Raw genomic sequence first — 55779 nt, forward strand, 5'->3', positions numbered from 1 at the left:
GCCCGCCGGCAGCGTCGCGACTTTGAGCCCGGTATGGGCCCAGCCGGCCACCTCCAGCGCGGAATCGGACGTTCCCAGCGATACGTCCCAGCTGCCATCGGCGGCGGAACCCAGGGGATATACCCAGTTGGCCATAGATCTGCTCTTTCGTTAGTGGGGGAGTCCAGCCCGGCCCCGGCGGGCAGGAGGCAGCGACTGGCGCTCGGGCAGGAGGCTGGTGCCTAGCGCTCGGGCAGGTGCCTAGCGCTGGACGAGGGTCATTTCAAAGCTGTAGGAGTCGCCGCGGTAGACGTGGTGGCCGGTCTCCACCATGCGTCCCGTGTCGTCCACTGCGGTGCGTTCCATGGTCACCAGCGCCAGGCCGGGCTCGGTCTCCAGCAGCGGCGCCTGGTAGTCATTGGCCACCATGGCTCCGATGCGTTGCGAAGCCAGCCGGAAGTTCACGCCGCCGTTGCGCAGGATCGCGTACAGGCCCTGGGCGGCGAGCTGGGCTTCGTCGATGGGGGTGATGTCGTCGCGGACCCAGTTTTCCATCAGGGCAAGCGGTTTGCCACCCACCTTGCGCAACCTGGTGAAGTGGTAGACCTTGGCCCCGGCCGGAAGCTGGAGGGCCTCACGCGTGGCAGCATCGGCGTCAATGTGGGAGAAGCTGAGCACCTCGGTGGTGGGCTTGCTCCCGTTATTCGTGAGGTCATCGTAGAGGCTCGAAAGTTCCAACGGCCTTCGGACCTGGCTGGACACAACCTGTGTTCCCACGCCGCGCTTGCGCACCAGGAGCCCGGAACGCACCAGCTCGTCCATGGCCTTGCGCATGGTGGGCCGGGACAGGTTGAGCTGGGCAGCAAGGTCGATCTCATTGTCCAGCCGGCTGCCCGGGGGAAGCAGTCCGGTGTGGATGGCGGACTCGATGCCCTGGACCACCTGGTGGTAGAGGGGCACAGGTGAAGAGCGGTCGATGCTGAGATTAAGTTGATTCGCCACTGAGCGCTCCCTTGTGCTCCGCGACCTCCGAGGGTACCGGAGGGCCCGCGTATGTCAGCGTATGTTCTCTTGATAGGACATACTGCCTTTTTGACGATAATAGCAGGCCGTCTTCCGGTGGCCAAGGACCGGTGCCGGGGTCCCGCCTGAGGTATCCGCCTTACCCGAGCGGCGACGACGCTTGAGTGTGCCGCTGCCGCTTGCGGCATACTTCCACGAAAGCCTGGAAGGGCGCGACGCGTTCCTCGGCCGGGAGTTCCAGGACTTCGGGATGCCATTGAACGGATGCCACCCAGCGGGCGGGATCCTCCAGCGCCTCAACGATGCCGTCCCCGGCCACGGCCGTCACTATGAGTCCGTCCGCAACGCGGGCCACCGCCTGGTGGTGTCCGGAGGCGATCTTCACCGTCAGGCCGTCGGCCGCGCCGTCCCTGCTGTAAAGCTTTCCTATCTTGGAGCCGGGGAGAATGTCCACGTCGTGCCAGGCCCAGGGGCCCGGGGCAGTTCCCCCGGCGTCGTCCGGCTCAGCGCCACCCGCCGCGGGGTCGCGGTGGGTCACGGGGCCGTCCGCCATGTCCTGCATCAGCGTTCCGCCGTAGAGGACATTGAGGACCTGGTGTCCGCGGCAGATCCCCAGCAGCGGCAGGCCTTCATCCAGGCTCCCGCGCGCGACCGCCAGATCCAGTTCATCCTGTGCCGGGTTGACGTCGTAGCACCCGGCCGTCTGCTCCTCTCCGTAGTGCCGCGGGTCCAGGTCTCCACCGCCGGGAAGTACGACGCCGTCAAGCCCCTTGAGCGTTTCGGCCAGCCGGCCGCCGTCGGAGTGTGCCGTTAGCAGCACGGGCTCCCCGCCGCCGCCGCGGAGCAGTTCCACGATGTACTCAAACAGGTCATTGGCTTCCCCGACCCGGGGGTCCGGGTCCAGGGAGCTGCTGAGCCGGACCGGGATTCCGATCCGCGGGCGGGCAGTCGGGTGCAGGGGAGGAGTGCGCATGACTCATTCTGCAACAGCCCGAAACAGTTAGGCTTGCCCGATGAACAACAGATACCTTGTGTCCCGCCAGCGCTTCATCCAGGCCGGTCCCGAGGCCATTTTCGAGGTCCTGGCAACGCCTGCCCTGCACAGCGTGATCGACGGGTCCGAGACCGTGAAGGCAGCGCAGCCGCGCGGTCCGGAGCGGTTGTCGGCCGGCGCCAGGTTCGGCATGGAAATGAACATGATGGTGGACTATAAGATCCTCAACACGGTCTGTGAGTTTGAAGAAGGCCGGCGCATCGCCTGGCGGCACTTCTTTGGCCACGTGTGGCGCTATGTGCTGGAACCCTCCACCGATTCCCGCGGAAATCGGGGGACGCTGGTCACCGAGCAATGGGATGCCCGGCAGGTGCGGGGAAAGTTCTTCCTCCGGATGGCCGGCTACCTGCGCCGCCACCCGGCCAACCTGGAGGCCACCCTCGCGAAGCTGGACCAGCATGTGGCCGCTTCAGGGCATGATGCTGATCCGGGCCGTGTTCGACAGTAATGTTGAAGGCACCCGCAGCGACGGGCACGACTGAAGGCAGGAGCCGGGATGGGCCGCAGGACACTCGTTGACGACCTTGTCGACGGTCTGCTCGACGACATCCTTGACGGGAAGCTCAAGCCGCACGATGCCATTCCCCCTGAAGCGGACATTGCGAAGGCCTACGACGTCAGCAGGCTCACCGTGCGCGAGGCTCTCAAAGCGCTGCGGGCGCAGAACATCCTCTACGTCAAGGCCGGCCGCGGAACGTTCGTCAACCCTTCGGACAACTGGACCGGGCTGGACGCGATCTTCAAGGCCGCCTCGCACGGTAACGGCGCGGACCAGGTCTCGGTGGGCCTGATCGAGATGCGTCGCATGGTGGAAACCGGGGCAGCCTCCCTTGCCGCCAAGCGGCATACCCCCGAACATGCTGACCAGATGCGGGCCTGTATCACGGACATGAAGCGCTTCCATGAGTCCGGGGACCTGGACCGTTTTGTCCAGGCGGACATCGCATTCCATGACGCAGTGCTGAGGGCCTCCGGCAATCCATTTGTCCGGGCCCTGTTCGCGCAACTGGGCCAGCTGCTCTACATGACCAGGCGGGAGACCTCGGCGGTGCCCGAGATACAGGTGCACGCCATCGAATACCACCAGAAGGTCATGGACAGCATCCTCAGCGGTGATGCCGAACTGTCCCGGCGAACCATGGACGAACACATGGACCAGACGTATCGCGACTATGAACGCTACGTGCACCGTTCCGAGCCCTGACCGCGGAAAACTTCCCGCCGCCGTCGCCCATAGCGGCTCCGCCGCACCCGTCCCGCATGCGGGCTTGACGTAACCCAGATCACGCTCCTATGATCTTTCTCATGTTCTTCCGTCAGATGTCAGACATCAGACTTAGTTAGCCGCCCGACGGAAACCCACCCCCATCTCCATCGGATCGCGCCACTGTCCAAGTGCCGCCTCCGTCAGACAGAAGGTCGATGATGACTTCACTCTCCATGCAGTCCGCCGGACTCGGCGAGCTCGGCGAACGCACGCTCCGCAAGGTCCGGCGCCGCGTGATGCCCCTGATTGTCCTGCTTTACTTCGTTGCCTACCTCGACCGCAACAACGTGGGCTTCGCCAAACTCACCATGAGCGAGGACATCGGCCTTAGCGCTGCTGCCTACGGCCTTGGTGCCGGAATCTTCTTCCTCGGCTACGCCCTGCTGGAAGTGCCGAGCAACGCCGGAATGTACCGCTTCGGCGCACGCAAGTGGCTTGCCCGGATCCTCATCACCTGGGGCATCTTCGCCACCGCCATGGCGCTCGTCAACGGGGAAAGCACCTACTACATCATCCGCTTCCTGCTGGGTGCAGCCGAGGCCGGGTTCTTCCCCGCCATCCTCTTCTACCTGACGCTGTGGTTCCCGGCCGCGCAGCGGGTCACCGTCCTGGGCATCTTCATCCTGGCCCAGCCGGTATCCAACGCGCTCGGCGCCCCGGTGTCCGGGCTGCTGCTGCAGATGGACGGCATCCTGGGCCTGCAGGGCTGGCAGTGGCTGTACATCATCGAGGGCATCCCCGCCATCCTCCTGGGCCTGCTGACCCCGATCCTGATGACGGACCGCCCCCGCGACGCCAAGTGGCTCAACACTGACGAACGCGAATGGCTTGCCACCACCATGGACGCCGAACTGGCCGCCAAGTCCAAGGGCGGAAAGCACAACTTCCTCGCCGGCCTGAAAGACAAGCGCACGCTGGTCTACTCAGCCCTGTACTTCGGCCTGGTCTGCGGCATTTACGGCCTCGGCCTCTGGATGCCCACCATTGTTGCCGCCCTGGGCAAGTTCTCCACCGCCGAAGTGGGATTCATTGTCTTCATTCCCTATGCTGTCGCCGCAGTCTTCGTGTACTTCTGGAGCAAGCGGGCGGACCGGACAGGAAAGCGCGCCTGGCACACTGCCGTCAGCATGGTTCTCGCCGGCATTGGCCTTCTCGCAGCCGGCTACCTGCTTCCGGTCAACCCGGTCCTGGCCATGATTGCCCTCACGGTCTCCGCCATGGGGATCTACGGTGCCATCGCCCCGTTCCTGTCCATGCCGTCCGCGGCGCTCACCGGTGCAGCCGCCGCGTCCGGCCTGGCCCTGGTCAACTCCCTGGGAAACCTTGGCGGGTTCGTGGCACCGTACGCCGTCGGCATGCTCAAAGACGCCACAGGCAACAACCAGAGCGGCCTCCTCTTCCTGTCCTTCTGCCTGTGCGTCACCGCAGTGGCCACCTACCTCTACGCCCGGAAGCGGCCTGAAGGTGATGCCGCCCTGGATCCCGCAGTTGCCGCCGCAGCAGCCGTCAACGTGAACCCGGCCAAAGCCCGCTCCTGATCAACCGAACACCATCGAATCCTGACGAAAGACACACCATGACTACCACCTCATTTCCCGCAGAACGCACCGTTGTCCTGACTGGGGCAGCTTCCGCCCGCGGTATCGGCCGCGCCGCTGCGGACCGGATGGCCAGCGAGGGCTGGTCGATCGCCATCCTGGACATCAACGCCGAGGACGCCAAGGCCGCGGCGGCCGAAATCGGATCCAACCGCGCCGTGAAGGCCATCGGAGTGGGCGCCGACGTTTCCGATGCCGCTTCCGTGGACCGTGCGATCAGTGAAATCGAAGAATCGCTGCCGCCCATCGTCGCGCTCGCAAACCTGGCGGGCATCAGCTCGCCGACCCCCTTCATGGAGACATCCGTCGAAGAATGGGACAAGGTTTTCGCCATCAACATGCGCGGCACCTTCATCGTGTCCCAGCGAGTCCTCAAGGGAATGATCGAGCGCAAGCTTGGACGCATTGTGAGCATCTCCTCGATCTCCGCCCAGCGCGGCGGCGGCACCTACTCGAAGGTTGCCTACAGTGCCTCGAAGGCCGGAATCATTGGCTTCACCCGTGCCCTGGCCCGCGAAGTAGGCGAGTTCGGCGTCACCGTGAATGCGATCGCACCTGGCCCCATCGACACCGACATCATGGGCGGCACCCTGACCGAGGAACGCAAGGCCCAGATGTCCGAGGGCATCATGATGGGCCGGGTGGGAACCCGTGAGGAAGTCGCTGCCCTGATCTCATTCCTGCTCGGGCAGGATTCCGGCTACATCACCGCCGCCACCTATGACATCAACGGAGGACTGCAGGTCAGCTGACCGGTTCCCGGCCGACCCGTAGGCCGGCAGGGTTACCCTGAAATGCAGATATTCCCGCAGAAGCGCCCCGGAGGTTTTCCGTCCGGGGCGCTTCTGCTGTGCCTGCTGCGGATTAGGCTGTGTCCATGAACGCCGCCCGCAGCCTGAGGCCCAGCCCCAGAACCCTTGAGGTTGAAAGCCTGGAGAACTTCGACCGGCTGGTGAACGCGGGGGTCCGCAGCATGCAGGGCTGGCATGCCCAGTCCCTTGACCTCCGCGGGCGCAGCGCTCCGCTGGAAGCCATGGACCCGCAGGGCGCCATCTTCCTTGGCTGCACGTTCGAGGACGGCGTAGAGGATTCGCTGCGGAGCCGGGGTGCGCTGATCTTCCCCAAGTTGGAAACCGTCCCCTTCAATCCCTACCGCGGGCAGCTCTACTCCCCGCAGGAGCTCTACTTCGGGCCGCCGGGAGGCCGGTACGAATCAACGCTGGACGCACGGATCTACCAGTGGAGCATCCGGCCCGGCCAGCGGCACCGGCTGGACGCCACGCTGGCCGCGGCACTGCATGACCACTCGATCGGTGACGCCCTGGATGAGCTGACACGCTCCGAAGTGTGCCGGGGACGTCCGATGGTTGGCGTGATGGGCGGCCACACCGCGGGGCGCGGAACGCCGGCCTTCGAGGAGGCCGCCCTCGCCGGGAGGCTCCTCGCCAGGCGCGGACGGGTGGTGGCCACCGGCGGGGGACCGGGAGCCATGGAAGCCGCCAACATGGGCGCCTACCTCAGCGAAACGCCGGACGCGGACTTCCACGCAGCGCTGGCACAGCTGGAAGCCGTGCCGGGCTTCCGGCCCTCGGTGTCCGCGTGGGCGCGCGCCGCGGCCGCCGTCGTCGAACGCTATCCGGACGGGACGCCGTCGCTGGGGGTGCCCACCTGGTTCTACGGCCACGAGCCGCCCAACTATTTCGCCACCCACATCGCAAAGTACTTCGCCAACGCCATCCGCGAGGCGATCCTGCTGGAGCTGTGCGACGGCGGTGTGATCTTCCTGCCCGGGTCTGCCGGCACCCTGCAGGAAATCTTCCAGGACGCGTGCGAGAACTACTACGGTGCCTCGGAAACCATCACGCCCATGGTCCTGGTGGGCCGCGAACACTGGCAGCGCCGCTATCCCGCGTGGCCGTTGCTGCAAAGCCTGGCCTCGGGCAACGCGATGGCGGACAGGATCTTCCTGGTGGAAACAGTGGAGGAAGCCCTCGACATCGTGGCGGGTTAGCCGCGGCGGGCTAGAGGTCCTTGCGGCAGGCGGTCCTGCCCAGCTGGTAGAGGCCGTTGAGGTCGCCGGCGGCGAGGCCGTCCGGAGCACCGATTTCCGGGTACATCAGCTGCCGGGGATCATCAACGTGCTCGAGCCCCATCACATGGGACAGTTCGTGCAGGATCACGGCCGTGGCGTAGTCGGACCCTTGCGGCCGTTGGAGTTCCCCGGCGATCTGCGGGGCATCGAGGTCCAGGCTGCCGGTCACGAAGCTCTTCGGCCCGCCGTCGAAGCTGTAATGGGTGCTGCCTCCCGTGCCGATCACCTGCCCCTTCAGCTTCGGCGCCGCCTCCGGAGTGGTCCACGCGATGAGGAGCGGCGCCCAGCGCTCGCCGTAGGTTCCGGGCTGGTAGGGGTCGCGTTCCTCGGCCGGCGCTTCGGTGGTGGGTCCGTCGTTGACGAAGCGGATACCCGTGGCCCGCGAAATCGTGGCAATGGCGTCGTCCACCAGGTGCTCCGCCCCCGCGGGCGCCAGCTCTGCGTTGACGACGTAGTGCAGCGGACGGCACGGCGAGTAGCCCACGGGCGTCCCGTCGTCGTTCGTGGCCAGGAACCTAAACGAATCACTGGCTGAGGGCGGTTCCTCCGCTGTGCCCAGCGGCGAGTCCGCTTCCTCGAGTCCCGGGGGAGGCGCGTCCGAGCTGACACCCTCCGCGACAACCCCCGGCTGCTGTTCCGCGGCCTGTCCGTCGGGGATGGTGCTGTCACGGAACTGGAGGAGCCCCACGAAACGGGGATCGCCGTAGAACAGGCCGGCAGCCGTAAATGCTGCCGCTGCGATCAAGGCGGTAAGCGCCGCTGTGCGCAGGATCCGGACCGGCGTGCCCAGACGGCCCGCATGCCGCGGCCGGCGTTGCCGCGGTTGCGGGTCCTCCACTAGGCCACCACCGCGCCGAACACCAGGCCGAGCAGGTAAGTGACTGCGGCCGCGCCCATACCGATGGCCAGCTGCCGGAAACCGCGGCTGGTCGGGGAGGTCCCGGACAGGAGGCCGACGACGCCGCCGGTCAGCAGGAGCGCGATGCCCACCAGCACGGCGGAAACGGCAAGCGCCGCCACACCGGTCATGCCAAGGACGAACGGGATGATGGGAATGATGGCGCCGGAGGCGAAGAAGCAGAAGCTCGATGCCGCCGCACTCCACGCGGTGCCTACTGCTTCGTGCTGGTCCTCGGCGTCCGGGAGTTCAGGCTGGAGCGACAGGCTGGGGTCGCAGTCGCAATCAAGGAGGCCCGTCCGCTCCGCCACGCGGTGTTCCGCGGCTTCCCGGGACATGCCGCGGGCCAGGTACACCAGCAGCAGCTCATTGTGTTCAAGGTCCAGCAGCGGGGCAGCCGACAGGGTGATCTGGGTGGGCCGCGTTGCGGCCAGCAGTTCCCGCTGTGAGCGGACAGAGATGAACTCGCCGGCACCCATGGACAGTGCGCCCGCCAGGAGTCCGGCCACGCCGCTCAGGAGCACCACCTGGCTGCCCACGCCGGACGCAGCCATACCCATGACCAGGGAAAGGTTGCTGACCAGGCCGTCATTGGCGCCGAACACGGCGGCCCTGAAGGAACCCGCCAGCCGGTTGCGGCCGCGGGTGGCCAGCCCTCGGACTACTTCCTCGTGGATCTGTTCGTCGGCCACCATTGCCGGGGTGGCCGAGGGGTCCGAAGCGTAGGGGGAGCGGCCTTCGGCGCGTTGCGCCAGGGCCAGGACGAACACGGAACCGAAATGCCGGGCGAGGAAGCCCAGCAGCTGGCTGCGGAGGGACGCCTGCCGTGGCTTCCCGGCGTGATCGCCGAGGAGCTGGAGCCAGTGGGCTTCGTGGCGGCCCTCGGCCCCGGCCAGGGCGAGAAGGATGTCCCGCTCCTCGCCGCTGCGGTTCTGGGCCAGTTCGCGGTAAACACGGGCCTCGGCCCGTTCATCGGCGAGGTATTGGCGCCACCGTTTGATGTCGGCCGGGCTTGCGCTGCCTGCGGGTGCTTCGGGTGCGCCTGCCGCCGTACGGTCGACGGGAAGGGCATGATGATGGTCAGATTTAGCGTGCTGAGACACGAACACTCCTGGGCTAGATGGGGCATGGTTTCGGCCCCATTGCAGATCCAGCGTACCCCGGAATTCCGCGGATTTTCGGCCGGTATTCCTCAGCAGGAAGTTTAGGCAGCCCTCAAATGCGGCCTCGAACCGCTGGCCTGGGCGGAGGTATTTCGACCGGCTCTTGACCGGGCCGCATGCCGGTGCTGTGATGATTGCCAGGGCAGGCGCTTCCGCAGCCCCACCCCTGGCCGCATAACCAGACACGGAGGTTAGCACCATGGACACGAACGGATCACACCCCACCCAGCCTGAACGGGACACCCTCGAATCCGATCCCGCTTACGATTTTGCCGAAGACGCTCCCATCGACGCCGCAGCAGAGACCGAGGAAGAGGAGCTGTTCGAAGAGGCCGGCCGGCTTGTTCCGCTGGGCGAGGAAGATTTCCTCGGCGATGAGAAACCTGTGGTGCCCCTGGGCGGGGAGGAATTCCTTGAGCCGGAGGAAAACGAGTGAGAGCTGCCTTCCTTTAATCGAACGGCCCCTTTAAACGAACGACGTCGGTGCCTCCCCGCGAAGGGGAGGCACCGACGTCGTGCATCAGGCAGTGGAACCGGTGTTATCTGACCGGCGTCAGTTGACCAGGGCCGGAGCCTGCTCTTCTTCGGCGACGTTTCCGGCCACGCGATCCTGCCAGTTCTGCATCACCCGCGGGGCGGTGGGTTTGGTTGCCAGGGACACCACGATGTACACGATGCCTGACGCCAGCAGGCCGTAGTAGATCGGCTCGTTGGCGTAGATGCCGTCCAGCGGGGCCGCGGCGTTGATCTCCAGGTAGATCATGGTGCCGAGCGTGACCACCGTGCCCACCGCCATGGACGCGGCGGCGGCAACACCGGTGCCCCGCTTCCAGACCAGGCCGCCAAGGATCGCGACCAAAAGTCCGCCCACCAGGATGTCGTAGGCGATGGTCAGGGCTGCCACGACGTCCTTGGTGACGATGGCAATCAGAATGGCCACGATGCCCAGGCCGAGGACCCACATGCGGTTGGCTTTGACGTCATGCTCGGGGTTGTCGGTGTCATCGGTGTTGATGTCCTTGCCGAACCAGCTGGCCACGAAGGGAAGGACGTCGGCACGGGCCACGGTTGCCGCTGCGATCAGTGCCCCGGACGCAGTGGACATCATGGCCGCTACGGCCGCCGCGAGCACCAGGCCGCCGATGCCGACGGGCAGCAGGTTCTGGGCCACCTCGGCGTAGACAACGTCCTTGCCCAGGTTTGCCACGTCGATCTCCGGGAGGGCCACCCGTGCACCCAGGCCGATCAGGGCGCCGGCCGCACCGTAGAGGATGCAGTAGATGCCGGCCGTTGCGCCGCCCCAGCGTGCCACGGTGGGCGTCTTGGCGGTGAAGACGCGCTGCCAGATGTCCTGGCCGATCAGGAGGCCGAGGGTGTAGACCACGAAGTACGTGATGATGGTCTGGATCCCGATGCCGTCGATCTGGAAGAAGCTGTCCTCGACGCGGCTGCGGATGCCGTCCAGGCCGCCCGCCGCATTAAGCGTGAAGGGCAGCATCAGGAGGAAGATTCCCACTGTCTTGATCACGAACTGGACCTGGTCCGCAAGGGTGATGGACCACATGCCGCCAATGGTGGAGTACACCAGGACGATTGCCCCGCCGATGGCGATGGCCAGGGCGCGGTCCCAGCCGAACAGCACCACAAAGATGGTGGCGTAGGCCCCGGTGGAGGTGGCGCACAGCATCAGCGTGTAGGCCAGCATGACGATTCCTGAAGTCTGGGTGGCGCGGCTGCCGTAGCGGAGCGTCAGCATCTGGGACACCGTGTAGATTTTCAGCTTCTGGATGGTGCCGGCGAACAGCAGGCTTAGCAGGAGCACGCCGGCGCCGATGGCGACCACGAGCCACATGCCGGAGATGCCGAACTTGTAGCCGAGGCCCACACCGCCCACAGTTGAGGCGCCGCCCAGGACGACGGCCGCCATGGTCCCGGTATAGAGGAAGGGGCCAAGCCTGCGGCCGGCCACCAGGAAGTCGCTGTTGTTCTTGGTGCGGGATTTGCCCCACCAGCCGAAGGCCAGCATGGCGATCAGGTACACCACCACAATGGCGATGTTGACGAAGTTTGCGTCCATGTTGATGGGCTCCTTGGAGCGTAGTGGCAGCAGGACAGGAATCCGCGGGAGGCGCCTGGGCCGCGCCGGAATTCCCCCTGCCAGGGAGACGGGGATGCAGGGGGATATCCCTGTTTGATGCTGTGATCTGGCGGTGATTGCCTAATAGACAACTCTTGTTGCCCAAAGGGTATGTTGTGATCCGCGTAACAGTCAAGGCGAATTGACACCATGGCCCGTTCCGGCGTCACAAGGTACGTATCCCGCTAGGATGGCTCCAGCAATGGGGCCGTGCGGCCGGCTGCGAAAGGTTCGTAAATGAAGGCTCTACCAGTTGAACCGAGCAACATTCCGGTTGCCATCGGTTCGCGCATCCGCGCTGCCCGCCAGTCACAGCGGCTCACCATCGAGCAGGTTGCGGACGCCACCGGCCTCACCAAGGGTTTCCTCAGCCGGGTGGAACGGGACCTGACCTCGCCGTCGGTGGCTTCCCTGGTGACGCTCTGCCAGGTCCTCTCGATCTCCATCGGAGACCTCTTCGCGGCACCGGAAACGCACCTTACCAAGAAGGATGAGGGCCCCCGGATTTCACTGGGCGGCGAAGGCATCATCGAGCGCCTCCTTACCGCCCGCTCCGAACGGCGCGTCCAGATCATCCAGGCCGTGATCGAACCGCGCGGCCGCGGTGAATCGGAGCTCTATGCAGTGGACTGTGACGTCGACGTCCTGCACGTGGTCAGGGGCCGCATCCGGCTGATCCTGACCAACGAGGAATATGAGCTCAGCACCGGCGACACCGTCACCTTCCCGGGCCGCGAGCCCCACACCTGGGTCAACCCTACGGACGACGCCGTCGAGGTCCTCTGGGTGCTGGTCCCCGCCGCCAGCCGCTGACCCGCCGGGGCTGCTCCGCCGGCTAGCCCACGTGGACCCAGGGCCGGCGGGTGACGTCCGGCTCGGCCTCGCGCAGAACCTCCCGGGTCACAGGGGCGATCTCACCCTCGCCGAACAAGAGGAACCGGGTCAGGTTGGTCAGCGGATTCCCTTCGGTCCAGCGGAAATAGATGTGCGGCATCAGGCCCGTGACATCGCGAAGGTGGAGCAGGACGGCCGCCAGCGTGTTGGGCACGTTGTTGCTGTGGATCTCAAGGATGCGGAATCCGTGCCGGACCTTCCCGGTGACCAGGAGTTCCTGTTCGAAGTCTGAACTGTCGTCCACCAGAATCTCGATGAAGATGGCATCGCTGTCCACGGGCAGGTGGTTGGCCAGCTGGGCGTGCTCCAGCTTGGCCCGGTACCGTGCTGCGCTGAGGTGTTTGGGTTCGTGCGCAATGAGCCGGATGGGCCCCTCTTCGCTGGCGGCCATGAACTCCAACGCCCGTTCGTCCAGCCGGATGTGGGTGGCGCGAAGTTCGAACGACCGCCGGACGCGGGAAGCGAAGCTGACCACCACGATGCCGAGGATGAACAGCGCCGCGATCTTCAGGCCATCGGGACGCTCCACCACGTTTGCCACTGTCGTATAGAGAAAGACGACGGCGATTGCGCCGAAGGCGACTGTCCGGCCGCGTTGGTGCCGGCGCCGGGCGGACAGCGTGACGGCGATGGACGCGGACGTCATCAGCACCAGCACGCCGGTAGCGTACGCGCCGCCCTGTGCTTCGACGTTGGCGTCAAACACCACCGTGATGAGGAAGGCGACGGCGGTGAACACCAGTACCAGCGGCCGAACCGCCCGGGTCCAGGCAGGCGCCATGCCAAAGCGCGGAAGGTAGCGTGGCACCAGGTTGAGGAGCCCCGCCATCGCGGACGCCCCGGCGAACCAGAGGATGGCAATGGTGCTGAGGTCGTACACGGTCCCGAAACCGTCGCCCAGGTACTGGTGCGCCAGGAAGGCCAGGGCGCGGCCGTTGGCCTTGCCCCCCGGCTGGAACTCGGCTGCCGGGATCAGGAACGTGGTGATGAAGCTGGACGCGATGAGGAACGCGCTCATGATCACGGCGGCCGTGGTCAGGAGCTTGTGCGCGCCACGGATCCGCCCGTCGGGCTTTGCCTCGGTGTCGTCCGGGCTGCCCTGGATCTGGGGCATGACGGCAACTCCCGTTTCGAAGCCCGAAAGGCCCAGTGCGAGTTTGGGGAAGACGAGCAAGGCGATGCCGATCATCACCAGCGGGTTGCCGTGCTGCTGGTTGAGGGCGCCCCACCAGTCCGTGACCACGTGGGCTTCGCTGAACACATGCGCGAGGCCCACCAGCACCACTACCGCATTGAGAAGCAGGAACACTGCCACCAGGACGACGGCCACGTTGATGGCTTCCTTGAAACCGCGGAGGAATACGATGCCCAGGCCGGCAATCAGTCCCAGCGTAATGGCCACTTCCTGGCCGTGCAGGAAGTCCGGGGCGAACGGGTTTTCGATCGCATGGGCGCTGGCATCCGCGGCCGAGAGGGTGATGGTGATCATGAAGTCCGTGGCGGCGAATCCCAGGAGCGCCAGGACGAACAGCTTGCCGCCCCATCGCGGCAAAAGCCGTTCCAGCATGGCAATGGAGCCTTCGCCGCGCGGACTCTCCGAGGCCACCCTGCGGTACACCGGAAGGGCGCCGAGGAGCGTCACCGCCACCAGGACCACGGTGGCCAGCGGGGAGACCATTCCTGCGGCGAGGGCGGCAATGGCCGGCTGGTAGCCAAGGGTTGAGAAATAGTCGACGCCCGTCAGGCACATGACTTTCCACCAGGGCTGGGGTTTGTGGTTCGCCTGCGGCTGGCCGTGCGGCCCCTGACGTTTGCCGGATCCTTCGGGCATGCCCTCAAGCAGCCAGCTCTGCAGCGCGTGGGGCTTGCGATTGAACCTGTCCGAGGGGTCGGCCGGCGGCCTGGTGAGCGTGGTCACGGTATCCTTTCACGCAGCGTACCTTCGGCCGGTCGGCGGCCAGGTGCTGTTCCTGATTGGAGCGTAGGCCCCGGAAAGTGCGCGGATGCCGGCTTTAACGAAACCTTTACGGTGTCCGTGACCGGCGTCACGGCATGGTGAGATGTACGTCACATTTTGGAAATGTGCCGGAAACCCAGGATTCATGCCCGGACCTGTTGTTTAACCTCCCCGAAAAACATCTCGGCCATGCCGGAAACACCGCCGTCGTAGCGTCGGATTCGGGGAACGATCAGCTTGTCGCGTTGTTTTGAATGGTCTCGCCTTAGTCGGCGCCCAGGAGCGCCACTTCTTCTTGAGGAAGGCTCCCGAAATGAACATCTCTCTACTCAATGTGGGAATGGCAGTGGATCCCACGGCGCTGGATCCTGGCGCCACGGCCTGGATGCTGGCGGCCTCCGCCCTGGTCCTGCTCATGACCCCCGGCCTGGCCTTCTTCTACGGTGGCCTGGTGCGGATGAAGTCCGTCCTGAACATCATGATGATGAGCTTCGGCGCCATGGGTGTTGTTGCCGTCGTCTGGGCCCTGTGGGGCTACGGGCTGGCGTTCGGTCCCGACACCATGGCCGGGCTTGTCGGGGATCCGTTCGCCAACCCCGGGCTGAGCGGACTGGCCAGCAGCATCGGCGGCAAAGCGCCCGGGCTCCCGGACATGGTCTTTATCGGGTTCCAGGCCACGTTCGCCATCATCACTGTCGCGCTGATCAGCGGGGCCGTGGCCGAGCGGGTCAGGTTCGGACCGTGGCTGCTTTTCGCTGCCTTGTGGGTGACCCTCGTCTACGCTCCGATCGCGCACTGGGTGTGGGGCGGCGGACTCTTCGGCGCTACGGGCGTCGTGGGCAGCAAAATCTCCGCTCTCGACTTCGCCGGCGGAACTGTGGTGCACATGAACGCGGGCATCGCTGGGCTGATGCTCGCCGTCGTGCTGGGGAAGCGCCTTGGATTCATGAAGGACCCCAACATCCGCCCGCACAACCTGCCGTTCGTGATGCTCGGCGCTGGGCTTCTGTGGTTCGGCTGGTTCGGCTTCAATGCGGGCTCTGAACTCGCCGCCGATGCCATCGCCGGGCTGGCCTGGACCAACACCCTGCTGGCCACCAGCGCGGCCCTGCTCGGCTGGCTGCTCATCGAGCGGCTCCGGGACGGCCACGCCACATCGCTCGGTGCCGCATCGGGTGCCGTGGCGGGCCTGGTTGCCGTCACTCCGGCCTGCGGCTTCGTCGATCCTGTGGGCGCCATCCTGATCGGGGCCGTGGCTGGCGCGGTCTGCGCGCTCGCAGTGGGCCTCAAGTTCAGGATCGGCCTCGACGACTCCCTTGACGTGGTGGCTGTGCACTTCGTTGGCGGACTATGGGGCACGCTCTCGCTGGGATTCTTCGCCGTGCCGTCCGCCAAGACCGAGGGCGGACTCTTCTATGGCGGAGGCCTGACGCAGTTCTGGCCCCAGATCCTCACGGCGCTGATCGTCACGGCCTGGAGCGCCATCATGACCACCCTGATCGGATACGCCATCCACAAGACGATGGGTATGCGGGTGTCCGAAGCCAATGAACGGTCCGGCATCGATGTCACCGAGCATGCTGAAACTGCCTACGAGCTGCTTATGGTGGGCGGGACTTTCCACCCCGGCGAACACCACGCCAAGTCCGTTACGGCAGACGCGGCCGCGGATCCTGTCGCGGAAACGGCTGCGGGCGGCACGGTGCAGAGCCAGCCCGAGCGGGGCAGGGTGCGGACGTGAAACTCATCACGGCCATCGTCCGGCCGGAAAAGATCGAGACGGTCCGGGCCGCACTTGAAGGGTTCGGCGTCAACGGCATGACGGTGAGCCCGGCAAGCGGCTACGGCCAGCAGCGCGGCCATGTGGAGGTCTACCGCGGCACCGAATACAGCTCGGACCTCCTGCCGAAGGCGCGGGTGGAGGTGCTGGTGACCGAGGAGGCCATGGACGGCGTGATGGCGGCCATCGAAGCCGGCGCCAGCACCGGCCGCTTCGGTGACGGGAAAATCTGGACCATTTCCGTTTCCGACGCTGTCCGGGTGCGCACGGGGGAGCGGGGCCCGTCCGCCATCGACTAGGAACCCGGCTTTCGGGGCTGTTTTGGTAAACACTTGATGCACCATGGGAAACCAGAGTGTATGATGGGTGTCACACTACCGATCCATCCTCGAAGGAGAGGCGTTCCTTTGGAAGAGCTGCGCATCGAGGCCAACGGCAACCTTGGCCCCATCGATTCATCCCGTATTCCCCGTTATGCAGGGGCCGCAACCTATGCTCGCCTGCCGAGGCTGGACCAGGTGGCCAAGGCTGACATCACGGTGGTGGGAGTGCCCTTCGACTCGGGTGTCTCCTACCGCCCGGGGGCCCGCTTCGGCGCCAACCATGTCCGTGAGGCCAGCCGGCTGCTGCGCCCGTACAACCCCGCCTGGGACGTCAGCCCGTTCGAAAGCGTCCAGGTTGCGGACGCCGGCGATATGGCCGTCAACCCGTTCAATATCAACGAGGCCATCGAAACCATCCAGCAGAATGCGCTCGACCTGACAGCGGGCGGCAGCAAGCTGGTCACCCTTGGCGGGGACCACACCATCGCGCTGCCATTGCTGCGGGCCGCTGCCGAGCGCGCCGGTGAGCCGGTGGCCATGCTGCACTTCGATGCCCACCTGGACACCTGGGACACGTACTTCGGCGCCGAATATACCCACGGCACGCCGTTCCGCCGTGCCGTCGAGGAAGGCATCCTGGACACCGAGGCCATCAGCCACATCGGCACCCGCGGCCCGCTGTACGGCAAGAAAGACCTCGACGACGACCACCGCTTCGGCTTCGGCATCGTCACCTCCGCGGATGTTTACTACCAGGGCGTCCTGGAAACCGTGGCCAAGGTCCGCGAACGCATCGGCAACAGGCCGCTGTACATCTCCGTCGACATCGACGTACTGGACCCCGCGCATGCCCCGGGCACCGGCACGCCTGAGGCCGGGGGCATCACCAGCCGTGAACTGCTGGAGATCATTCGTGGCTTCCGTGGCATGAACCTCGTGGGTGCGGACATTGTCGAGGTGGCGCCGGCCTATGACCACGCGGAGATCACAGGCGTCGCGGCCAGCCATGTCGCGTACGAACTGGTGACGCTCATGGCCGACTCCGCCGTCGAGGGGAACAGGTTCGGCGCCCCCAACGGCTACGCGGCGCAGGCCCTCGGGCAGGAAGAACGGCGCCAGGCAGGCTTCGCAGCGAGCACTACCCAGCGCGTCGACACCGGCGTCTCCCCATGACCGGCGTCCGCAACGGCGGGGACCTCGTCGTCGAGACCCTTGAAGCGCTGGGGGCGAAGACGGTCTTCGGCATTCCGGGCCAGCACGCGCTGGGCCTGTTCGACGCGATGGGCCGGGGAAACCTGCACTTCGTGTCCTCCCGGGTGGAGAACAATTCCGCGTTCGCGGCCGACGGGTATTCGCGTGCAACGGGCGAGGTGGGCGTGCTGTTCCTGTCCACCGGCCCGGGTGCGCTGACGTCCCTGGCCGGGCTGCAGGAAGCATACGCCACGGGTGTGCCCATGGTGGTGGTGGCCAGCCAGATTCCGCTGGACGGACTCGGTGCCCGCCGCAAGGGCATGCTGCACCAGCTTGATGACCAGAAGGCCTCAGCCGCGAATGTCACCAAGAGCCAGCGGTTGATCCAGCACGCCTCGGGGATCCCGTCGGCCATCCAGGACGCCTGGACCGAGGCGATCTCCTCCCCTCAGGGCCCTGTCTGGCTGGAGATCCCGCAGAATGTGCTGCTGGATCCCATCATGGTCCCGCCGGTGGAGGATGCCCTCGCCGAAGCGGCGGACAACCCGCCGCGGGTGGAGCTTGTCCGCGAGGCCGTCAAATGGCTGTCGACGGCGGAACGCCCGGCCATCATCGCAGGCGGCGGCACGCGCCGCGGCCGGGCCGAGAAATCGCTGCTCTCGATCGCGGAAAAGCTCAGGGCGCCGGTGATCTGCACCCCCGGGGGCAATGGCGCTTTCCCGTGGAACCACGAGCTTTCGCTGCAGTCCTGGATCGAGGACCGGTATATGACGGACCTGCTCGAGGACGCGGACGTGCTGATCGTCATCGGCTCCTCGCTCGGCGAAGTCACGTCCAACTACTTCACCTTCGAACCGCGTGGCCGGATCATCCAGATCGACGCCGAACCCCGGGTGCTGGAGTCAAACCGGCCCGGCCTGGGCATCCGCGCGGACGCGGGCCAGGCCCTCGCTGCGCTGGACGCTGCCCTGGTGATAGAGCCCGTCGAAACCAGGCCCGACTGGCACGGTGTATCACCGGAAGCGCTGGTCAAGGAATCCCTGGCCAAGGTCAAAGCCCGGCTGGAGTCCCAGGATCTCGGCAAGGAACTGAAATTCATGGCGGACATCCGCGAGGCCGTGCCCGCGCAGATGCAGACCTTCTGGGACATGACCATTTCCGCGTACTGGGCCTGGAGCTGCTGGGACGCCCGCGAGGGCCAGTTCCACTCTGCCCAGGGCGCCGGCGGCCTCGGCTTCGGCTTCCCCGCAGCCATCGGCGGCGCGGTGGGGCTGGAGACCACCGGCAAATCCGGCCCTTCAGCCAGGGTGCTCGCAGTGTCCGGTGACGGTTCGGCCATGTATTCCATCTCCGAACTGGCCACCGCCAAGCAACACAATGTGCCGGTCACCTGGCTGATCGTGGACGACGGCGGCTACGGCATCCTGCGCGAGTACATGGTGGGTGCGTTCGGCAAGGCCACCGCCACCGAGCTGGCCCGCCCCGACTTCGTCAAACTCGCCGAAGCCTTTGGCGTCCCGGCCGTCCGGGTGGCTCCGGAGAACGTGGGGGACGCACTGAAGGCGGGCTTCGCCGCGGACGGACCGAACGTCGTCGTGGTCGAAACCCTGCTCAAGATGTTCGGCCCCACCCACCTGGACGTCTAACCGCCCACTCAGCACACCCCGCCACATAGCGCGAACGGACACTTAAGGCCCCATTTCCACTTGGAATTGGGGCCTCATGTGTCCGTTCGCGCTGGGCGTTTAACGGTTGGACTATCACCCCTCCTCTTCCTTAGTTTCCCAAAGCAACCATTTTGAGATATGGTTGCCTAAGGCAAGCAAAGGGGTTTATTCAGCATGGCAGTTGCACCAGAAACCGCGGCCGATCTCGTCTACCAGATCTTCGACCTCCAGCGGGCGGTCCGCTGCGTCGCCGTCTCAAGCATGCGCGGGCAGGAAACGGGGGTGGCGCTCCAGGGCGTCCTCCGCTTCGTGGGGGAGGGGGAGTCCAGGGCCACGCACCTCGCCGCGAGGCTCGGTGTCAGCGCTCCCGTCCTCAGCCGGCACATTGCCGATCTTGAAGAGCATGGCCTCGTTGTCCGCCGGCCAGATCCGGAGGACGGGCGTGCGCAGCTGGTGGCGTTATCGGAGGCCGGGGCGGCCAAGCTGCGCGATATAGAACAGCAGCGCACGGCAACGCTCCAGGGCTACCTGCAGGACTGGAGCCAGGCCGACGCCGAAGAAACCGCAAAAACCCTGAGAAAACTCGCTGAATCCCTCAGGGACTCAGCCCGGGCAAAGACGGCCGGATCCACCGAAATCATTCCAATCGTTTAGGAGCTGCACATGGCAAGCCACGCTACAGCCACCGGTCCCTCCCGGGCCTTGTCCACGACACCACCGCTGTCATCCCCGCAGCCGCACGCACCCGCACCCGCACCCGCACCCCAAGCTGCGATGAGCCACCGCCAGATCATGGAGGCACTCACCGGCCTGCTGGCGGCATTCTTCACCGCGATCATCAGCAGCACCATCGTGGCCAACGCGCTGCCGACGATCATGTCCGAGCTCAAGGGCACCCAGACGGACTTCGCCTGGGTCATCACGGCGGCCCTCCTGGCCAACGCGGCCACCACGCCGATCTGGGGCAAGCTCGCCGACCTCTTCGACAAGAAGCTTCTCGTCCAGCTGAGCATTGTGATCTTCGTGGCCGGTTCCGTCATGGCGGGCCTGTCCGAAACGATCCCGCTGCTGCTGACCGCCCGCGTCATCCAGGGTGTCGCCATGGGCGGACTCACAGCGCTGGCGCAGGCCATCATCGGTTCCATCATTCCGCCCCGGGACCGCGGCAAATACTCCGGCTACATGGGCGGCGTGATGGCCGTGGGCACCGCCGGCGGCCCGCTGCTGGGCGGATTCATCGTGGACAGCCCGCTCGGCTGGCGCTGGACCTTCTTTGTCTGCGTCCCGCTGGCGGTCATCGCACTCATCCTGCTGCAAATCACACTGAAGCTTCCCCACGTCAAGCGCCACGCGAAGATCGACTGGCTGGGTTCCATCCTGCTTACTTCAGGCGTCAGCCTGCTGCTGATCTGGGTCTCCTTCGCCGGCAACCCGGACTACTACGACTGGTGGTCCTGGCAGACAGCCGCCATGGTGGGCGGCGGCGTGGTGCTCCTGGCTCTCCTCGTGGTGGTGGAGTCCAAGGTGGAGCAGCCCATCATCCCGCTCAAGATCATCAGCGAACGCACCACGGCACTGGCCATCCTCGCTTCGGTCGCAGTAGGCGTCGGCATGTTCGGATCCTCCGCCTTCCTAGGCCAGTACTTCCAGGTGGCCCGCGGGGCCACCCCCACCGAAGCGGGCCTGCTGACGCTGCCCATGATCGCCGGCAACCTCATTGGGTCCGTCCTGTCAGGCCAGCTGATCAGCCGCACCGGCAAGTGGAAGCGCTACCTGATTGCCGGCTCCATCCTGTTGATCGGCGGACTGGGCCTGGCCGGAACCATCGACCACACCACCGAACTCTGGCTGACAGGCCTGTACACGGCAGTTCTGGGCCTCGGGCTCGGCCTGCTGATGCAGAACCTCGTCCTGGCGGTTCAGAACACCGTCCGCGCCACCGATATCGGCACGGCCAGCGCTTCCGTGGCGTTCTTCCGTTCGGTGGGCGGCGCGATCGGAGTGTCAGTGCTGGGGGCAGTGCTGGCCAACCGCGTCAAGGAACTGGCTACCGAAGGACTTGCCGCGGCAGGGATTCCAACCAACGGCGGGTCCGCGGGAGCCAGCATGGACCTCCAGGACATGCCGGCCCCGATCAGGGACATCATGCGGGCAGCCTACGGCGACGCAACAGCCGAGATCTTCCTGATCTCCGCAGCCATCGGCATCATCGCCCTTGTGGCGATCCTCTTCATCAAGGAACAGCCGCTTCGCCGCACCGTGGACATTGTGCCGGCGGCATCCGCCAACGGTGCCCAGCCCGCGAACAACGCGACAACCGCGAACGACGCCGAGCCCACGAATGACACCACCGGCACCGCCGGCGGTCCGGGCATCGTGGACCTCGACCGGGAGTTCATCGAGGTCCTGAGCAGGCAGCGCGCCCACGAGTCACGCTTCCCGGAAGCGGCACGGCAGGACCGCAACGCCCCAGCTGAGGATAACGGCAGCCCCGGCAGCGATTCCCCGGCCGGCGTGAGGGAAGGCTACCGGTCGCGTGCCCGCACCCTGGTGGCCGAGCCCCGGCCCGAAGCCGCCGACGTCGTGCCCCTCCTGCTCCAGACCCAGCAGTTGCTGGCGGAGCAGCAGCTCCAGCTGGCAGAGGCTTTGCGTGCGGTCCAGGCGCAGTCGGCGGAACAGCGGGAGATCGCTGCCGAACAGTCACGCGTCAGCGGGGAACTCACGTCCCTCCGGCGCCGGTTGGCCAAGGAACGGAAGCTGCAGCGCGCGGCGGCTGACTATATCGCAACGCACGGACGGCACCGCAGCGAGTAACACAGTCGCCGTTGGAACCCGCAACGTACGACGGCGACGGCGGCCGAGTGCCGCCGTCGCCGGCGTCAGGGATCCGGGACGGGGGAGGCGACTACCACCACGTTCTTGCCCCAGGGATCTTCGGTGTAGCAACTGATGAGGACCAGCCGGTTGGGAACGCCGGTCCAGATCGGGCTGTCCTTCAGGCTCGACTTCACATAGGTGTCCACCGATTCCACCCGATAACGCATGGTACCGCTGGCTGTGGTGGCTTCGAAGATATCTCCCGGGGTGCTCGCCGCGCTCAGTCGGTTGAATGGAGCGTCGCGGCCCTCCCAGCTATGGCCGAGGATGTAGGTGGTGTTGGTGGACCCGGCGCCCGGCATGCCGAAGTTCGTTACCCAGTAGCCGTCAACGGTTATCGGCGGCACGATCGCCTGGGAATCCAGTTCCTCCGGCGTCGGGGTCAGTGGATGGATGGTGACGTCCAGCCCGGCAGCGGGATACACGATCCTGGTGGGCGCGGAGGCCGGCGGGTAATGGGGAATGTTTTGCGGCGGTTGCTGTGCTGCGGGCGCGGCCATGGCGGATCCGTTGCCGCCGTGTTGCGCCGAGCCCTTGCCGCTCCATGCGAAAGTGTCAGGCGGGACGGCATGGCCGGGTGAAGCCGGGCCGGCGGCCCGCGAATAAGGCGCAGCCTCCAGATGGAGTCCGGCTCCGCCGGAGGTGTTCCCGGCAGATACGATTCCCGGCAGGAATGTCAGGACGAAGAAGGCCACGACGCCGGCGAGCAGCAGTAGCCGGTCGCCGCGGTTGAGCGAACGGCGCCTGAGCGACGGAAACTTGTCCACCAGGGGCATCGGGACTCCTCCGTAGATAGTGGTGTGGACGGGCATCGCACCATGGCGGCGGATGCCCGTCCTCACCGCAGGATCGGCCTTACTTGGATCCGGGCGCGTCCTGCAGGCGTCCCCGCTGCCTCAGGGCGATGAGCCCCGTTGCCCCAAGGAGGGCCGCCAGGCCGCCGAACCAGGCCGGCATTCCGGTATCGGGCTGGCTTCCGGCAGCTGTCTGGGCGTTGAACCCGCGGTTGACCACCGGTACTACTGCTGCCGCCGCGCCGACGGGCGCCGCTGCGGCGCCGGCCGGAGTTTGCGCCGGCGGAGTCACTGCCGGCGGAGTCACGGCAGGCGGTACCACTGCCGGGGGAGTTACCTCCGGCGGAGTGACGACCGGTGGGACCACAACGGGCGGTACAACGACAGGCGGCTTTTCTTCCTCTTCCTCTGCGACGCAACCGCCGGCGGGGACCGGGTAGATGTCGGCTCGGCCGTTGTGTCCGTCCTTGTGGCCGTTCCACCAGGCCTTTTCCGGAATGGTGATGATGACGTACGGGTTCTTTTCAGATCCCGTGGCGTGGCAGATGGTGATCTTGTCGGGGCCGTGGCTCCAGTCATCATCCTTGCCGCCGCCTCCGCCGTGTCCTTCACCACTAGGACAGCCGGCCGCCGGGGCCGGAATGATGTCGCCCTCATGCGAGGCATGGCCGCCATTTCCGTTCACCGCGTTTTCGCTGACCGTGATGTGAACGTACGGGTTTGATTCTGAGCCGGTGGCGTGGCAAATGCTGACTTTTTTGTCGCCGTCATCGCCCTTGTCGCCGGCATTTGCCGGAGCCGTGACGCCTATTAGCGCAATGCCTGCTATTCCGGCAGTTGCGAGGATTCTCTTCATGGGATTCTCCATCTGGATCATTGGGGACTGACCAGACTGCGGGAACGGGAGGCACATGGAGGAGCCGTCCGTTTTTCGTAGATGCCCAGATCACCTGCGACTCTCCTGCAGAGTTGTCAACTAACTGACCCCTTCACGCTAGGCCCCAGGCACTGGAGTAGTCGCGAGTAGCCGGTACTTGACCGGGTACCCGTTTTTCACAGCCGGACCCCTTGGAACCGAGGGACAACACCCGTTTCACCCGTAACAAGGGACACGTGGGAAGCTTTAGTTTCTACAACATCGATACGCCCTTCGGATGATATTTAGCGGGCATTGTTTCGCATAGGCAACGGATTTCGTAGAGTGGGAAGGCTGAGAATGTCAGCCCCCGCTGGTAATACTTCCTGAACTCACTCCGCGCACATTCCAAAGGACTCCCGGGCATGCTTGTCACCCTTATACGGCGCTACTCCAAGCCGTATCTGCCGTATATCGCGGCGGTCATTCTCTTCCAACTGGCATCGACCATCGCGGCCCTCTACCTCCCCAGCCTGAACGCACAGATCATCGACGAGGGCGTCTCCCGCGGCGACACTGACTACATTTGGCGAACGGGCGGGCTCATGCTCGGGGTCGCGCTGGTGCAGGTGGCCACCGCCATCGCGGGCGTGTACTTCGGGTCCAAGGCGGCCATGGCGTTCGGCCGGGACCTCCGCCGGGGCGTCTTCCGCAAGGTGACCGGCTTTTCGGCCAAGGACGTCAACGTCTTCGGCGCACCGACGTTGATCACGCGTGGCACCAACGATGTCCAGCAGGTGCAGATGCTCGTGCTGATGGGGCTGAACTTCATGGTGGCCACGCCCATCATGTGCATCGGCGGCATCTTCATGGCCCTGCGCGAGGACCTGAGCCTGTCCTGGCTCGTGTGGGTTTCCGTGCCGGTATTGATTGCCGTGGTGGGGTACCTTGTGGTTCGCCTCATGCCGCTGTTCCGCTCCATGCAGACGAAAATCGACCGCATTAACGGCATTCTCCGCGAGCAGATCATCGGCATCCGAGTGGTCCGCGCCTTCGTCCGGGAACCGCATGAGACCCGGCGCTTCGGTGAGGCAAACCGCGAACTCACCGACGTCTCCCTGAAGATTGGCGCCCTGTTCGTCCTGATGTTCCCCGCCATCGGCATGATCCTCCACGTCTCCACCGCCGCAGTACTGTGGTTCGGCGGCCAGCGCGTGGATGCGGGGGAAATGCAGGTGGGCTCTCTGACCGCGTTCCTGCAGTACCTGTTGCAGATCCTCATGGCGGTCATGATGGGCACGTTCATGGCCATGATGATTCCCCGTGCTTCGGTCTGCGCGGACCGCATTGGTGAGGTGCTCGACGTCGAACCCTCCATCCACGAACCGGCGGCGCCGGTGGCACCTGCCAGGCGGGCCGGACGTGTGGAATACCGCAACGTCTCGTTCGCCTACCCCGGGGCGGAAGAGCCCGTCCTGAGCGACATCAGCTTCACGGCCGAGCCCGGCCAGACCGTGGCCATCGTCGGATCGACCGGCGCCGGCAAGACCAGCCTGCTGTCACTGCTGCCGCGGCTGTACGATGTCGCCTCCGGCGAGGTACTGCTCGACGGTGTATCCATTACTGACCTCGATCGCTCCGAAATCACCAGCCGTGTGGCCATGGTGCCGCAGCGCCCCTACCTCTTCTCCGGCACCATCGAGCACAACCTGCGGTTCGGTAAGACGGAGGCGACGGACCAGGAGTTGTGGGACGCGCTCACAGTGGCCCAGGCTGCTGACTTCGTCCGTGAGAAGAAGAATGGTCTTGATTCCAGGATCGCCCAGGGCGGCACTAACGTCTCGGGAGGCCAGCGCCAGCGCCTGTGCATCGCCAGGGCCTTGGTGACGCGGCCCAAGGTGTACTTGTTCGATGACTCGTTCTCCGCCCTCGACGTTGCCACGGATGCCCGGCTCCGCCGCGCGCTTAAGGCCAAGACGGCGGACGCCACGGTCATCATTGTGGGGCAGCGGGTGTCCACCATTGCCGACGCCGACCAGATCCTGGTGCTGGACAACGGCCGGATCGTGGACCGGGGAACACACGAGGAACTGCTGCAGAGTTCCACCACCTACCAGGAAATTGTCGAGTCGCAGCTGACCGCGGAGGAAGTGGCATGAGCACCAACGAAAAAGTCTCCGCCAGCCAGGAATCGAGTCCCGCGGAAGACGAAGACTTCTTTGAAGAGGAGTACAAGCCCACCGAGGCCGACGGCGACATGTTCGGCGGGGCACCCGCGAAGAAGGCAGAGCACTTCTGGCCCTCCGCCAAGCGCCTGATGGGTTTGTTGAAACCCGAGTCCGCAGGTATCGCCGTCGTGCTGGCCATGGTGACTGTCGCCGTCGTCCTCAACGTTATTGCCCCCAAGATCCTGGGGCAGGCCATGGACGTCATCTTCGGGGGAGTGGTGGGGAAGCAACTGCCCGCCGGAGTCAGCAAGGAGCAGTTCGTCGACGGGCTGCGTGCCCGGGGCGAGAACAACTTCGCGGACATGATCTCCAAGATGGAACTCATTCCCGGGGTGGGGATCGACTTCCAGAAGTTGTCGTTCCTGATCAGCGTTGTGCTGGTGATGTACTTCGTGGCGAACATTTTCACCTGGCTGCAGGGCTACGTCCTGAACGTGCTGGTGATGCGCGTGGTCCGCAAACTGCGTGACGATACCGAGAAAAAGCTCAACCGGCTGCCGTTGAACTACTTCGACACCCGCCAGCGCGGTGACACGCTCTCCCGTGTCACCAACGACGTCGACAACATCCAGCAGGCGCTGCAGCAGGCCTTCGCGCAGCTGCTCAGTTCTGCACTGACAGTGATCGGCATCGTGATCATGATGTTCATCGTGTCGTGGCAACTGGCCCTCATCGCCCTTGTAGCCCTCCCGCTGTCCGGCGTGGCGGCCGGCATCATCGGCTCGCGAAGCCAGAAGCTGTTCGCCGCGCAATGGAAGAACACCGGCCAGCTCAACGGCCAGATCGAGGAATCGTTCTCCGGCCACGACCTGGTGCGCGTCTTCGGCCGCGACGCCGACATGCTGGAGCGCTTCGACGAGCGGAATGAAGCCCTGTACAGGGCCAGTTTCGGCGCCCAGTTCGTCTCCGGCATGATCATGCCGGTTATGCAGTTCCTCTCCTACCTCAGCTACGTGGGCATTGCAGTGGTGGGCGGATTGCGGGTGGCCTCCGGCGGAATGAGCCTGGGCGATGCCACCGCGTTCATCCAGTACTCCCGGGAGTTCACGCAGCCGCTGGGACAGATGGCGGGGATGGCCAATATGCTGCAGTCCGGCGTTGCCTCCGCGGAGCGTGTCTTCGAATTCCTCGATGCAGAGGAGCAGGATGCCGAAACCGCCACCGAGCACCTGCCCGCCAAGACCGACGGCCACGTGGAGTTCAAGCACGTGACCTTCAGCTATTCGGCGGACAAGTCCCTGATTGAGGACCTTTCCTTCACCGCGGAGCCGGGGCATACCGTGGCAATCGTCGGCCCCACCGGGGCGGGCAAGACCACGCTGGTCAACCTGGTGATGCGGTTCTACGAGCTCAATTCGGGGAGCATCACTTTGGACGGCGTTGACATCACCCACCTGAGCCGTTCCGAACTGCGGGCGAAGGTGGGCATGGTCCTGCAGGACGCCTGGCTGTTCGGCGGCAGCATCTACGACAACATCAAGTATGGGAACCTCGACGCCACCGAGGACCAGGTCATGGAGGCTGCCCGGGCAACGTTCGTGGACCGGTTCGTCCGGGCACTGCCGGACGGTTATAACACGGTCATCGATGAGGAAGGCAACAATGTCAGCGCCGGTGAAAAGCAGCTCATCACCATCGCACGGGCTTTTGTGGCCAACCCGTCCCTGCTCATCCTGGACGAGGCAACCAGCTCTGTGGACACCCGCACGGAAGTCCTGGTCCAGAAGGCCATGGCTGCCCTGCGGACGGACCGCACCAGCTTTGTGATTGCACACCGACTCTCCACTATCCGCGACGCCGACACCATCCTGGTGATGGAAGCCGGGCGGATCGTGGAACAGGGCAACCACCACGATCTGCTGGAACGCAAGGGTGCCTATTACCGGCTGTACATGTCCCAGTTCGCGGGCGAGGACGCCGGTGCGGCGTTGGCCGATTCAGCGGAAGACGCGACGGCGGTGCGAAGCTGAGCGCCGCCGGCCGGACCGTGCCAGGCGGCCGGCGCATCGAAGTCCTGGTGCCCATGCGCTGGGGAGACATGGACGCCTACGGCCACATCAACAACGTCCAGATCGTGCGGATCCTTGAAGAAGCCCGTATCGCTGCCTTCGGGCCGCCGCGCGGCGCCGGCCTGCCCGGCGTCGCGCCGCAGGTGTCCCTCTTCAACGACGTTGAAGAAGGCACCATGGCCTTGGTGGTGGAGCACAAAATCCGCTACGTGAAGACGCTCGAGTACCGGAACGTGCCGGCAGTGGTCCAGTTGTGGATCGGTGCCGTCAAGGGTGCCAGCTTCGATATCCACTATCTGTTGCAGGACCCCGTGACGCGGGAGGACTGCGTCAGGGCCACCACGCACCTGGCCTTCGTGGACGAGTCCACGGGACGGGTGCTCCGTCTGACTCCCGAACAGAAAGAGCGGCTGGAGCCGTTCACGGCTTGAGCCCAAAGCCCCTACCTAGGCCGGGGCTGTTTCCCTATGATCGTCACAACATCAATCAAGAACCAAGGAGCATCGGCCATGGCCACAAGGAAAGACACGAAGAAAAAGAAGAAGTCCTGGAAGGAAATGCCGCCGCTCGCACGGTTTGGGACCCTGGTGGCAGCTGCCGTGCAGCTCTCCCTCCTGATCGCGGCCCAGCGCGACATTTCCCGGCGGCCCGCAGAGCAGATCCGCGGCAGCAAGGCGATGTGGCGCGCCGTCACGCTGATCAACTTCGTCGGTCCGGGTAGCTATTTCGCGTTCGGACGCAAGAATCTGCCCGCCAAGGTCCGCTAACGCGGCCGGTTGAACCGGCGGCGGTTGGCACTGCTGACGGTACCGCCGCCCGCTAGCAGTGCTGGTTGAACCGGCGCCGGGCAGCTCCCTCTAGTACACCGCCGCGAATCAGCTGTTGAGCCAGGACTCCAGGTAGATGCGGTTCGTGGTGCTGTCCGGCAGCAGGATCCAGGCCCAGATGTAGAAGGTGACCGCCGGGCCGGGCACCAGGGCCAGGATCAGGAAGACAATCCTGGCTGCGTTGGGGTCCACGCCCAGCTTGGCGGCTAATCCGCCACACACCCCGCCGAGCAACCTGTCCGGCCCCCGGCTGAGCCCGGTTCCCCGGATGGCCGTGAACATCTTCCGGGTCAGGTCTTGAAAAGTCATGGCACGCTCCTCTAGTGGCGTCAGCCTATGGCCGTTCCTTCCCCGGTACTAGGGTCGAAAGCCACGGAGGCCCGCCCGTTTACGGGACGGTAACCTTGCGAATCCCGTGGTGCTGCCATTCAGGTTAACCCTGTAAATTTGAAGGCATGACCCCCACCGCGAAGCCTGCCATGACCCGCGCCCCCGGAATCTCCAAGGAGATCGAGGACGCGGCGTGGTTTGTCCTGGGGGCCGGCCTGCAGGGGAAGCCTTCGGCGCTGGACGGACGAACCCAGACGTGGACCACCGCGGCTGCCTCGGAGCTGCTGGAGCGGCTGGAGCTGGGCGTGGCGGACTCCAAAGCTCCGATGATGACCAACCTCCGGCAAAACCTTGCCGATGCCTCCCGCCCGGCCAAGCAGCTGGCCGTTGAGCTGCTGTTCCTCCAGTCGCTGCCGCTGGCCCACGAGGTCAAGTCGCTGAAGGTCAAACGTGCCAGGGTGGCCGAGGCTGCCTCCTGGCTGGAGCCGCCCCTGGAACTGCCGGACGAACTGTATAAGGGCATGACGGACCATGGTGTCATCCGTGACCGCACAGCCGAATTCAACTGGACTATCTGGGACCACCTGAAGTGGCTGTGCCGGTTTGTGCAGCACGTTGACCAGCAGTCCACGAATTCCGTGGCCAAGGCGCTGGGGGATCCCCTCGTGTTCCACCAGCTTGCGTCCGGGACGCCCGATGACCAGCCCGCGATCCGCCGCAGCATCGAATACCTTGCGTGGCCTAGCTATTTCGAGCCGGTGGTTGCCGACGTGGAGCGGCAGGAAATCAGGGATGCCTTCGCTTCCCTGGTGGGCGGTGCCAAGGGCGACAGCGAAGTGGAAATCACCGCCGATATCCACCGCATCCGCCTCTACCTGGACAAGCAGGCCGGCCAGCGGATCGACTGGTACGCCCGCCAGCTCGTGAGCCAGTGGCGCAAGGTGGGGGATCCGGGGCGCAGGGCGTGGCTCCTGCGCACGCACCATGACGTCAAGGACCTCCTGGCGGCCTGGCACGGGGAGGAGAAGGTGACGCTCGACGTCGAGCATTTGCGCCTCCTGGACGCAGGCGTTACCGCGGGCGTTGTGCAGCACGCGGTCGACGAGGACTACAAGCACCTGGGCTACGTTGAGCGCGAGGACAACAAGACTGCGGTTTTTGCTTTCCTCACGGTGATGAAGCCGGGCGACCTGGTCTTGTACCAGCATGCCGGCGCGGTCCGCCTGGGCGGTGTTTTGGGAGAGCCGGAGCACAATGAGGACAACCGCCGGATGCGCCGCAAGGTCCGCTGGTTCGATGACGCCCACAACATGGCGGACCTTCCCCGCCACGTGCAGCGCCAGCTGACCACACCGGGTGTCATCGTGGACGTCACCCGGGTGGTACAGGCGCTGCAGGCGCTGCTGCCCGCCGAAGCGGAAGCGGAGGCCGACGACGCCGGGGAGCCGGCCGTCGTCGTCGAACCGGTTCCGGAGGGGTTCCGTCCCCTGACGGAGGAGTTCGCGGCGTCCCTGCACATGGACCTGGAACCGCTGCAGGAAATCGCGGAACTCCTCGAGGAGAACCGGCAGCTGGTGCTTTACGGGCCGCCCGGAACGGGCAAGACCTACCTCGCCAAGCACCTGGCGGCCCAGCTTGCCGGGGACAGCACCGACGAACGCGTCAAGCTGGTGCAGTTCCATCCGTCTTACGCCTACGAGGACTTCTTCGAGGGCTTCCGGCCGGACAAGACCGACGAGGGGCAGGTGTCCTTCAAGCTTGTGGCCGGCCCGCTGCGCCGCCTTGCTGAAGAAGCGGCCAAGCCCGGCAACGAAAACAAGCCCTATTTCCTGATCATCGATGAGATGAACCGCGCCAACCTTGCGAAGGTGTTCGGTGAGCTGTACTTCCTGCTGGAGTACCGCGACGACCGCATCTACCTCCAGTACAGTCCCAACGAGCCGTTCACGCTCCCGGACAACCTGTACATCATTGGCACCATGAACACCGCGGACCGCTCGATTGCCATGATGGACGCCGCCATCCGCCGGCGGTTCTCCTTTATCGAACTGCACCCCAAAACCGAACCGGTGAAGGGCTCCCTCCTTCGCTTCCTGCAGGCCCGGAACCTGGACACCACCCCTGCCCTTCTCCTGGACGCACTCAACGACGCGATTGACGAATGGGACCGCGACCTGATGATCGGCCCGTCCTACTTCATGAAGAAGGCAGCCCAGACTCCCGCCGGCCTGCGCCGGATCTGGAAGTACGAGCTCATGCCACTCCTGGAAGAGCACTACCACGGTCAGCTGAACCGGGCCCAGCTACAGGAGCGCTTCGGGCTTGAGCAGCTGCTGGGCCGTCTTGCGTCCCGCTAAGGGATTGTTGCCTGCTAACGGGCTGACGCCTGTGGCCGTGCCGCCGCGGCCGACGCGCCAGCCCTCCAGCGCCGGCAAGGCTGTCCGTCACATTGTGCTGGACGAGCTGTCCGGCGGCGTGGTGGACAAACTGGACCCCGCCAGCGCCGCGTTCGTTAACGCCAGCGGCCTGGCCAAGGCGTCGCCGATGGGCATGGGCCTGTTCAGGATCGAGCCGGTCGGCAAGGTCGGGTCGGTGCGGACGCCGTCGGTTCAGCTGGAGGTCCGGCCGAAGGACCGCCTGGGCCTCAACCGGCTATTGTTCCTGCTCAGCTACGCGGGGAACCAGGGCTTTCGCGACGATCCGGTGGCGGCCGTGGAGGACTCGGATCTGTGGAGCGCTCTGGCAGAGTCGCTGGCCCAGCTGGCAAACCGCGCCCTGAGCCGCGGAGTCCTGCAGGGCTACCTCACCGTGGACGAATCACTGCGGACGGTGAAAGGCCGGATCCGGATCTCGGACCAGATTTCGCGCCGGCCCGGAATGCTAGTGCCGCTGGAAGTTTCCTATGACGAATTCACCGATGACATTGCCGAGAACCGCATCCTGCGGGCTGCCCTGGAGCGTATGGCCCGGGTCCCGCGCGTCCGGCCGGACGTCCAGAGCCGCCTGCGGCAGCTGAAAGGAAAGCTCGACGCCGTCACGCGCCTTCAGCCCGGGGCGCCCCTGCCGCTGTGGCAGGCCACCAGGATGAACAGCCGTTACCACGCGGTGCTCCGCCTCTCCGAAGTGATCCTGCGCAACGCCTCAGCCGAGGCTGGTGACGGGAAGCAGCAGACGGCGTCGTTCGTGGTGGATATGGGGCAGGTCTTCGAGGACTTTGTGGGTACGGCCCTCCGCGAGGCCATGGCTGCCTATCCCGGTGAGATGCGGCTGCAGTACAACGCACTATTGAACGAGGCGGTGCGCGATTCCGACCGGCTCACGGTGAACCCGGACGCCGTGCACCTGCTCGGCGGCCGTCCCGTGGTGGTCTACGACACGAAATACCGGGCCGCGACGGACCAGGGCGCGTCCCTGTCCGGGGACCATTTCCAGATGCTGGCCTACTGCACGGCCCTACGCGTCCCGACCGCCTGGCTGGTGTACGCAGGCGCGGGGGAAATGAAGCTCCGCCGCATTCTTAATACGGATATCGACGTGGTGGAGTACCCGCTTGATCTTTCCCTGCCGCCGTCGGACATCCTGGCAGCTGTTGCCGACCTGGCACAGCAGTCCTGGGGTGAAGTGGTGCGGCAGGCAGGACTTAATCAACGATGACGGGCTCGGAGCGGCCCGGCATTGACATGAGGTGCATGAGCAAAGCCCTCTCCGGGTTGCCTTTGTTCCTGCTGAGGCAACGGCGAAGCTGATTGCGGATTTCGGACCCTTCCGGATCGGTGTCCATCAGGATTGCATTGATGATTTCCAGCGACTGGTGGCGAATCGGCTCAAGATTCACGCGCCCGTGTGCGGGCCCCCCAACGGCATGGATCCCGGACCGCGCCTGCCATGAATCGCCTTGATGGGTTTCTACGGCTGACAACAATTTCTTCGGCATCTCTTACCCTCCTGTGGCTCAAGCGCTCTGGCTCAAACGCCTGGGAATTCGACCGACCGGAATGTAGAGAATTTTATCTTAGACAGACAAGTCTGTCTCCCCTTTGGGCTAGACTATTTGCAATGAACCCGACGCCAGACTACGCACCGGTCCAGCCTGCCCTGGGGGGCCAGGCTGCCATTACTGGCGCCGCCGCGAGGCAGCGGATCGTGGATACGGCATATGAACTCTTCGCCCGCCGCGGGATCAGAGACGTGGGCGTCAACGAGCTGATCAGCCGGGCCGGCGTGGCAAAGGCTACGTTCTACCGGCACTTTTCATCCAAGGATGAACTGGTGCTTGCCTTCCTCGAGCAGCGCGACCGCCAGTGGACCGTGGACATGATTGTCGCTGACGCCCGCCGTCGCGGCGAAACGCCCACTGAGCAGTTGCTGGCCATCTTCGACGTGTTCGGCGACTGGTTCCGGCGCGACGATTTTGAGGCGTGCTCGTTCATTAACATCCTCCTTGAGATGGGCGCCAACCATCCGCTGGGCCGGGCTAGCATCGACTACCTTGCCCGGATCCGCGGCCATGTCCAGCAGTTGGCGGAGGAAGCAGGACTCCGGGACACGGAGGATTTCTCCCGGTCATGGCACATCCTCATGAAAGGGTCCATCATCTCCGCGACGGAGGGCGACGCCGATGCCGCCAAGCGCGCACAAGAGATGGCCCGGACGCTGATCGAACAGTTCCGGGCGCCGGCCTGACGGCGGCCGGCCGCCAGGCTCCGGGCGCTAGACCGGCACCCTGACGGTGAACGTGGTTCCCTGTCCCAGTGCGCTCCGAAGCTGGATGCTTCCGCCGTGTGCTTCAACAATGGCCTTGCTGATGGACAGGCCCAGCCCCACGCCGGGAATCGAAGTGTTCCTTACGTTGCCGGTCCGGAAAAACTTCGTAAACACCTCCGCCTGATCCTTGTCGCTCATGCCCATGCCCGTATCGCTGACCCGGCACACCAAATGGGACCCGTCCGAGTGCAATGAGACCACGACGTCACCGCCGTTCGGCGAGTATTTGATGGCGTTGGACACCAGGTTATCCAGTACCTGAGACATGCGCCCGGCATCCACGTGGGCCTCCAGCCGTTCGGGAGCGTCCGCACTAAGCCGTACTTTTGCAGCGGCGGCACGGGGAAGCGCGGCGCTAATGCTGGCCCGGACAAGTTCGGCCACGTTCACCGCCTGCGGGCTGACAATAAGCTGCCCGCTGCGGCTTGCCAGCAGATCCGACACCAGCCCGAGCAGCCGCTCGGAGTTACGGCGGATAATCATGAGCGCGTCGCGGCGGGGGTCGCGTGCACCGTCAAGTTCGTCCAGCAGCAGTTCGACGTAGCCGAGGATTGAGGTCAGCGGTGTGCGGAACTCGTGGGAAACGTTGGCCACGAAATCGTCTTTGGCCGCCAAGGCATTCACCAGGTCGGTGACGTCGCTAAACACAATTACCGATCCGGCGAACGCACCGTCCTGGTCCCGCATCGCGCGGGCGCTGGTGGTGATGGCGCGTTGTTCGCTGCCGCTGCCCAGCCACACCAGGTTGTCGGTAAAGCTTTCGCCCATCACGGCGCGACGGACTGGCCGCTGGTCCACCGGGACGGCGGTGGTCCGGTCGGCTTCGAACACGAGGAGCTGGGACTCGTTGGGATCGTCGTTACCCGCAGGTGTGGCCAGCCGGTGGTTTTCCCGTTGCTTCCGGTTCATGAGAATGTCGTGCCCGTCCGCATCCACTGCCAGGACGCCGAGATGCACCGTTTCCAGCACCGAATTCAGCAGTTCCTCCTGCCGCTTGCTCTCCTTGAGGGTAATCCGCAGTTGAGCATCCTTCTCTTCGAGGTCTCGCTGTTGCCGGACCATGCTGAGAGTCAATACGCTCACGGATACGCCGATCCCCAGCATCATCACCGGCAGCAGCAGGGAGCGCGCCAGGTCCTGGCCGGTGACATTCCCGTGAAGGAACAACGGCACCCAGATGATGGCCAGGGGAGCCAGGAAGGACGCCACCAGGGAAGCGCGGGGGTACAGCCCCGACGCGCACAGCCAGATGACGGGAAAGACAGCCAGCAGGCTGATGCCGGTCAGGCCCTCCTGGCCGCCCTCCCTGCCCAGTGCGATCGAGACGAAGTCAAGGACGGGAATCACCAGGAAGCTGGCGAACGGCAGCCGGTGCCATGGAACGAGGAAGCACAGCGCCAGGATCAGGACCTGTGTGGCCAGGAAAGCGATGAAGAGGGGATTCCCCAGCGTCCCCGGGAAAAACATGAGCATCAGCATGGCCGTGAGTGCCGCTGTGATGGACAACGGCATCTGACTCAGGGTGACCCGTCCGCGCAGCGAATACTCGTGGAACGACCGGCGGAAGAAAAGTATCCGGCCGGACTTCATGTCCCAGGTGACGTTGCCGCTCATGGCCGGGTGATTGTCGAGGTGCGGTTTACTGGACGCATACCCCCACGATATCCGCCGAGCGCTATACTTCTGACGGTATCGAGCGGACTGAGGGGGCTGCGATGAGTGAATCACGTGTGGGTCTGGTAATCGAGGATGATCACGACATCCGTGAGCTGGTCCGGGTGGTGCTGGTCCAGGCCGGCTTCGACGTCCAAGTCGCGAGCAGCGGCGCGGCCGGCGTGGTCGCGGCCAAGGAGCTCAACCCGGCAGTCATCACCCTGGACCTGGGCCTTCCGGACATCGACGGTTTTGAAGTTGCGCGCCAGATCAGGGAGTTCTCCGACGCATACATCGTGATGCTGACGGCCCGTGCCGAGGAACTGGATACCCTCATCGGACTGGAATCCGGCGCGGACGACTACCTGACGAAGCCTTTCCGTCCGCGGGAACTGCGAGCGCGCGTCGCGGCCATGATGCGGCGTCCGCGGTCGACGTCGGACGCTACCGCAGGTGCCAAGGCACCGGCCGTAGCGGGCGACACAGGCCGGACACTGACGCATAACGGCCTTGAGTTCAGCTACGAGGCGCGGACCGTGAGCGTGGACGGGCGCGAACTGCACCTCACGCGCACCGAATTCGATCTGCTGCACGCGCTCCTGGAAGCAGGACGCATGGTGCGGACCAAATCCGAACTGGTGAGGCGGCTGCGCGACGAACCGTACGACGTCGGAGGCTACATCTCAGAGGCGGACGAACGGTCCGTCGAGGTGCATATGGGAAACCTCCGCAAGAAGCTGGGCGACAGCCCGCAGAACCCGCGCTGGCTGCAGACCGTGCGCGGGGTGGGCTACCGGTTGGCTCCTGCCGAGCGCTGATTCGCGGCGACGGCGCGGCTTCGGCCTCAGATGTGCGCCTGCTTCGGCAGGGTGAGGATCTCTGCTCCGTCGTCGGTGATGGCGATCGTGTGCTCACTGTGTGCTGTCCGGCAGCCTGTGGCACTTCGGAGCGTCCACCCGTCGGCGTCCGTGATGAGTTTGGCGGTGTCGGCCATGACCCACGGCTCCAGGGCGAGCATCAGCCCCGGGCGCAGCTCGTATCCGCGGCCCGGCCGCCCGGTGTTCGCGATGTGCGGGTCCTGATGCATCGTTGATCCGATGCCATGACCCCCGAACTCGGTGTTGATCGGGTACCCCGCGGCGCTGAGGACCGAACCGATGGCATGGGAGATGTCGCCGATGCGGGCCCCGGGTCCGGCAGCCGCTATGCCCGCGCTCAGTGCCCGCTCGGTCGCGCTGATCATCGCGAGGCTCTCCTGCGGCTTGGAGTCGCCCACGATGAAACTGATGGCGGAGTCTGCAGCCACACCGTCCTTGGAGACGGCCAGGTCCAGTGTCAGCAGGTCGCCGTCGGCAAGCGTGTAATCGTGGGGCAGTCCGTGGAGCACCGCGTCGTTGACGGCCGTGCAGATGTAGTGGCCGAACGGCCCGCGTCCGAACGACGGCTCGTAGTCGACGTAACAGGACAGCGCTCCAGCCTCGAGGATCATTGCCGCAGCCCACCGGTCGATGTCCAGCAGGTTTGTGCCGACCGTGCTCCGGCCCTTGAGCGTGTGCAGGATGTCAGCGACCAGGGCGCCGGTTACTTTTGCCCGGGCCAGCTCTGTGGGGTTAAGGATCTCAATCATGTGGCGCCTTTCTCACGCAACCAATAACTATCCCGGCCATATTATCCCGGTATTAGAATTGGAGCCATGGTCAGGTTGCCCCTCACATCCGCTGAAGTCGAGCGCGGACAGCGCCTCGGTGCCCTGCTGCGCCGTGCGAGGGGAGAGCGCTCGATGCTCGAGACTGCGCTCGACGCGCGCGTCTCACCGGAGACCCTCCGGAAGATCGAATCGGGCCGGGTCGCCACCCCTGCCTTCTCCACCATCGCCGCGATCGCCGACGTCCTCGGGCTTTCCCTCGATACGGTGTGGGCCGAGATCAGCCAGCCTGAACGTGGAGCTGGGCCGTCCCGCTCGGGTCAGAAGGCGCGTGAACGGTTGGCCTCGTAAGCCTCAATTCCCCAGTTGCACTGGGGGATGGCCGGACTTAGGCCGCTGCCGCCGCCGAAAGGCCGGCCACGGTCTGATCCGTGCACGCATCCATACTTTCCAGGAGCGCGAGCTGTAGCCGCGGCGGTTGCTCCGCCACTGTTTCCGGGTGGTTCTCCAGGTGCTTCAGGATGGTTTCGAGCTCATCCGCGAGCCTGCCCAGGTAGGCGGCGCCCACCATCATGCTCGAGGTCTTCACGCTGAGGACCGCGTCCATGGCAGCGTCCAGGTCCATTGCCTCCACGGCATGTCGGAGCCGGTCCAACCGCCGGGGAAGTTGCTGGATATAGCTGTTGACGAATACTGTGCAGTACTCGGCATCGGGCTCAAGTTCACAACGGAGCGTTTGCAGCACGGAGGGGTCAACGTACAGCTGGCTCACGCCATCCTGTCCATCCATTGGACACCCCTTCCCTTGGCCCTGCACATCCGGGATAACGGGTGCGGCCACAACCTTGCCTCTTTTACAGTAGGGCTCCGGCTGGCGTGGAACGCGTTTTCCGGAAAAATTTGCGCCAATCTTGATGAGACTCAACAATCTGCGTTTAGGATCGGGACAAGTGCCTGCCGGCACCGAACTGACCCGTGGCCCGCAAGGCCACCAGCCGATTGCGGGGACCGCTGTGTTCAGGATCGTGAGAAACGTTGTTACTGGTCTGGTGGTGGGGCTGGCCGTCACCCTGGCGGCCGTGCAACCCGTCCAGGCGGCGCCCGCTGCGGCGGCCGTGGCAGCGCAGGTTTACCTCGACCCGGCCACCGGACCGGCGGGTTCGGCCGTGACAGTCAGCGGAACAGGGTTCAAGGTTTCCACCACCGGAACCGTGATAGTCGGTTCCTCCACGTTCTCTTTCAAGACTGCGGCGTCCGGTGCCTTCAGTACCTCGATTACCGTTCCTGCGGCGCCCCTGGGACCGCTGACCATCACGGCCAAGACGTCCTCCATCAAGGCCTCATCCGTTTTCACGGTTACTTCTTCCGCTCCCACCATCCCTCCCGTCAGCACGGCGGCACTCCGCTTCGGGGTGGCGACGGCGGGCGGCCCCCTGGCCAGTGCCGAACTGGACGACGTCGCGCGCCTTGCGGGGGAGAGCCCATCGAGTGTGCTTTTCTACAAGGACTTCCTGCAGGCGCCGCCCATCACCGAGATGAACGCCGTACGGGCGCGCGGCGCCGTTCCGCTGGTCACCTGGGAACCGTGGGCATGGGGCGGCGGGCTGACGCAGCCCGCCTACGCCTTGGACCGGATCGCGGCCGGCGACTTCGATGCCTACATTACGCAGTGGGGGCAAGCACTGGCGTCGTGGGGCCAGCCCGTCCAGTTGAGGTTTGCGCATGAGATGAACGGCAACTGGTACCCGTGGGCCGAAGGCGTGAACGGCAATCAGTCCGGCGACTACGTGCAGGCCTGGCGGCATGTGCACGACGTCGTAGCTGCTGCCGGTGCCAGCAACGTGTCCTGGGTCTGGAGCCCGAATGTTCCGTACTTTGGATCCACCGATCTTGCCGGCCTGTTCCCGGGTGCCGGCTACGTGGACATTGTGGCCCTCGACGGGTACAACTGGGGCACCTCGGCGTCGTGGAGCAGTTGGACGTCGCCGCAGGACCTTTTTGCGCCGGGGATAGCCCAGTTGCGGACGCTCGCTCCCGGGCTCCCCATCCTGATTGCCGAAACCGCGTCCGCTGAGGCCGGCGGATCCAAGGCACAGTGGAATACCGATCTGGTGAGCTACCTGGCAGCGCAGCCGGACGTAGTGGGCTTCGTCTGGTTCCACCTGCAGAAGGAAACGGACTGGCGCATCAACAGCAGTGAGGCGTCGGCCACGGCGTTCAACGCTGCGCTGGCGGCCCGCCGGGCGCCATAGTCAACTTTGTGTTCAGGCGAGGAATTGCTCCAGCTGTTCCTCCAAGGCCGAGACGTCCTTGAGTTCGCATTCCCAGACGGTGAGCACCTGCCATCCTGTTGCTTCCAGGAGGCGGCGCTGTTCGGCGTCCCGGTTCCTGGTCCGTGTCCGTTTCGTATCCCAGAACTCCGCATTCGCCTTGGGAGCGTGCTGCCCCGCCTTGCAGTCATGGAAATGCCAAAAGCAGCCGTTGACGAAGATGACTTTGTGCCGTCCGGCGAACACCAGATCGGGGTTGCCGGGGAGCTTGCCGCCACGCGCGCTGCCGTGCAGGCGGTAGCGGTAGCCCTTTGAGTGCAACAGGCTCCGCACCAGCAGTTCCGGCTTGGTGTTCTTGCCGCGGATCCTGGACATGTTCCAGCTGCGCCGTTCGGGGGTGAGCTGGTCAGCCATGATTTAAGTCTAGGCGGCCGCAGACCCGCGGGCGCCCCGCCCTTGGGCCCGGATGCAATCCCTAGATTTCGCGCTCCGGATGTTCGCCGAACTGGAAGTGCCGTCCGCTGACCGACACCGGCTCGATCTCAACGTAAAAGTCCTTCAACGTGGGCACCCAGGGCTTCAGGCCCAGGGATTCCGCGGCCGCGATATCAGCAGACTGGTCGAGGACCCGCGCCGTACCGCGAAGCACCACGGACCAGGCTTCGTCCGACATGATGCCGTCCGTCTCAAAGAGGACTTTGGCGTTGATAGTGAGCTCAGCGAGCTTGTTGCCCGGAGCTGTCCGGAGGTAGAGCTTCCGGCCGCTCACGGCGTAATTGACCGGGAAGATGTCCGGTTCGCCGGCCACGGTCACTACCAGCCGGCCGTGCTTGGTGCCCTCAATGAGCTTCCACGACTGGTCATCGTCAAGGTTGAGAATGGGGTTGCCGTCTGCATGTGTGAACATCATGGGCCTATTGTTCAGCCGGTGGCAGGCAATGGCCAGTGTCTTAAGGACATATTCTCATTTCGGTGGTGCCGTGGCGGGAGCATTCCGCCGTCCATCCGAGCGGTGTCACCTGGACTTTCAGGCGGCGCCGGCAGGCGCCGCAGTACCGCGGCGGTTCCAGCGTGAGGCGCTCGCCGCACCTCTGGTGAACGTCCGACGTCGGGCTGGCGCCGCCGTCGGACGGCTCTCCGCAGTGCCCGCAAAAGGCAGTGATGGTTGCGTCGTCCGGCTTGCCGGAGGTTGGGTCGCCGGTGGTTGCGTTCTTGGAAACCCCGTTCATAACGTCTTCTGGAGTTCCTTGATGGGCATGTTCAATTCGACCAGCAGGTTGAGGTCGGCGGTGGCGGGGCGGCCCAGGGTGGTGAGGTAGTTGCCGACGATGACGGCGTTGATGCCGCCGAGGAGGCCTTCGCGGGTGCCGAGGTCGCCAAGGGTGAGTTCCCGGCCGCCGGCGTAGCGCAGCACAGTGCGGGGCATGGCGAGGCGGAATGCGGCAATGGCGCGCAGGGCGTCCTTGCCGTCCATAATTCCCTGGTTTTCGAGCGGGGTGCCGGGGCGCGGGTTGAGGAAATTCAGCGGGACTTCGTGGGGTTCGAGGGCGGCGAGCTGGGCGGCGAGTTCGGCGCGCTGTTCCAGGGTTTCGCCCATGCCGATCAGGGCACCGCAGCACAGTTCCATGCCGGCGGCCTTGACCATGTTGCAGGTCTCCAGGCGTTCTTCGTAACTGTGGGTGGTGACGACTTCGGGGAAGTAGCTGCGGGCTGTTTCGAGGTTGTGGTTGTAGCGGTGCACGCCCCACTCAGCGAGCTGGTCCACCTGGCGCTGGGTGAGCATGCCCAGGGAACAGGCGATGTTGATGTCCACGGCCTCGTTGATGCGGTCGATCGCGAACTTGATCTGGTTCATGAGCTTGATGTCGGGGCCGCGGACGGCGGCGACGATGCAGAACTCGGTGGCTCCGGTGGCGGCTGTTTCCTTGGCGGCTTTGACGAGTTCGGGGATGTCGAGCCAGACGCCTCTTACCGGGCTGTCAAAGAGCCCGGACTGGCTGCAGAAGTGGCAGTCCTCGGGGCAGCCGCCGGTCTTGATGGAGATGATGCCCTCGACTTCGACGTCCTCGCCGCAGTGCTTCAGGCGCACTTCATGGGCTAGTTGAAGGGCGGCGGGAAGGGCTGCGTCCGGGAGGCGGAGGACTTCCTCGAGCTGGAGCTGGGTCAGGCCGATTCCGTCCTCGAGGACCTGTTGACGGGCTATTTCGAGGATGTCGCGACCGGCCTTTTGAGTTGCTTCACGGCTGGCTTCGTCGAGTCTTTCGTCGCCCGTTTCGTCGCCGGTGCGGACATTTGCCTGAATCATCATTGATGGGTCCTTTTCGCGGGATCGTCTGGTCTTCAACGACGCTAGTTTGGCTTTTTGTTGGCTTTTTTGTGGGGAATCAACAAACGTATGGCGTCGGGCTTGGGAAGCCGAATTGCTTCGTGCCGGTGTCCGTGTGACTTTTCTGCCTGGTGTCTTGGGTGGTAGACCGGAGAAAGTACCTGTGGATAACTTTGAGCATCAAAGTGTGACCTCAGTTACCCTTTAACCACCGTCCGGAGTTATTGCGGGCGGCTCGGACGTCTTGAAACTATCGGGGGAATAGCTGCCCATGACATCTCGTACTTCGCCTTTCGCACGGTTGCGCTATTCGGCCGCTGCTGTTGTCGCCGCCTCTGCCCTCATGCTCACCGCGTGCAATGGGGGCGCCACCCCGCCGGGAAATGACAGCACTTCAGCGTCGGCTTCTGCATCAGAGCCGGCTACGGCCACGCCGAGCCCCACACCAACGCCAACCGCTGCGTATAAGCCGGCAGATGCCAAGGGCAAGGCGCAAAATGTTCCTGTCCCGGTGTTGCCCGAGGCAGCGAAAGCCGAGACGAAGGAGGGGGCCATAGCGTTTGCCGAATATTGGTTCAGCCTGCTCAGCTACGCATACGAGACCGGTGACCTCGCACCGCTGGACAGTGTTACATCCCCGTCTTGCGGTCCCTGTGACAGGGCCAAACAAGTGATCAACGCTTGGCATACTGAAGGTCGGTGGCTTGTCGGGGGCAAGGTGGCCGCCGTCGCGACGAGTACGACGTTCAATAAGGGGGCGGATTCGGCCTATCAGGTCGCTGTTCAAGCCCGACAGGTAGCACTCACATATATGCGCCAGGACGGGAGTGTGGCCAGAAGTGACCCCCAGCCGGACGACACGGGAAATCTACTTTTTGTTGTCTATTCGAATGGGTCATGGCGGCTGTCGGATATCGGCAAAATTGTCGGTTGAGTCATGACGATATTGGGGAAGTTTAGGGGGCTTGCTACGCTCCTCACTGCCGCCTCTTTGGCTATAGTTGGTGCCTCGCCTTCATTAGCTAACGATCCAGACTTCTTTGGTGATTGGAAGCCTGACAATGTGACTTTGGGCGGTTGGACTTGGGACAGTGCCACTGGCGGGTTCGTTGCGGAGGATCCGGGTGTGCCTAACCCGGACCCCAACCAGTACAAGTACGAACTCCAATGCCACATGGGCGGCGCCGATTTCGATACGCCGTGTTTGGCTCGACAGTTGGAGTGTAAGAACGGCCCCGATGGGAAAGATGGAATCCCGGTGGTTTGGTTGAAGGCGCCTAAGGGGATCCCAAACCCTGTGTGGACGTTCCATTCCGGACCGACGTGCCTTTTCGATCCGAAGCCGGAAGACCTGCTTCCCCGCATAGCGGCCATGATTCAGAGCGAGTTCCAGAAACTGCCGGTGGCAGCAGGAACCGTCACGGCCCAGCCGAGTCCCCACACCCTCCGGGGCGCGGAAACGAATTTCTTCGCCGCCTCGGCAGAACAGCAGTTCGACATCACCATCCTTGCCCAGAAGGTCCACGTCGTGGCGACCCCCGCCCAGTACACGTGGAACTACGGTGACGGAACAACGTTCGGGCCCCAGCCGTCGGCCGGCGGTCCGCTGCCGCAGGACCGGTGGGGTGAGAAGACCCGGACCAGTCACATCTACACGCAGACCGGCGACTTCCAGGTGGTGCTCACCACCCACTTCCAGGGAACGTACTCCGTCAACAACGGCCCGCCGCTGCCTATCCCGGGTCAAGGACAGTTCAATTCACCACCGCAGACCATCAGTGTCTGGCGATCGATCACCCGTAACTACGCTGACGACTGCATCAGAAACCCGCGAGGCCAAGGCTGCCCTGGAGTTGCCCCGCCAGCCCCCTAGTCGAACAGCTCCCTAGCCAGACGAGCCCCTAGCCAGAGCCCCCACCCCCGGTCAGGACTGCATTTCCCGATCGACCCGTTCCATCCGCGCCCGGACCAGTTGAAAGCGCGGATCGCCCGGTCCGATCAGGCTGGCCATTGCCGCGGCTGCTTCGACGTCCGACGCGCCCATGTCGCTCGCACACCACCGCATGATGAGTTGGGCATCCCCGCTGGAGCGGACCGAGGCCCCCACGGCTTCGTTGAGCTCATCCCGCATGAGCTCGACGGACAGGTTCGCCGAACGGTTGAGCATCTTCGCGGGATAGGCGGCCAGCGCGTCCGCCACGCGTCCGTCCCGCAGATGATTGGCGACCACTGATATGTCCGTGACTACCCGGACGGCCGACGAGAAACGGTAAGGGTTGGGTTCCATCACGTTGCCCAGGATGCCGCGGATGCGATGCATCTCAGTCCTGATCGCCGTCGCGGCGCCGTCTTCGCCATGGAGCCTGTACGCCAGTTCATCGGCGCTCCATCCCTGGGTCCGGGATGCCAGCAGCGCCAGGATCTCAGCGCGGCGCAGCGTCAGCGGAAGACGCGCACCGCCGTCGACCTCGGCGCTCGGCTTGTCACCCAACAACCTCAGCGTCAGCGTGGGACGAACCGCATCGGTTCTCCAAGGCGCACCGGCAGACTTCAACAGTTCCTCCGCCAGCCGCACGCCGCAGCGCACCATGCGGAGGCTGTCCGGTGTGACCGATTCGAAGGGGCCGGAAACATCGAGCACCCCGACGACTTCTCCTGTGAAGGGGTCGCGGATCGGAGCCGCGGTGCAGGCCCAGTCGTGATGCGTGCGCACCAAGTGTTCGGCAGAAAACAGCTGGGCAGGTGCACCGGTCACGAGGGCCTCGCTGATGGCGTTGGTCCCCACGCCGGATTCGGACCAGTCTGCGCCTTCCACAAACTCCAAGGAATCGGCCAGCCGTAGCGCTTGCCGGCTGCCCACCCGCCACAGCACTTCACCCTGTTGGTCGGTGACGATCAACAGGTGGCGGCCCGCGGCGGACTCGTCGGCCAGCAACTGGGACAAGGCCGGGATCACGGTGGCCAGGCGGTGCCCGGCGCTCAGCGACCGCGCCTCGGACACTCCGTGCCGGTGAACCGGCCTGTGTTGATCAGGGTCGATGCCCAGCGCCAGCGAACGCTGCCAGGACTTGATAATGGCCGGTGAAATCGAGGGGTCGGGGCTACCCGAAATGGTGGCCTCATGGGCTTTGCGCAGCGTGCGCGCGTATTCGGCCGGTGCGGAAAATCTCAAGTCGCGAAGATGCGTGATCGCGCCGGTGCCCGTCCGCATCCGCCATCTCCCAACTCGTCATCGAATCGTGCCCGGGCCGCGCGCTGACGGCTCTTCGCCGGAAGCTTCTCCCAAGGAGGGCGCCGTGTCACTCGATTGTAACCCCCGGCGTCTTTTACTTGTGATGCGGGTCACCAACGGTCAAAGCGGGGCGAACCGGGAGCGGCCCACCGTAGCAACGAAAAGAGGAATCATGCCTGAAACACCCAACGGCATCGTGGAGGCCTGGCTGGCGCAGTTCGAAGAGGCGCTGCGCAGCAGGGACACCGACGCCGCACTGCAGTTATTCGAAGAAGAACCCTACTGGCGCGACTTCGTATCCTTCACCTGGAACCTCAAGACGCTCGAGGGCAAGGACGCCATCAAGCGCATGCTGGACGCCACGCTCGCCGATGTTCAACCCGGCAACTGGACCCTCGCGGAGGATGCCACCGGCGACGCTGCGAACACCGAGGCCTGGGTGGACTTCGAAACGGCCCAGGCTCGGGGCTATGCCCACCTGCGCCTCCGCAACGGCAAATGCTGGACGCTGCTCACCACCATGAAGGAGCTCAAGGGGTTCGAGGAAAAGAAGGGGCCCAACCGGGAGAAGGGCGTGGCCCACGAGATCAGCAAGGGACGAAAGTCGTGGCTGGAACTCAAGGAGGAACAGGAAGCCCGGCTGGGATACCAGGACCAGCCCTACACAGTGATTATCGGCGGCGGCCAAGGCGGTATCGGGCTGGGTGCGCGGCTGCGTCGGCTCGGGGTCCCCACGATCATCATCGAGAAGAACGAGAAGCCCGGTGACTCCTGGCGGAACCGCTACAAGTCGCTCCACCTTCACGATCCTGTCTGGTACGACCACCTGCCGTACATGAAGTTCCCCGACGACTGGCCCGTCTTCGCGGCAAAGGACAAGATCGGTGACTGGCTGGAGCACTACACCCGGATCATGGAGCTCAATTACTGGTCCAAAACCGAGTGCACCAACGCCCGCTTCGATGAAGCGTCCCAAGAATGGATCGTGCAGGTAATTCGCGACGGCGAACCGGTCACCTTGCGGCCCAAGCAGCTCGTCTTTGCCCTGGGTGTCTCGGGCTACCCGAACGTTCCAACGTTCGACGGCGCCGAGTCCTTCTTGGGGCAGCAGTACCACTCGTCCAAGCACCCGGGCGGCGGTGACTGGACAGGCAAGAAGGCCGTGGTGATCGGATCCAACAACTCGGCCCACGATATCTGCGCCGACCTTTGGGAACACGGTGCGGAAGTCACCATGGTCCAGCGGTCTTCCACGCACATCGCCCGGAGCGAGTCGCTCATGGACCTGGCGCTCGGGGACCTCTACTCCGAGAAGGCCCTGGCTAACGGTGTCACCACGGAAAAGGCCGATCTGCTGTTCGCCTCCCTGCCTTACCGGATCCTGCCGGACGCCCAGATCCCCGTCTACGAAGAGATGGCCAGGCGCGATGCCGGGTTCTACTCCCAGCTTGAGGCCGCAGGCTTCGACCTGGACTTCGGGGTGGACGGTTCGGGCCTGTTCCTCAAGTACCTGAGGCGCGGCTCCGGCTACTACATCGACGTCGGCGCCTCCCAGCTGATCATTGACGGACGGGTCAAGCTCGCCAACGGGCAGGTCACGAAGATCACCGGCAACGCCGTGGTCATGGACAGCGGGGCCGAGCTGGAGGCCGATGTCATCATCTATGCCACTGGCTACGGGTCGATGAATGGCTGGTTGGCTGACTTGGTCTCGCCTGAAGTGGCGGACGCCGTCGGCAAATGCTGGGGCTTCGGGTCGGACACGCCCAAGGATCCGGGGCCGTGGGAGGGGGAGCTGCGGAACATGTGGAAGCCAACGAACGTGGCGAACCTCTGGATTCACGGCGGCAACCTGCACCAGAGCCGCCACTACTCCAACTACCTTGCGCTGCAGCTCAAGGCCCGTATGGAGGGACTGCCCACACCCGTCTACGAGCTCCAGCCCACCCACCACAAGCGCTGACGGGGAGGGCCGTGACAATCACACTCCCGCGCACCACACTGGGAGTGACGGCCACCTGCTGTGACACTCCAACGACATGCCGTGGATGCGCCCGATCGGGTGCATCCACGGCCCGTAAGTGAAGGAAAACACCATGAAAGCAGCACGATTCCACGCCCGCGAGGATCTCCGGATCGAAGACATCCCGGAGCCGGAGTTGCGCCCAGGGGCCGTGAAGATTGCCGTCGCCTGGTGCGGGATCTGCGGTACTGACCTCCACGAATTCCTGGAAGGGCCCATTTTCACCCCGCCGCCCGGACACCCCCACGCGCTGTCACATGAGGAAGCCCCGGTCACCCTGGGACACGAGTTCTCCGGCACTGTTGAGGAAGTGGGCGAGGGCGTGACCGGGTTCTCCGTCGGAGACAGCGTGGTGGTGGAGCCGTACTTCGTCTGTGACGAATGCGGCCCGTGCCGGGCAGGCAACTACAATCTGTGCACCAGGCTGGGTTTCATTGGACTGGCCGGCGGCGGCGGGGGACTCAGCGAAAAGATCGTGGTTGATTCGCGCTGGGTCCACCCTGTCGGCGACATTCCGCTCGACGAAGCCGCGCTCATCGAACCGCTCGCGGTGGCCTATCACGCCGTCGGCCGGAGCGACGTGAAAGCCGGGGACGTCGCCGTCGTCGGCGGTGCAGGTCCCATCGGGCTGCTCACGGCGGCAGTCCTGAAAGGGCTGGGCGTTACGACCGTGGTGACTGAACTGTCCGCCGCGCGTAAAGAGAAAGCTACCTCATCCGGCGTCGCGGACCATGTCCTCGATCCCAGCGCAGTCGACGTCAAGGCGCGGGTGCTGGAACTGACCGGGGGAGCAGGTGCGGACGCTGCGTTTGAATGCGCCGGCGTGAACGCCGTTCTGGACACGATGCTCGACGTCGTCAAGCCCGCCGGAGTGGTGGTCAACGTGTCCATCTGGGGACGCCCGGCCACCGTGGACATGCAGAAGATCGTCCTCAAGGAAATCGACCTTCGCGGAACGATCGCCTACCGCGGCGACCACGCGGCTGCCATCAAGCTCGTCCAGGAAGGCAAAGTGGACCTCAAGCCCTTCATTACGGGACGGATCGCCCTGGATGACCTGGTGGACAAGGGGTTCGACACCCTGATCCACCACAACGACACGGCGGTGAAAATCATCGTGCATCCGTAGTGATCCGAGTCTCACCCGGAATAGTTGCAGGCGCCTTGCAGTTGGGCTCAGTGGACCCAATCCGCTTTGAAAGGAACTGCGCATGCTGTTTTCCCCGTTGACTCTCGGCGAGCTCGAACTGCCCAACCGCCTGGTGATGGCCCCGCTGACCCGGCTCCGCTCCGGCGAAGCGGGGGTACCCGCTCCCATCGTTGCCGAGCACTACCGCCAGCGGGCATCGCTCGGCCTGATCGTCAGCGAAGGCACGTACCCCAGCCCCGCGGGACGCTCCTACCCGGGGCAGCCCGGCATTGTCACGCCGGAGCAGATTGCCGGCTGGAAGAAGGTCACGGACGCCGTCCATGCCGAAGGCGGCCGGATCTTCGCGCAGATCATGCACGGTGGCCGGGTTTCGCACGAGGACATTAACGGTGGCCATCAGGTGGTCGCGCCTAGCGCCATTGCCGTGGAGGCAGAGACGCGCACCTACAAGGGCAAGCAGGCGCACCCCGTCCCGCATGCCCTGACCACCGACGAACTGCGTGGCATCCGCCAGGAAATCGTGCAGGGATCGCTGAACGCGATCGAGGCAGGGTTCGACGGCGTGGAGCTGCACTCCGCCAACGGTTATCTGCTGCACGAATTCCTTGCTCCGTCGTCGAACCAGCGTGATGACATCTACGGCGGCTCGCCGGAGAACCGGGCGCGCTTCGTCATCGAGGTTGTGAAGGCTGTGGTGGAGGCAGTCGGCGCGGACCGCGTCGGCATCCGGATCTCGCCCGCGCACAACGTCCAGGGCGCTCTCGAAACGGACGCCGCAGATGTCCGTGAAACCTATGGCCTGCTGGTGGATGCGATCGCGCCGCTGAACCTGGCCTACCTGAGCATCCTGCACAAGGAACCCACCAGCGAACTGGTCCAGGACCTGCGTGCGCGTTTCAACGGCACCTTCCTCGTCAACACAGGGTTTGGCGTCATCACCACCCGTGAGGAAGCCATCTCGCTGGTGGCCGACGGCCATGCAGACGCCGTGGTGGTGGGCCGTCCGGCCATCGCCAACCCCGACCTTGTCCGCCGCTGGCGCGAAGACCTGCCAGTTAACGAGCCGGACCAGGCAACGTTCTACGCCGACGGCGCAGAGGGCTACACGGACTACCCGTTCTACGAGGAGTCGCAGAACTAGCACTCCGAGGTTCTGGAAATGGAGCTCCACAGGCTCCGCAGAAGGCGGGCGCAACCCGATTGCGCCCGCCTTCGGCGCATTCCCAATGCGTTGTTCCGAGCTCCCCCCGTGGCGGCCGAAGGCCGATTGTGACCGGCCAAATCCGCCCCAAGCTGCCAGCCCTATAGGATCTGAACATGCAGCGTCCGTCCCAGATCAACAGTCCCGGCAGCCGCAAAGGCAAGCCCGTGAGCCGCCAGGTGCTGGCCGACCACGTCTACGAGGAACTGCTGGAATCGCTGATGGATGGCCGGCTCGAACCGGGTGCAACCGTCAGCATCGACGGCACAGCCCGGGACCTGGACGTTTCGCCCACCCCCGTCCGCGAAGCCCTGGCCCGGCTGGAACACACCGGCATGGTCCGCCGGGTGGCGCTCAAGGGATATCGCGTGGCTCCGGTGTTCACCCGCGAAGACTTCGCCGAACTCATGGAAGCCCGCCTCGCCATTGAGCCGGTGAATGCCCGACTCGCCTGCGGCCGGCTAACCCCGGAGCGGCTTGCCCAGCTGGAGCAGGCCGTGACCGACTTGAAGACCGCGCCGCGGGGACCCTCATTCGCCGAATACCGCGACTACCTCGAAGCCGACGAACGCTTCCACAGGCTCATCGCCGAACAAACCGGAAACCAGTTCATGGTGGCAGCGTATGCCGCACTTGGTGGCCAGGTTCAGCGTTTCCGGCTGTTCGGCGGCGTGGGCATCACGGATGCGGAGAACGCCATCGCCGAGCACCAGGCCGTCCTGGACGCGATGGCCTCGGGAGACCCCGAAACGGCTGCCGCGGCCATGGCCGAGCACGTCCGTAAAGTCCGCGGCCGCGCCATCGCCGACGCCCCGGAAAGCTAAGCCTCACCCTTAGCGCTCTCTCCCAACTGACTGGCAGATAACGTCGTTATCGAGCCTTTTCGCGACGTCTACTGCTAGCTAGTTGGGCTGTAACCACCAAAAGTGTGACCTTGACAACTCTTTGTCGATAGTAAATCCTATAGGAAACAGGATTCGCACAAGGAGTGAACACATGGCCTACACAGCCGAGAACTGGCCCATTACTGCGGCCCTGCTTCAGTTCCCGGGCACCGACGCCCAGGGAACCCACATCAACGACGCCGGCGCCGAAGCCTGGGCCGAGGTCCTCACCGAGGTGAAGGAAGCCGGATTCGCCCATGCGGACCTCACCGACAGCTGGGTGCGCCCGGGCGATCTCAGCAAGGAGCGCCTGGCCGAGTTCAAGCAGACGGCGGACACCGTGGGCATCGGCGTCCCGGTCATCTCCGCCATCCGCCGGAGCGTCATCGAAGAAGGCAACTGGGAAGCCAACCTGGCCTACAGCCACCGCACCATCGACGCCGCCGCCGAACTGGGCTGCGAGGTCGTCTCCTTTGGCCTCCACCAGGCCATCACGCCGGAGCAGCAGAAACAGCTGTGGTTCTGGACGGTCGAAGGCTACAAGGACCCGGCGGGAGACAAGGAAGCCTGGGGCAACGCCGTCAGCCGTCTCCGCGAACTGGGCCGGCACGCAGCCGAAGTTGGGGTTCTCCTGTCCCTGGAAATGTACGAGGACACCTACCTCGGCACTGCGGACTCCTCCGTGCAGCTGGTCGAGGACATCGGACTCTCAAACGTTGGCCTGAACCCGGACCTCGGCAACCTGATCCGGCTCCACCGTCCTATCGAGGACTGGCGCGAGATGGTGGCCAAGACCCTGCCGTACTCCAACTACTGGCACATGAAGAATTACATCCGGGACGAGGACGCCGCCCGGGACATGTACGTCGCCATGCCGGCGCCGATGGAAAGCGGCCTCATCAACTACCGCGAGGCCTTCAAGCTGGCACTGTCCGTAGGTTTCCAGGGCATTCTCTGCACTGAGCACTACGGCGGAGACGGCCTCAGCGTGACGGCCAGCAACCAGGACTACCTCCGCCGCCACGTCCTCCCCAAGACGGACGGCTACACCCTGGGCCGGAGCCAGGTGGCGCAAGGACGCCAGCTGCCCGCAGCCTCGGAACTCAGCACCGTCTGAGCCAGCGCGTGGTGCGGCCGGCACGCCATTCGGGGGCGGCCGCACCACTCCGGACTCCCAGCCTTACTTCCCAACACGGATTCAATGAGGAAACCATGACCCAGATCTTCGACAACCCCGCAGATTTCGCGGATGAGGCACTGGACGGCTTTGTGGCGGCCAACCGCGGGTACGTTGCCCGGGTGGACGGCGGCGTGGTCCGCTCCACCGAGGTGCCCGCCGGCCAGGTGGCCCTGGTGGTGGGCGGCGGCTCCGGCCACTACCCGGCCTTCGCGGGCCTGGTGGGGCCGGGCCTCGCCACAGGCTCCGCCTGCGGCAACATGTTCGCTTCCCCGGCCGCCGGCCAGGTCTACCGGGTGGCCAAGGCCGCCAACGCGGGCGGCGGCGTGCTGCTGAGCTACGGCAACTACGCCGGCGACGTGCTCCACTTCGGCCAGGCCCAGCTGCGGCTCAATGCCGAGGGCATCGAAACCCGCACCGTCCTGGTCACGGACGACATCGCCAGCGCACCGCTGGACCAGATCGAGAAGCGCCGCGGCATCGCCGGGGACCTGACGGTCTTCAAGATTGCCGGGGCCGCAGCCGAAGCCGGGCTGGACCTCGACGCCGTCGAACGCCTGGCGGTCCGGACCAACTACCGCACCCGTTCCCTGGGCGTGGCATTTGACGGCTGTACGCTCCCGGGAGCGGACGCGCCGCTGTTCCACGTGCCCGCCGGCCAGATGTCGCTGGGACTGGGCATCCACGGCGAACCAGGCATCTCCGAACACCCCATGCCCACCGCCTCCGAACTCGCCGACCTGCTGGTCTCCAGGCTCCTCGCGGACAAGCCCGACGACGCCGGGAACCGCGTGGTGGCCATCGTCAACGGCCTGGGCACGGTCAAGTACGACGAGCTGTTCCTGCTCTTCGGCAAGATCGAAAAGCTCCTCAACACGGCCGGCCTGACTGTGGTGGAACCGGAATGCGGCGAGCTGGTCACCAGCCTGGACATGTCCGGGCTCTCCCTGACGCTTCTCTGGCTGGACGATGAACTGGAGCAGTTGTGGGCAGCCCCGGCCGACACCCCAGCCTTCCGCAAGGGCAACCTGGCGCCGCGGGCCCGCCGCGAGCTGGCCGGACCGGAGGACGCCGTGGCCGGTGAAGCGGAAAACACGACGGCGGCAGCGGCTGAACTGGGCCGGCTGGCAGCCGCCGTTCTCGCCCAGGTGCAGGGCGTCGTCGTCGAGCATGAAGAGGAACTGGGCAACCTGGACGCCATCGCGGGCGACGGTGACCACGGCATCGGCATGCGCCGCGGCGTCGACGCGGCGTTCGCGGCAGCACAGGAAACCTCGGCAGCCGGGGCGTCGGCGGAACGCGTACTCACTTCCGCGGGCGAAGCCTGGAGCGAACGCGCGGGCGGAACCTCCGGGGCGCTGTGGGGCTCCGCCGTGATTGCCGCCGGCCTGGCCCTCGGCAACAAGGACTCCTACCGCGGCGAGGACGCGGCAGCCGCCGTCACCGCCTTCGTGGACGCCATCACCGAACTCGGGAAGGCCGAACCGGGGGACAAGACCATGGTGGACGCGCTGCTACCCTTCCGGGTCGCCTTCCTGGCCGCGTTCGACGGCGGCACCCCGGTACGCGCGGCGCTCGCCTTAGCAGCGGCTGCTGCGCAGGAGGCGGCCGACGCCACCGCTTCGCTCCGGCCGCTCAAGGGCAGGGCGCGGCCGCTCGCCGAAAAGAGCCTGGGCCACCCCGACCCCGGCGCGGTTTCCTTCGGACTGATCGCGGCCCGGATCTCGAACTACCTCGATTCTGAACTGACGGATTCACTACTGACGAATTCACCGCTGGCCGCCTCCGCGGCCGGAAATGGAGCACAACCATGAGCGCAGACAAGACCAGCACCGCAGGCTGGCGCATTGTCATCGGCAATGATGAAGCGGGCGTCGAATACAAGGAAGCGCTGAAGGCGCTGCTTGAAGGCGACAGCCGCGTCGCGTCCGTCACGGATGTGGGCGTCGGCGCCAACGACTCAACCGCGTACCCGCACGTCGCCGTCGACGCCGCCCGCAAGGTGGCCGAAGGCGAGGCAGACCGGGCCCTCCTGATCTGCGGGACCGGACTGGGCGTAGCCATCGCGGCCAACAAAGTTCCCGGGATCCGGGCCGTCACGGCCCATGACGGTTACTCCGTGGAGCGTTCGGTCCTGAGCAACAACGCGCAGGTCCTCACCATGGGCCAGCGCGTGATCGGCCTGGAACTGGCCAAGAAGCTGGTGGGCGAATGGCTCGACTACCGTTTCGACGAGACATCATCCTCCGCCGCCAAGGTGGACGCCATCTGCTCCTACGAGCCCGACTACACGAAGGCAGTCTGATCATGACCGAAACAGCAAAAGGCCCAGCAAACGCGGAAAACACAGCGACGTTTGACGTGAACAGCGCCCGGAAGATCGCCGTCGTCGGCTCCGGCTACATGGGCGGCGGAATCGCGCAGGTCCTGGCGCTCGGCGGGGCCCGGGTTGCACTCGCCGATGTGTCCGCCGAAGTGGCGCAAAGCAACTACGACCGCCTCCTGGCGGAATCGGACCAGTTTGTGGCCGACGGCCTGTTCCCCGCCGGTTCCACAGAGATCCTGAAGCAGAACCTCTGGGCCGCCAAGGACATTGAGGAAGCGGTGGCGGACGCGGACTTCATCGAGGAAGCCGTTCCCGAGGTCATCGCCATCAAGCACCAGACCCTGGCCCGCATCAGCGCCGCCGCCCGGCCGGACGCGATCATCGGCTCCAACACCTCCACCATCTCCATCGCCGAACTGTCCGAACCGGTCACCAACCCCGAGCGGTTCCTCGGCGTGCACTTCTCCAACCCGTCGCCGTTCATCCCCGGTGTCGAGATCATCCCTCACGCCGGCACCTCGGCGGCCACCGTCGGCGCAGCCCGCGACCTGGTCCACGCCGCCGGCAAGCAGACCGCCGTCGTCAAGGACGTCACCGGCTTCGTGCTCAACCGCCTGCAGTACGCGCTGTTCCACGAAGCAGCGCAGCTGGTGGAGCAGGGCATTGCGACGGCGGATGACGTGGACACGCTGGTCCGCACCACCTTCGGCTTCCGCCTGCCGTTCTTCGGTCCGTTTGCCATCGCGGACATGGCCGGGCTGGACGTCTACAACTTCTGCTACAAGTCCCTCCAGACCGACTTCCCGGAGCGGTTCGCCACCCCCAAGATCCTCACGGACCTGGTGGAAGCCGGGAAGCTGGGCACCAAGACCGGTGCGGGCTTCCTCAACGTTCCGGCCGAGCGCACCCCCGAGTTGATTGCGTACCGCAACAAGGCCTACGTCGCCATGCAGCAGCTTCTCGAAGACCTCGGTCCCGCCCCGATCCATTAGGACCTGCCCTGCCGCCGGCCCCATCGCCGGGCAGGGATTTCCCGTTCGCCATCATTCAGGAGCACACCCATGAGCATTTTCCCCGCAGAACGCACCGCAATCGTCACCGGAGCCGTCTCCGAGCGCGGCATCGGCCGGGCCACCGTCAACTACCTGGCCGCGCAGGGCTGGAACATCGGCATCATCGACCTGGACGACGCCCTGTGCAAGGCCGCAGCCAAGGAACTGGCCGCCCAGTACGGTGTCCAGGCCTTCGGTGTCGGAGCCAACGTGGCCGATGAAACTTCCGTCCGCAACGCGATCGATGAGATCGAAGCGGAGCTGCCGCAGATCGTTGCCCTGGCCAACGTGGCCGGCGTCAGTTCACCGGTTCCGTACCTGGAACTGGACGCCGCCGAATGGGACCGCGTGCTGAACATCAACCTCAATGGCGTCCATTACGCCACCCGCCGCGTGGCCGAATCCATGGTCAAGAACCGGATCGGACGCATCGTCAACATCTCCTCCGTATCCGCGCAGCGCGGCGGCGGCACGTTCTCCAAGACGCCGTACTCGGTGGCGAAGGCCGGCGTGATCGGCCTGACCCGCGCCACGGCACGCGAACTGGGGGAGTACGACATCACCGTCAACGCCATCTCCCCGGGCCCCATCGATACCGACATCATGGGCGGCACGCTCAGCCAGGAACGCAAGGACGAACTCACCAAGGACTTGGTGGTCAACCGGGTCGGATCCACACGCGACATCGCAGCAGCCATCGCCTTCCTCATCAGCGAGGACGCCGGTTACATCTCCGGCCAGACGCTGAATGTGGATGGCGGACTCTACATGCACTAGGGAAGGCCACCCATGGCACAGCACAAACCAGCAACATCCCAGGTGACGGGGCTCAGGTCCTGGAGCCGCGAACGCCGGATCTACCTCGCCGTGGGCATCCTTGCCTGCCTCGCCGGAATCATGATCATCGCGTTCTCCCGCTAGGACCCCAGGCACCACCTTCGTTCGCAACTGATTTACTCAAAGAGGAGTTTTGATGTCCCTAACAGCAACATCCACCAAGGAGCTCCTGGATTCGCCGGTCCTCAAATCGGCGATTTCCAAGGCCTCGTTCCGGCTGATGCCGATGCTGGTCATCCTGTATGTGGTGGCTTTCCTGGACCGCACCAACGTCGGCTTCGCTGAAGCAGCGCTC

The 55779-nt window shown here is 65.1% G+C and carries 54 protein-coding genes (2 of these 54 only partly in view); 36 read left to right on the plus strand and 18 right to left on the minus strand.

From position 1 onward, the window contains the following. The 3 genes from iolB to ACFVWT_RS13180 form a co-directional block, all read right to left on the minus strand. Nucleotides 1-135: the start of a 5-deoxy-glucuronate isomerase gene (iolB, locus tag ACFVWT_RS13170; protein ID WP_390248382.1), read on the minus strand. 768 nt of this gene lie to the left of the window's left edge; only the first 135 of its 903 coding nucleotides appear in the window; the start codon lies at nucleotides 133-135; the stop codon falls past the left edge of the window. A 105-nt stretch (nucleotides 136-240) separates the two neighbouring features. Further along, nucleotides 241-981, minus strand: coding sequence for a GntR family transcriptional regulator (locus ACFVWT_RS13175; RefSeq protein WP_390248384.1), 741 nt, complete (start codon nucleotides 979-981; stop codon nucleotides 241-243). A 160-nt stretch (nucleotides 982-1141) separates the two neighbouring features. Further along, nucleotides 1142-1975: a gamma-glutamyl-gamma-aminobutyrate hydrolase family protein gene (locus tag ACFVWT_RS13180; RefSeq protein WP_390248386.1), complete on the minus strand. Its 834-nt coding sequence runs from the start codon at nucleotides 1973-1975 to the stop codon at nucleotides 1142-1144. Nucleotides 1976-2015: 40 nt separating this feature from the next. Here ACFVWT_RS13180 and ACFVWT_RS13185 point away from each other — a divergent pair, with 40 nt between their 5' ends. The 5 genes from ACFVWT_RS13185 to ACFVWT_RS13205 all read left to right on the plus strand — a co-directional run bounded on the left by ACFVWT_RS13185 (nucleotide 2016) and on the right by ACFVWT_RS13205 (nucleotide 6932). After that, nucleotides 2016-2504 carry a polyketide cyclase / dehydrase and lipid transport gene (locus ACFVWT_RS13185; protein WP_390248388.1) on the plus strand — a complete coding sequence of 163 codons (489 nt, stop codon included), beginning with the start codon at nucleotides 2016-2018 and terminating at the stop codon, nucleotides 2502-2504. Between the two features lie 48 nt (nucleotides 2505-2552). Next, the gene (locus tag ACFVWT_RS13190) at nucleotides 2553-3260 is read left to right on the plus strand and encodes a FadR/GntR family transcriptional regulator (RefSeq protein WP_390248390.1); all 708 of its coding nucleotides are present in this window, start codon (nucleotides 2553-2555) and stop codon (nucleotides 3258-3260) included. Nucleotides 3261-3478: 218 nt separating this feature from the next. Further along, complete coding sequence (locus tag ACFVWT_RS13195; protein WP_390248392.1) at nucleotides 3479-4861, plus strand: MFS transporter; 1383 nt, start codon at nucleotides 3479-3481, stop codon at nucleotides 4859-4861. A 38-nt stretch (nucleotides 4862-4899) separates the two neighbouring features. Beyond that, complete coding sequence (locus ACFVWT_RS13200; protein WP_390248394.1) at nucleotides 4900-5673, plus strand: SDR family NAD(P)-dependent oxidoreductase; 774 nt, start codon at nucleotides 4900-4902, stop codon at nucleotides 5671-5673. 125 nt (nucleotides 5674-5798) lie between these two features. After that, nucleotides 5799-6932 (plus strand): LOG family protein, encoded by a 1134-nt coding sequence (locus ACFVWT_RS13205; RefSeq protein WP_390248396.1) that lies wholly within the window; start codon nucleotides 5799-5801, stop codon nucleotides 6930-6932. Between the two features lie 10 nt (nucleotides 6933-6942). On the opposite strand, the gene ACFVWT_RS13210 is transcribed toward ACFVWT_RS13205, so the two are convergent. Together ACFVWT_RS13210 and ACFVWT_RS13215 are read right to left on the minus strand one after the other, a co-directional pair. Then, nucleotides 6943-7851, minus strand: coding sequence for a matrixin family metalloprotease (locus ACFVWT_RS13210; RefSeq protein WP_390248398.1), 909 nt, complete (start codon nucleotides 7849-7851; stop codon nucleotides 6943-6945). Further along, nucleotides 7851-9014, minus strand: a complete 1164-nt coding sequence (locus ACFVWT_RS13215) for a VIT1/CCC1 transporter family protein (RefSeq protein ID WP_390248400.1) — start codon at nucleotides 9012-9014, stop codon at nucleotides 7851-7853. The genes ACFVWT_RS13210 and ACFVWT_RS13215 overlap by 1 nt, the downstream gene beginning before the upstream one ends. A 259-nt stretch (nucleotides 9015-9273) precedes the next feature. Here ACFVWT_RS13215 and ACFVWT_RS13220 point away from each other — a divergent pair, with 259 nt between their 5' ends. Beyond that, complete coding sequence (locus ACFVWT_RS13220) at nucleotides 9274-9510, plus strand: hypothetical protein (RefSeq protein ID WP_390248402.1); 237 nt, start codon at nucleotides 9274-9276, stop codon at nucleotides 9508-9510. Between the two features lie 117 nt (nucleotides 9511-9627). Here ACFVWT_RS13220 and ACFVWT_RS13225 read toward each other — a convergent pair whose 3' ends face one another. After that, nucleotides 9628-11151 carry a sodium:solute symporter gene (locus ACFVWT_RS13225; RefSeq protein WP_390248404.1) on the minus strand — a complete coding sequence of 508 codons (1524 nt, stop codon included), beginning with the start codon at nucleotides 11149-11151 and terminating at the stop codon, nucleotides 9628-9630. 297 nt (nucleotides 11152-11448) lie between these two features. Between ACFVWT_RS13225 and ACFVWT_RS13230 the strand changes: the two genes are divergently transcribed. Then, the gene (locus ACFVWT_RS13230; RefSeq protein ID WP_390248406.1) at nucleotides 11449-12024 is read left to right on the plus strand and encodes a helix-turn-helix domain-containing protein; all 576 of its coding nucleotides are present in this window, start codon (nucleotides 11449-11451) and stop codon (nucleotides 12022-12024) included. A gap of 22 nt (nucleotides 12025-12046) precedes the next feature. Here the strand turns inward: ACFVWT_RS13230 and ACFVWT_RS13235 are convergent, their stop codons facing one another. Continuing rightward, on the minus strand, nucleotides 12047-14023 hold the full coding sequence (locus ACFVWT_RS13235; protein WP_390248408.1) for an amino acid transporter: 1977 nt from the start codon (nucleotides 14021-14023) through the stop codon (nucleotides 12047-12049). Nucleotides 14024-14375: 352 nt separating this feature from the next. Here ACFVWT_RS13235 and ACFVWT_RS13240 point away from each other — a divergent pair, with 352 nt between their 5' ends. The 6 genes from ACFVWT_RS13240 to ACFVWT_RS13265 all read left to right on the plus strand — a co-directional run bounded on the left by ACFVWT_RS13240 (nucleotide 14376) and on the right by ACFVWT_RS13265 (nucleotide 21837). Further along, nucleotides 14376-15803, plus strand: a complete 1428-nt coding sequence (locus tag ACFVWT_RS13240) for an ammonium transporter (RefSeq protein ID WP_390248410.1) — start codon at nucleotides 14376-14378, stop codon at nucleotides 15801-15803. Beyond that, nucleotides 15800-16141 (plus strand): P-II family nitrogen regulator, encoded by a 342-nt coding sequence (locus ACFVWT_RS13245; protein ID WP_390248412.1) that lies wholly within the window; start codon nucleotides 15800-15802, stop codon nucleotides 16139-16141. The genes ACFVWT_RS13240 and ACFVWT_RS13245 overlap by 4 nt, the downstream gene beginning before the upstream one ends. Before the next feature lie 108 nt (nucleotides 16142-16249). Further along, nucleotides 16250-17338 carry an agmatinase gene (speB, locus tag ACFVWT_RS13250; protein ID WP_390248414.1) on the plus strand — a complete coding sequence of 363 codons (1089 nt, stop codon included), beginning with the start codon at nucleotides 16250-16252 and terminating at the stop codon, nucleotides 17336-17338. Continuing rightward, a complete protein-coding gene (locus tag ACFVWT_RS13255; protein WP_390248416.1) occupies nucleotides 17335-19002 on the plus strand; it encodes a thiamine pyrophosphate-binding protein in 1668 nt (555 codons plus the stop codon). The genes speB and ACFVWT_RS13255 overlap by 4 nt, the downstream gene beginning before the upstream one ends. A gap of 195 nt (nucleotides 19003-19197) precedes the next feature. Next, entirely contained in the window at nucleotides 19198-19677 is a 480-nt protein-coding gene (locus tag ACFVWT_RS13260; RefSeq protein WP_390248418.1) for a MarR family winged helix-turn-helix transcriptional regulator, read from the plus strand. Between the two features lie 9 nt (nucleotides 19678-19686). Continuing rightward, on the plus strand, nucleotides 19687-21837 hold the full coding sequence (locus tag ACFVWT_RS13265; RefSeq protein ID WP_390248420.1) for an MFS transporter: 2151 nt from the start codon (nucleotides 19687-19689) through the stop codon (nucleotides 21835-21837). Between the two features lie 65 nt (nucleotides 21838-21902). Here the strand turns inward: ACFVWT_RS13265 and ACFVWT_RS13270 are convergent, their stop codons facing one another. Next, nucleotides 21903-22676 carry a class F sortase gene (locus tag ACFVWT_RS13270; protein ID WP_390248422.1) on the minus strand — a complete coding sequence of 258 codons (774 nt, stop codon included), beginning with the start codon at nucleotides 22674-22676 and terminating at the stop codon, nucleotides 21903-21905. Nucleotides 22677-22755: 79 nt separating this feature from the next. After that, on the minus strand, nucleotides 22756-23550 hold the full coding sequence (locus tag ACFVWT_RS13275; RefSeq protein WP_390248424.1) for a hypothetical protein: 795 nt from the start codon (nucleotides 23548-23550) through the stop codon (nucleotides 22756-22758). A gap of 425 nt (nucleotides 23551-23975) precedes the next feature. On the opposite strand from ACFVWT_RS13275, the gene ACFVWT_RS13280 reads away from it, so the two are divergent. The 4 genes from ACFVWT_RS13280 to ACFVWT_RS13295 all read left to right on the plus strand — a co-directional run bounded on the left by ACFVWT_RS13280 (nucleotide 23976) and on the right by ACFVWT_RS13295 (nucleotide 28554). Then, on the plus strand, nucleotides 23976-25709 hold the full coding sequence (locus ACFVWT_RS13280) for an ABC transporter ATP-binding protein (protein WP_390248426.1): 1734 nt from the start codon (nucleotides 23976-23978) through the stop codon (nucleotides 25707-25709). Next, nucleotides 25706-27748 (plus strand): ABC transporter ATP-binding protein, encoded by a 2043-nt coding sequence (locus ACFVWT_RS13285; protein WP_390248428.1) that lies wholly within the window; start codon nucleotides 25706-25708, stop codon nucleotides 27746-27748. The genes ACFVWT_RS13280 and ACFVWT_RS13285 overlap by 4 nt, the downstream gene beginning before the upstream one ends. Nucleotides 27749-27801: 53 nt before the next feature. After that, nucleotides 27802-28218 (plus strand): acyl-CoA thioesterase, encoded by a 417-nt coding sequence (locus ACFVWT_RS13290; RefSeq protein WP_390248789.1) that lies wholly within the window; start codon nucleotides 27802-27804, stop codon nucleotides 28216-28218. 78 nt (nucleotides 28219-28296) lie between these two features. Next, entirely contained in the window at nucleotides 28297-28554 is a 258-nt protein-coding gene (locus tag ACFVWT_RS13295; protein WP_390248430.1) for a hypothetical protein, read from the plus strand. A gap of 108 nt (nucleotides 28555-28662) precedes the next feature. Here the strand turns inward: ACFVWT_RS13295 and ACFVWT_RS13300 are convergent, their stop codons facing one another. Next, nucleotides 28663-28923: a PspC domain-containing protein gene (locus ACFVWT_RS13300; RefSeq protein ID WP_390248432.1), complete on the minus strand. Its 261-nt coding sequence runs from the start codon at nucleotides 28921-28923 to the stop codon at nucleotides 28663-28665. Between the two features lie 146 nt (nucleotides 28924-29069). On the opposite strand from ACFVWT_RS13300, the gene ACFVWT_RS13305 reads away from it, so the two are divergent. Next, nucleotides 29070-31301: an McrB family protein gene (locus ACFVWT_RS13305; protein ID WP_390248434.1), complete on the plus strand. Its 2232-nt coding sequence runs from the start codon at nucleotides 29070-29072 to the stop codon at nucleotides 31299-31301. 37 nt (nucleotides 31302-31338) lie between these two features. Beyond that, on the plus strand, nucleotides 31339-32598 hold the full coding sequence (locus ACFVWT_RS13310) for an McrC family protein (RefSeq protein ID WP_390248791.1): 1260 nt from the start codon (nucleotides 31339-31341) through the stop codon (nucleotides 32596-32598). Here ACFVWT_RS13310 and ACFVWT_RS13315 read toward each other — a convergent pair. Then, complete coding sequence (locus ACFVWT_RS13315; protein WP_390248436.1) at nucleotides 32585-32878, minus strand: hypothetical protein; 294 nt, start codon at nucleotides 32876-32878, stop codon at nucleotides 32585-32587. The genes ACFVWT_RS13310 and ACFVWT_RS13315 overlap by 14 nt on opposite strands. Before the next feature lie 122 nt (nucleotides 32879-33000). Here ACFVWT_RS13315 and ACFVWT_RS13320 point away from each other — a divergent pair, with 122 nt between their 5' ends. Further along, nucleotides 33001-33627, plus strand: coding sequence for a TetR/AcrR family transcriptional regulator (locus tag ACFVWT_RS13320; protein WP_390248438.1), 627 nt, complete (start codon nucleotides 33001-33003; stop codon nucleotides 33625-33627). Nucleotides 33628-33654: 27 nt separating this feature from the next. Here ACFVWT_RS13320 and ACFVWT_RS13325 read toward each other — a convergent pair whose 3' ends face one another. Beyond that, nucleotides 33655-35322: a sensor histidine kinase gene (locus ACFVWT_RS13325; RefSeq protein WP_390248440.1), complete on the minus strand. Its 1668-nt coding sequence runs from the start codon at nucleotides 35320-35322 to the stop codon at nucleotides 33655-33657. 101 nt (nucleotides 35323-35423) lie between these two features. Here ACFVWT_RS13325 and ACFVWT_RS13330 point away from each other — a divergent pair, with 101 nt between their 5' ends. After that, complete coding sequence (locus tag ACFVWT_RS13330) at nucleotides 35424-36179, plus strand: response regulator transcription factor (RefSeq protein WP_390248442.1); 756 nt, start codon at nucleotides 35424-35426, stop codon at nucleotides 36177-36179. 26 nt (nucleotides 36180-36205) lie between these two features. On the opposite strand, the gene map is transcribed toward ACFVWT_RS13330, so the two are convergent. Beyond that, nucleotides 36206-36988 carry a type I methionyl aminopeptidase gene (gene map / locus ACFVWT_RS13335; protein WP_390248444.1) on the minus strand — a complete coding sequence of 261 codons (783 nt, stop codon included), beginning with the start codon at nucleotides 36986-36988 and terminating at the stop codon, nucleotides 36206-36208. 66 nt (nucleotides 36989-37054) lie between these two features. On the opposite strand from map, the gene ACFVWT_RS13340 reads away from it, so the two are divergent. After that, complete coding sequence (locus ACFVWT_RS13340; protein ID WP_390248446.1) at nucleotides 37055-37357, plus strand: helix-turn-helix domain-containing protein; 303 nt, start codon at nucleotides 37055-37057, stop codon at nucleotides 37355-37357. Between the two features lie 37 nt (nucleotides 37358-37394). Here ACFVWT_RS13340 and ACFVWT_RS13345 read toward each other — a convergent pair whose 3' ends face one another. Beyond that, nucleotides 37395-37796, minus strand: a complete 402-nt coding sequence (locus tag ACFVWT_RS13345) for an Hpt domain-containing protein (RefSeq protein ID WP_390248448.1) — start codon at nucleotides 37794-37796, stop codon at nucleotides 37395-37397. Nucleotides 37797-38028: 232 nt separating this feature from the next. Between ACFVWT_RS13345 and ACFVWT_RS13350 the strand changes: the two genes are divergently transcribed. Further along, complete coding sequence (locus tag ACFVWT_RS13350; protein WP_390248793.1) at nucleotides 38029-39258, plus strand: glycoside hydrolase family 26 protein; 1230 nt, start codon at nucleotides 38029-38031, stop codon at nucleotides 39256-39258. A 12-nt stretch (nucleotides 39259-39270) separates the two neighbouring features. Here ACFVWT_RS13350 and ACFVWT_RS13355 read toward each other — a convergent pair whose 3' ends face one another. From ACFVWT_RS13355 to bioB, 3 genes are all read right to left on the minus strand, one after another. Continuing rightward, the gene (locus tag ACFVWT_RS13355; RefSeq protein WP_390248450.1) at nucleotides 39271-39690 is read right to left on the minus strand and encodes a very short patch repair endonuclease; all 420 of its coding nucleotides are present in this window, start codon (nucleotides 39688-39690) and stop codon (nucleotides 39271-39273) included. Between the two features lie 61 nt (nucleotides 39691-39751). Continuing rightward, nucleotides 39752-40186: a pyridoxamine 5'-phosphate oxidase family protein gene (locus ACFVWT_RS13360; RefSeq protein WP_043478686.1), complete on the minus strand. Its 435-nt coding sequence runs from the start codon at nucleotides 40184-40186 to the stop codon at nucleotides 39752-39754. A gap of 315 nt (nucleotides 40187-40501) precedes the next feature. Further along, nucleotides 40502-41584: a biotin synthase BioB gene (gene bioB, locus ACFVWT_RS13365; protein ID WP_390248452.1), complete on the minus strand. Its 1083-nt coding sequence runs from the start codon at nucleotides 41582-41584 to the stop codon at nucleotides 40502-40504. A gap of 361 nt (nucleotides 41585-41945) precedes the next feature. On the opposite strand from bioB, the gene ACFVWT_RS13370 reads away from it, so the two are divergent. Next, the gene (locus tag ACFVWT_RS13370; protein ID WP_390248795.1) at nucleotides 41946-42536 is read left to right on the plus strand and encodes a DUF6318 family protein; all 591 of its coding nucleotides are present in this window, start codon (nucleotides 41946-41948) and stop codon (nucleotides 42534-42536) included. A gap of 438 nt (nucleotides 42537-42974) precedes the next feature. Further along, entirely contained in the window at nucleotides 42975-43475 is a 501-nt protein-coding gene (locus ACFVWT_RS13375) for a PKD domain-containing protein (protein WP_390248454.1), read from the plus strand. A 51-nt stretch (nucleotides 43476-43526) separates the two neighbouring features. Here ACFVWT_RS13375 and ACFVWT_RS13380 read toward each other — a convergent pair whose 3' ends face one another. Beyond that, the gene (locus ACFVWT_RS13380; RefSeq protein WP_390248456.1) at nucleotides 43527-44813 is read right to left on the minus strand and encodes a GAF domain-containing protein; all 1287 of its coding nucleotides are present in this window, start codon (nucleotides 44811-44813) and stop codon (nucleotides 43527-43529) included. Between the two features lie 193 nt (nucleotides 44814-45006). Here ACFVWT_RS13380 and ACFVWT_RS13385 point away from each other — a divergent pair, with 193 nt between their 5' ends. From ACFVWT_RS13385 to ACFVWT_RS13435, 11 genes are all read left to right on the plus strand, one after another. Further along, on the plus strand, nucleotides 45007-46797 hold the full coding sequence (locus ACFVWT_RS13385; protein ID WP_390248458.1) for an NAD(P)-binding domain-containing protein: 1791 nt from the start codon (nucleotides 45007-45009) through the stop codon (nucleotides 46795-46797). 133 nt (nucleotides 46798-46930) lie between these two features. Further along, on the plus strand, nucleotides 46931-47986 hold the full coding sequence (locus tag ACFVWT_RS13390; RefSeq protein ID WP_390248460.1) for a 2,3-butanediol dehydrogenase: 1056 nt from the start codon (nucleotides 46931-46933) through the stop codon (nucleotides 47984-47986). 82 nt (nucleotides 47987-48068) lie between these two features. Further along, nucleotides 48069-49148 (plus strand): alkene reductase, encoded by a 1080-nt coding sequence (locus tag ACFVWT_RS13395; RefSeq protein ID WP_390248462.1) that lies wholly within the window; start codon nucleotides 48069-48071, stop codon nucleotides 49146-49148. A gap of 176 nt (nucleotides 49149-49324) precedes the next feature. Continuing rightward, nucleotides 49325-50032 (plus strand): GntR family transcriptional regulator, encoded by a 708-nt coding sequence (locus ACFVWT_RS13400; RefSeq protein WP_390248464.1) that lies wholly within the window; start codon nucleotides 49325-49327, stop codon nucleotides 50030-50032. Nucleotides 50033-50204: 172 nt separating this feature from the next. Then, nucleotides 50205-51209, plus strand: coding sequence for a sugar phosphate isomerase/epimerase family protein (locus ACFVWT_RS13405; protein ID WP_390248466.1), 1005 nt, complete (start codon nucleotides 50205-50207; stop codon nucleotides 51207-51209). A 95-nt stretch (nucleotides 51210-51304) separates the two neighbouring features. Further along, nucleotides 51305-53083, plus strand: coding sequence for a dihydroxyacetone kinase subunit DhaL (dhaL, locus tag ACFVWT_RS13410; protein WP_390248468.1), 1779 nt, complete (start codon nucleotides 51305-51307; stop codon nucleotides 53081-53083). Beyond that, nucleotides 53080-53574, plus strand: a complete 495-nt coding sequence (locus ACFVWT_RS13415) for a ribose-5-phosphate isomerase (protein WP_390248470.1) — start codon at nucleotides 53080-53082, stop codon at nucleotides 53572-53574. The genes dhaL and ACFVWT_RS13415 overlap by 4 nt, the downstream gene beginning before the upstream one ends. A gap of 2 nt (nucleotides 53575-53576) precedes the next feature. Next, nucleotides 53577-54587: a 3-hydroxyacyl-CoA dehydrogenase family protein gene (locus ACFVWT_RS13420; protein WP_390248472.1), complete on the plus strand. Its 1011-nt coding sequence runs from the start codon at nucleotides 53577-53579 to the stop codon at nucleotides 54585-54587. Between the two features lie 69 nt (nucleotides 54588-54656). Beyond that, nucleotides 54657-55424 (plus strand): SDR family NAD(P)-dependent oxidoreductase, encoded by a 768-nt coding sequence (locus ACFVWT_RS13425; RefSeq protein ID WP_390248474.1) that lies wholly within the window; start codon nucleotides 54657-54659, stop codon nucleotides 55422-55424. Between the two features lie 12 nt (nucleotides 55425-55436). Further along, nucleotides 55437-55568, plus strand: coding sequence for a hypothetical protein (locus tag ACFVWT_RS13430; RefSeq protein ID WP_280872991.1), 132 nt, complete (start codon nucleotides 55437-55439; stop codon nucleotides 55566-55568). Nucleotides 55569-55620: 52 nt separating this feature from the next. After that, a protein-coding gene (locus ACFVWT_RS13435) for an MFS transporter (protein WP_390248476.1) crosses the window boundary here: on the plus strand, nucleotides 55621-55779 show its start. Its footprint extends 1191 nt past the window's final position; only the first 159 of its 1350 coding nucleotides appear in the window; it begins with the start codon at nucleotides 55621-55623; the stop codon falls past the right edge of the window.

The organism is Arthrobacter sp. NPDC058288, assembly GCF_042880995.1.
Classification (GTDB): Bacteria; Actinomycetota; Actinomycetes; order Actinomycetales; family Micrococcaceae; genus Arthrobacter.

What these genes read in the sequence shown, in the direction of transcription:
- ACFVWT_RS13380 (WP_390248456.1), bottom strand. Translation starts at nt 44,813, where the DNA reads ATGCGGACGGGCACCGGCGCGATCACGCATCTTCGCGACTTGAGATTT.
- ACFVWT_RS13285 (WP_390248428.1), top strand. Translation starts at nt 25,706, where the DNA reads ATGAGCACCAACGAAAAAGTCTCCGCCAGCCAGGAATCGAGTCCCGCG.
- ACFVWT_RS13420 (WP_390248472.1), top strand. Translation starts at nt 53,577, where the DNA reads ATGACCGAAACAGCAAAAGGCCCAGCAAACGCGGAAAACACAGCGACG.
- ACFVWT_RS13320 (WP_390248438.1), top strand. Translation starts at nt 33,001, where the DNA reads ATGAACCCGACGCCAGACTACGCACCGGTCCAGCCTGCCCTGGGGGGC.
- ACFVWT_RS13260 (WP_390248418.1), top strand. Translation starts at nt 19,198, where the DNA reads ATGGCAGTTGCACCAGAAACCGCGGCCGATCTCGTCTACCAGATCTTC.
- ACFVWT_RS13390 (WP_390248460.1), top strand. Translation starts at nt 46,931, where the DNA reads ATGAAAGCAGCACGATTCCACGCCCGCGAGGATCTCCGGATCGAAGAC.
- ACFVWT_RS13430 (WP_280872991.1), top strand. Translation starts at nt 55,437, where the DNA reads ATGGCACAGCACAAACCAGCAACATCCCAGGTGACGGGGCTCAGGTCC.
- ACFVWT_RS13205 (WP_390248396.1), top strand. Translation starts at nt 5,799, where the DNA reads ATGAACGCCGCCCGCAGCCTGAGGCCCAGCCCCAGAACCCTTGAGGTT.
- ACFVWT_RS13220 (WP_390248402.1), top strand. Translation starts at nt 9,274, where the DNA reads ATGGACACGAACGGATCACACCCCACCCAGCCTGAACGGGACACCCTC.
- ACFVWT_RS13345 (WP_390248448.1), bottom strand. Translation starts at nt 37,796, where the DNA reads ATGGATGGACAGGATGGCGTGAGCCAGCTGTACGTTGACCCCTCCGTG.
- ACFVWT_RS13340 (WP_390248446.1), top strand. Translation starts at nt 37,055, where the DNA reads ATGGTCAGGTTGCCCCTCACATCCGCTGAAGTCGAGCGCGGACAGCGC.
- ACFVWT_RS13230 (WP_390248406.1), top strand. Translation starts at nt 11,449, where the DNA reads ATGAAGGCTCTACCAGTTGAACCGAGCAACATTCCGGTTGCCATCGGT.
- ACFVWT_RS13255 (WP_390248416.1), top strand. Translation starts at nt 17,335, where the DNA reads ATGACCGGCGTCCGCAACGGCGGGGACCTCGTCGTCGAGACCCTTGAA.
- ACFVWT_RS13190 (WP_390248390.1), top strand. Translation starts at nt 2,553, where the DNA reads ATGGGCCGCAGGACACTCGTTGACGACCTTGTCGACGGTCTGCTCGAC.
- ACFVWT_RS13265 (WP_390248420.1), top strand. Translation starts at nt 19,687, where the DNA reads ATGGCAAGCCACGCTACAGCCACCGGTCCCTCCCGGGCCTTGTCCACG.
- ACFVWT_RS13200 (WP_390248394.1), top strand. Translation starts at nt 4,900, where the DNA reads ATGACTACCACCTCATTTCCCGCAGAACGCACCGTTGTCCTGACTGGG.
- ACFVWT_RS13375 (WP_390248454.1), top strand. Translation starts at nt 42,975, where the DNA reads ATGATTCAGAGCGAGTTCCAGAAACTGCCGGTGGCAGCAGGAACCGTC.
- ACFVWT_RS13280 (WP_390248426.1), top strand. Translation starts at nt 23,976, where the DNA reads ATGCTTGTCACCCTTATACGGCGCTACTCCAAGCCGTATCTGCCGTAT.
- ACFVWT_RS13275 (WP_390248424.1), bottom strand. Translation starts at nt 23,550, where the DNA reads ATGAAGAGAATCCTCGCAACTGCCGGAATAGCAGGCATTGCGCTAATA.
- ACFVWT_RS13400 (WP_390248464.1), top strand. Translation starts at nt 49,325, where the DNA reads ATGCAGCGTCCGTCCCAGATCAACAGTCCCGGCAGCCGCAAAGGCAAG.
- ACFVWT_RS13290 (WP_390248789.1), top strand. Translation starts at nt 27,802, where the DNA reads ATGCGCTGGGGAGACATGGACGCCTACGGCCACATCAACAACGTCCAG.
- ACFVWT_RS13330 (WP_390248442.1), top strand. Translation starts at nt 35,424, where the DNA reads ATGAGTGAATCACGTGTGGGTCTGGTAATCGAGGATGATCACGACATC.
- ACFVWT_RS13415 (WP_390248470.1), top strand. Translation starts at nt 53,080, where the DNA reads ATGAGCGCAGACAAGACCAGCACCGCAGGCTGGCGCATTGTCATCGGC.
- ACFVWT_RS13270 (WP_390248422.1), bottom strand. Translation starts at nt 22,676, where the DNA reads ATGCCCCTGGTGGACAAGTTTCCGTCGCTCAGGCGCCGTTCGCTCAAC.
- bioB (WP_390248452.1), bottom strand. Translation starts at nt 41,584, where the DNA reads ATGATGATTCAGGCAAATGTCCGCACCGGCGACGAAACGGGCGACGAA.
- ACFVWT_RS13385 (WP_390248458.1), top strand. Translation starts at nt 45,007, where the DNA reads ATGCCTGAAACACCCAACGGCATCGTGGAGGCCTGGCTGGCGCAGTTC.
- ACFVWT_RS13185 (WP_390248388.1), top strand. Translation starts at nt 2,016, where the DNA reads ATGAACAACAGATACCTTGTGTCCCGCCAGCGCTTCATCCAGGCCGGT.
- ACFVWT_RS13425 (WP_390248474.1), top strand. Translation starts at nt 54,657, where the DNA reads ATGAGCATTTTCCCCGCAGAACGCACCGCAATCGTCACCGGAGCCGTC.
- map (WP_390248444.1), bottom strand. Translation starts at nt 36,988, where the DNA reads ATGATTGAGATCCTTAACCCCACAGAGCTGGCCCGGGCAAAAGTAACC.
- ACFVWT_RS13370 (WP_390248795.1), top strand. Translation starts at nt 41,946, where the DNA reads ATGCTCACCGCGTGCAATGGGGGCGCCACCCCGCCGGGAAATGACAGC.
- ACFVWT_RS13405 (WP_390248466.1), top strand. Translation starts at nt 50,205, where the DNA reads ATGGCCTACACAGCCGAGAACTGGCCCATTACTGCGGCCCTGCTTCAG.
- ACFVWT_RS13325 (WP_390248440.1), bottom strand. Translation starts at nt 35,322, where the DNA reads ATGAGCGGCAACGTCACCTGGGACATGAAGTCCGGCCGGATACTTTTC.
- ACFVWT_RS13240 (WP_390248410.1), top strand. Translation starts at nt 14,376, where the DNA reads ATGAACATCTCTCTACTCAATGTGGGAATGGCAGTGGATCCCACGGCG.
- ACFVWT_RS13355 (WP_390248450.1), bottom strand. Translation starts at nt 39,690, where the DNA reads ATGGCTGACCAGCTCACCCCCGAACGGCGCAGCTGGAACATGTCCAGG.
- ACFVWT_RS13295 (WP_390248430.1), top strand. Translation starts at nt 28,297, where the DNA reads ATGGCCACAAGGAAAGACACGAAGAAAAAGAAGAAGTCCTGGAAGGAA.
- ACFVWT_RS13195 (WP_390248392.1), top strand. Translation starts at nt 3,479, where the DNA reads ATGATGACTTCACTCTCCATGCAGTCCGCCGGACTCGGCGAGCTCGGC.
- ACFVWT_RS13225 (WP_390248404.1), bottom strand. Translation starts at nt 11,151, where the DNA reads ATGGACGCAAACTTCGTCAACATCGCCATTGTGGTGGTGTACCTGATC.
- ACFVWT_RS13395 (WP_390248462.1), top strand. Translation starts at nt 48,069, where the DNA reads ATGCTGTTTTCCCCGTTGACTCTCGGCGAGCTCGAACTGCCCAACCGC.
- ACFVWT_RS13180 (WP_390248386.1), bottom strand. Translation starts at nt 1,975, where the DNA reads ATGCGCACTCCTCCCCTGCACCCGACTGCCCGCCCGCGGATCGGAATC.
- dhaL (WP_390248468.1), top strand. Translation starts at nt 51,305, where the DNA reads ATGACCCAGATCTTCGACAACCCCGCAGATTTCGCGGATGAGGCACTG.
- ACFVWT_RS13300 (WP_390248432.1), bottom strand. Translation starts at nt 28,923, where the DNA reads ATGACTTTTCAAGACCTGACCCGGAAGATGTTCACGGCCATCCGGGGA.
- ACFVWT_RS13305 (WP_390248434.1), top strand. Translation starts at nt 29,070, where the DNA reads ATGACCCCCACCGCGAAGCCTGCCATGACCCGCGCCCCCGGAATCTCC.
- ACFVWT_RS13315 (WP_390248436.1), bottom strand. Translation starts at nt 32,878, where the DNA reads ATGCCGAAGAAATTGTTGTCAGCCGTAGAAACCCATCAAGGCGATTCA.
- ACFVWT_RS13360 (WP_043478686.1), bottom strand. Translation starts at nt 40,186, where the DNA reads ATGATGTTCACACATGCAGACGGCAACCCCATTCTCAACCTTGACGAT.